The sequence below is a fragment of the Candidatus Moraniibacteriota bacterium genome (assembly GCA_016699425.1).
Lineage (GTDB): Bacteria > Patescibacteriota > Minisyncoccia > Moranbacterales > UBA1568 > SSEF01.
Window position 1 is genome coordinate 749,258 of sequence record CP064975.1, and the last position, 56,458, is coordinate 805,715.

61 protein-coding genes, 1 tRNA gene and 2 pseudogenes (1 of these 64 only partly in view) are annotated in these 56,458 nt (G+C 52.5%); 21 read left to right on the forward strand and 43 right to left on the reverse strand.

Annotated features, from left to right (window positions below; translation table 11 throughout):
- The 5 genes from IPJ68_03800 to secE all read right to left on the reverse strand — a co-directional run.
- Positions 1–267: the 5' portion of a CYTH domain-containing protein gene (locus IPJ68_03800; GenBank protein QQR78182.1), read on the reverse strand. It extends 417 nt beyond the left edge of the window; the window shows 267 of its 684 coding nt (coding positions 1–267); the start codon lies at positions 265–267; its stop codon lies off the left edge, out of view.
- A gap of 128 nt (positions 268–395) precedes the next feature.
- Positions 396–1,085, reverse strand: coding sequence for a 50S ribosomal protein L1 (gene rplA, locus IPJ68_03805; GenBank protein QQR78183.1), 690 nt, complete (start codon positions 1,083–1,085; stop codon positions 396–398).
- Positions 1,086–1,243: 158 nt separating this feature from the next.
- Entirely contained in the window at positions 1,244–1,669 is a 426-nt protein-coding gene (gene rplK, locus IPJ68_03810; GenBank protein ID QQR78184.1) for a 50S ribosomal protein L11, read from the reverse strand.
- Between the two features lie 163 nt (positions 1,670–1,832).
- Entirely contained in the window at positions 1,833–2,378 is a 546-nt protein-coding gene (gene nusG, locus IPJ68_03815; protein ID QQR78185.1) for a transcription termination/antitermination protein NusG, read from the reverse strand.
- A 24-nt stretch (positions 2,379–2,402) separates the two neighbouring features.
- Complete coding sequence (secE, locus tag IPJ68_03820; protein QQR78186.1) at positions 2,403–2,591, reverse strand: preprotein translocase subunit SecE; 189 nt, start codon at positions 2,589–2,591, stop codon at positions 2,403–2,405.
- A gap of 183 nt (positions 2,592–2,774) precedes the next feature.
- On the opposite strand from secE, the gene IPJ68_03825 reads away from it, so the two are divergent.
- The gene (locus tag IPJ68_03825) at positions 2,775–2,975 is read left to right on the forward strand and encodes a hypothetical protein (GenBank protein ID QQR78187.1); all 201 of its coding nucleotides are present in this window, start codon (positions 2,775–2,777) and stop codon (positions 2,973–2,975) included.
- A gap of 5 nt (positions 2,976–2,980) precedes the next feature.
- Positions 2,981–4,249 (forward strand): glycosyltransferase family 2 protein, encoded by a 1,269-nt coding sequence (locus tag IPJ68_03830; protein ID QQR78188.1) that lies wholly within the window; start codon positions 2,981–2,983, stop codon positions 4,247–4,249.
- A gap of 77 nt (positions 4,250–4,326) precedes the next feature.
- On the opposite strand, the gene IPJ68_03835 is transcribed toward IPJ68_03830, so the two are convergent.
- From IPJ68_03835 to pilM, 23 genes and pseudogenes are all read right to left on the reverse strand, one after another.
- Positions 4,327–4,863, reverse strand: coding sequence for a hypothetical protein (locus IPJ68_03835; protein ID QQR78189.1), 537 nt, complete (start codon positions 4,861–4,863; stop codon positions 4,327–4,329).
- Between the two features lie 98 nt (positions 4,864–4,961).
- Positions 4,962–5,480, reverse strand: coding sequence for a hypothetical protein (locus tag IPJ68_03840; GenBank protein ID QQR78190.1), 519 nt, complete (start codon positions 5,478–5,480; stop codon positions 4,962–4,964).
- Positions 5,481–5,615: 135 nt separating this feature from the next.
- On the reverse strand, positions 5,616–6,062 hold the full coding sequence (gene tnpA, locus IPJ68_03845) for an IS200/IS605 family transposase (GenBank protein ID QQR78191.1): 447 nt from the start codon (positions 6,060–6,062) through the stop codon (positions 5,616–5,618).
- A 331-nt stretch (positions 6,063–6,393) separates the two neighbouring features.
- Entirely contained in the window at positions 6,394–7,314 is a 921-nt protein-coding gene (locus IPJ68_03850) for a DHH family phosphoesterase (GenBank protein ID QQR78192.1), read from the reverse strand.
- Positions 7,311–8,207, reverse strand: coding sequence for a DMT family transporter (locus IPJ68_03855; GenBank protein QQR78193.1), 897 nt, complete (start codon positions 8,205–8,207; stop codon positions 7,311–7,313). Before IPJ68_03855 ends, IPJ68_03850 begins: the two co-directional genes overlap by 4 nt.
- 26 nt (positions 8,208–8,233) lie before the next feature.
- A complete protein-coding gene (locus tag IPJ68_03860; protein QQR78194.1) occupies positions 8,234–8,770 on the reverse strand; it encodes a hypothetical protein in 537 nt (178 codons plus the stop codon).
- Positions 8,771–8,912: 142 nt separating this feature from the next.
- Complete coding sequence (gatA, locus tag IPJ68_03865; GenBank protein QQR78195.1) at positions 8,913–10,373, reverse strand: Asp-tRNA(Asn)/Glu-tRNA(Gln) amidotransferase subunit GatA; 1,461 nt, start codon at positions 10,371–10,373, stop codon at positions 8,913–8,915.
- A gap of 112 nt (positions 10,374–10,485) precedes the next feature.
- Entirely contained in the window at positions 10,486–10,767 is a 282-nt protein-coding gene (gene gatC, locus IPJ68_03870) for an Asp-tRNA(Asn)/Glu-tRNA(Gln) amidotransferase subunit GatC (GenBank protein ID QQR78196.1), read from the reverse strand.
- Positions 10,768–10,799: 32 nt separating this feature from the next.
- A complete protein-coding gene (ligA, locus tag IPJ68_03875; GenBank protein QQR78197.1) occupies positions 10,800–12,899 on the reverse strand; it encodes an NAD-dependent DNA ligase LigA in 2,100 nt (699 codons plus the stop codon).
- Between the two features lie 7 nt (positions 12,900–12,906).
- Entirely contained in the window at positions 12,907–13,485 is a 579-nt protein-coding gene (locus IPJ68_03880) for a prepilin-type N-terminal cleavage/methylation domain-containing protein (protein ID QQR78198.1), read from the reverse strand.
- Between the two features lie 2 nt (positions 13,486–13,487).
- Positions 13,488–14,087, reverse strand: coding sequence for a hypothetical protein (locus tag IPJ68_03885; protein ID QQR78199.1), 600 nt, complete (start codon positions 14,085–14,087; stop codon positions 13,488–13,490).
- A 9-nt stretch (positions 14,088–14,096) separates the two neighbouring features.
- A complete protein-coding gene (locus IPJ68_03890; GenBank protein ID QQR78200.1) occupies positions 14,097–14,594 on the reverse strand; it encodes a type II secretion system protein in 498 nt (165 codons plus the stop codon).
- 15 nt (positions 14,595–14,609) lie between these two features.
- Positions 14,610–15,413, reverse strand: coding sequence for a prepilin peptidase (locus IPJ68_03895; protein ID QQR78201.1), 804 nt, complete (start codon positions 15,411–15,413; stop codon positions 14,610–14,612).
- 116 nt (positions 15,414–15,529) lie between these two features.
- Complete coding sequence (locus tag IPJ68_03900; GenBank protein ID QQR78202.1) at positions 15,530–15,802, reverse strand: hypothetical protein; 273 nt, start codon at positions 15,800–15,802, stop codon at positions 15,530–15,532.
- A 156-nt stretch (positions 15,803–15,958) separates the two neighbouring features.
- On the reverse strand, positions 15,959–16,387 hold the full coding sequence (locus IPJ68_03905; GenBank protein QQR79252.1) for a prepilin-type N-terminal cleavage/methylation domain-containing protein: 429 nt from the start codon (positions 16,385–16,387) through the stop codon (positions 15,959–15,961).
- Between the two features lie 409 nt (positions 16,388–16,796).
- Positions 16,797–16,895, reverse strand: a pseudogene (locus IPJ68_03910) (prepilin-type N-terminal cleavage/methylation domain-containing protein).
- 419 nt (positions 16,896–17,314) lie between these two features.
- A pseudogene (locus IPJ68_03915) lies at positions 17,315–17,398 on the reverse strand (prepilin-type N-terminal cleavage/methylation domain-containing protein).
- A gap of 200 nt (positions 17,399–17,598) precedes the next feature.
- Positions 17,599–18,816, reverse strand: a complete 1,218-nt coding sequence (locus IPJ68_03920) for a type II secretion system F family protein (GenBank protein QQR78203.1) — start codon at positions 18,814–18,816, stop codon at positions 17,599–17,601.
- A 57-nt stretch (positions 18,817–18,873) separates the two neighbouring features.
- Positions 18,874–19,965, reverse strand: a complete 1,092-nt coding sequence (locus IPJ68_03925; GenBank protein ID QQR78204.1) for a PilT/PilU family type 4a pilus ATPase — start codon at positions 19,963–19,965, stop codon at positions 18,874–18,876.
- A gap of 120 nt (positions 19,966–20,085) precedes the next feature.
- Positions 20,086–21,765, reverse strand: coding sequence for a type II/IV secretion system protein (locus tag IPJ68_03930; GenBank protein ID QQR78205.1), 1,680 nt, complete (start codon positions 21,763–21,765; stop codon positions 20,086–20,088).
- A gap of 9 nt (positions 21,766–21,774) precedes the next feature.
- On the reverse strand, positions 21,775–22,566 hold the full coding sequence (locus tag IPJ68_03935) for a hypothetical protein (GenBank protein QQR78206.1): 792 nt from the start codon (positions 22,564–22,566) through the stop codon (positions 21,775–21,777).
- An 11-nt stretch (positions 22,567–22,577) separates the two neighbouring features.
- Positions 22,578–23,129 carry a hypothetical protein gene (locus IPJ68_03940; GenBank protein QQR78207.1) on the reverse strand — a complete coding sequence of 184 codons (552 nt, stop codon included), beginning with the start codon at positions 23,127–23,129 and terminating at the stop codon, positions 22,578–22,580.
- 23 nt (positions 23,130–23,152) lie between these two features.
- Positions 23,153–24,229 carry a type IV pilus assembly protein PilM gene (pilM, locus tag IPJ68_03945; protein ID QQR78208.1) on the reverse strand — a complete coding sequence of 359 codons (1,077 nt, stop codon included), beginning with the start codon at positions 24,227–24,229 and terminating at the stop codon, positions 23,153–23,155.
- Between the two features lie 355 nt (positions 24,230–24,584).
- Here pilM and IPJ68_03950 point away from each other — a divergent pair, with 355 nt between their 5' ends.
- From IPJ68_03950 to IPJ68_03970, 5 genes are all read left to right on the forward strand, one after another.
- Positions 24,585–25,397 (forward strand): hypothetical protein, encoded by an 813-nt coding sequence (locus tag IPJ68_03950; protein QQR78209.1) that lies wholly within the window; start codon positions 24,585–24,587, stop codon positions 25,395–25,397.
- Positions 25,390–26,139: a hypothetical protein gene (locus tag IPJ68_03955; protein QQR78210.1), complete on the forward strand. Its 750-nt coding sequence runs from the start codon at positions 25,390–25,392 to the stop codon at positions 26,137–26,139. The genes IPJ68_03950 and IPJ68_03955 overlap by 8 nt, the downstream gene beginning before the upstream one ends.
- Positions 26,140–26,343: 204 nt before the next feature.
- On the forward strand, positions 26,344–28,842 hold the full coding sequence (locus tag IPJ68_03960) for an ATP-dependent Clp protease ATP-binding subunit (GenBank protein ID QQR78211.1): 2,499 nt from the start codon (positions 26,344–26,346) through the stop codon (positions 28,840–28,842).
- A 25-nt stretch (positions 28,843–28,867) separates the two neighbouring features.
- Positions 28,868–29,557, forward strand: a complete 690-nt coding sequence (locus IPJ68_03965; protein QQR78212.1) for a ComF family protein — start codon at positions 28,868–28,870, stop codon at positions 29,555–29,557.
- Between the two features lie 47 nt (positions 29,558–29,604).
- Positions 29,605–30,339: a hypothetical protein gene (locus tag IPJ68_03970; protein ID QQR78213.1), complete on the forward strand. Its 735-nt coding sequence runs from the start codon at positions 29,605–29,607 to the stop codon at positions 30,337–30,339.
- Positions 30,340–30,355: 16 nt separating this feature from the next.
- Here IPJ68_03970 and IPJ68_03975 read toward each other — a convergent pair whose 3' ends face one another.
- The 9 genes from IPJ68_03975 to IPJ68_04015 all read right to left on the reverse strand — a co-directional run bounded on the left by IPJ68_03975 (position 30,356) and on the right by IPJ68_04015 (position 39,592).
- Complete coding sequence (locus tag IPJ68_03975) at positions 30,356–31,915, reverse strand: fused MFS/spermidine synthase (GenBank protein ID QQR78214.1); 1,560 nt, start codon at positions 31,913–31,915, stop codon at positions 30,356–30,358.
- Positions 31,916–32,030: 115 nt separating this feature from the next.
- Complete coding sequence (locus IPJ68_03980) at positions 32,031–32,279, reverse strand: hypothetical protein (protein QQR78215.1); 249 nt, start codon at positions 32,277–32,279, stop codon at positions 32,031–32,033.
- 47 nt (positions 32,280–32,326) lie between these two features.
- The gene (locus IPJ68_03985; protein ID QQR78216.1) at positions 32,327–32,977 is read right to left on the reverse strand and encodes a hypothetical protein; all 651 of its coding nucleotides are present in this window, start codon (positions 32,975–32,977) and stop codon (positions 32,327–32,329) included.
- Between the two features lie 307 nt (positions 32,978–33,284).
- Positions 33,285–34,832: an AAA family ATPase gene (locus IPJ68_03990; GenBank protein ID QQR78217.1), complete on the reverse strand. Its 1,548-nt coding sequence runs from the start codon at positions 34,830–34,832 to the stop codon at positions 33,285–33,287.
- Positions 34,833–34,918: 86 nt separating this feature from the next.
- Positions 34,919–36,178 (reverse strand): MFS transporter, encoded by a 1,260-nt coding sequence (locus IPJ68_03995; protein QQR78218.1) that lies wholly within the window; start codon positions 36,176–36,178, stop codon positions 34,919–34,921.
- Between the two features lie 155 nt (positions 36,179–36,333).
- On the reverse strand, positions 36,334–36,771 hold the full coding sequence (locus tag IPJ68_04000) for a VOC family protein (GenBank protein ID QQR78219.1): 438 nt from the start codon (positions 36,769–36,771) through the stop codon (positions 36,334–36,336).
- A 44-nt stretch (positions 36,772–36,815) separates the two neighbouring features.
- On the reverse strand, positions 36,816–37,472 hold the full coding sequence (locus tag IPJ68_04005) for a DUF1211 domain-containing protein (protein ID QQR78220.1): 657 nt from the start codon (positions 37,470–37,472) through the stop codon (positions 36,816–36,818).
- 42 nt (positions 37,473–37,514) lie between these two features.
- Positions 37,515–38,054 (reverse strand): hypothetical protein, encoded by a 540-nt coding sequence (locus IPJ68_04010; protein QQR78221.1) that lies wholly within the window; start codon positions 38,052–38,054, stop codon positions 37,515–37,517.
- Positions 38,055–38,206: 152 nt separating this feature from the next.
- On the reverse strand, positions 38,207–39,592 hold the full coding sequence (locus IPJ68_04015) for an MATE family efflux transporter (protein QQR78222.1): 1,386 nt from the start codon (positions 39,590–39,592) through the stop codon (positions 38,207–38,209).
- Between the two features lie 308 nt (positions 39,593–39,900).
- Here IPJ68_04015 and IPJ68_04020 point away from each other — a divergent pair.
- From IPJ68_04020 to IPJ68_04050, 7 genes are all read left to right on the forward strand, one after another.
- Positions 39,901–39,991, forward strand: a tRNA-Ser gene (locus tag IPJ68_04020).
- Positions 39,992–40,150: 159 nt separating this feature from the next.
- Positions 40,151–41,911, forward strand: a complete 1,761-nt coding sequence (locus IPJ68_04025) for an ABC transporter ATP-binding protein (protein QQR78223.1) — start codon at positions 40,151–40,153, stop codon at positions 41,909–41,911.
- Positions 41,912–42,391: 480 nt separating this feature from the next.
- Positions 42,392–43,084 carry a methyltransferase domain-containing protein gene (locus IPJ68_04030; GenBank protein ID QQR78224.1) on the forward strand — a complete coding sequence of 231 codons (693 nt, stop codon included), beginning with the start codon at positions 42,392–42,394 and terminating at the stop codon, positions 43,082–43,084.
- Positions 43,085–43,110: 26 nt separating this feature from the next.
- Positions 43,111–43,548, forward strand: a complete 438-nt coding sequence (locus IPJ68_04035; GenBank protein ID QQR78225.1) for a VOC family protein — start codon at positions 43,111–43,113, stop codon at positions 43,546–43,548.
- Between the two features lie 105 nt (positions 43,549–43,653).
- A complete protein-coding gene (locus IPJ68_04040) occupies positions 43,654–44,307 on the forward strand; it encodes a hypothetical protein (protein ID QQR78226.1) in 654 nt (217 codons plus the stop codon).
- Between the two features lie 120 nt (positions 44,308–44,427).
- Positions 44,428–44,976 carry a hypothetical protein gene (locus IPJ68_04045; GenBank protein QQR78227.1) on the forward strand — a complete coding sequence of 183 codons (549 nt, stop codon included), beginning with the start codon at positions 44,428–44,430 and terminating at the stop codon, positions 44,974–44,976.
- Between the two features lie 4 nt (positions 44,977–44,980).
- On the forward strand, positions 44,981–47,989 hold the full coding sequence (locus IPJ68_04050) for a hypothetical protein (protein QQR78228.1): 3,009 nt from the start codon (positions 44,981–44,983) through the stop codon (positions 47,987–47,989).
- A gap of 48 nt (positions 47,990–48,037) precedes the next feature.
- On the opposite strand, the gene IPJ68_04055 is transcribed toward IPJ68_04050, so the two are convergent.
- Positions 48,038–48,373 (reverse strand): hypothetical protein, encoded by a 336-nt coding sequence (locus IPJ68_04055; protein ID QQR78229.1) that lies wholly within the window; start codon positions 48,371–48,373, stop codon positions 48,038–48,040.
- Positions 48,374–48,700: 327 nt separating this feature from the next.
- Between IPJ68_04055 and IPJ68_04060 the strand changes: the two genes are divergently transcribed.
- Positions 48,701–49,288 (forward strand): NUDIX domain-containing protein, encoded by a 588-nt coding sequence (locus tag IPJ68_04060; GenBank protein ID QQR78230.1) that lies wholly within the window; start codon positions 48,701–48,703, stop codon positions 49,286–49,288.
- An 18-nt stretch (positions 49,289–49,306) separates the two neighbouring features.
- Here the strand turns inward: IPJ68_04060 and IPJ68_04065 are convergent, their stop codons facing one another.
- The gene (locus IPJ68_04065; GenBank protein QQR78231.1) at positions 49,307–49,933 is read right to left on the reverse strand and encodes a class I SAM-dependent methyltransferase; all 627 of its coding nucleotides are present in this window, start codon (positions 49,931–49,933) and stop codon (positions 49,307–49,309) included.
- Complete coding sequence (locus IPJ68_04070) at positions 49,930–50,571, reverse strand: hypothetical protein (GenBank protein ID QQR78232.1); 642 nt, start codon at positions 50,569–50,571, stop codon at positions 49,930–49,932. The genes IPJ68_04065 and IPJ68_04070 overlap by 4 nt, the downstream gene beginning before the upstream one ends.
- Positions 50,572–50,733: 162 nt before the next feature.
- Between IPJ68_04070 and IPJ68_04075 the strand changes: the two genes are divergently transcribed.
- The 5 genes from IPJ68_04075 (at position 50,734) to IPJ68_04095 (ending at position 53,789) form a co-directional block, all read left to right on the forward strand.
- Entirely contained in the window at positions 50,734–51,447 is a 714-nt protein-coding gene (locus tag IPJ68_04075) for a SurA N-terminal domain-containing protein (GenBank protein QQR78233.1), read from the forward strand.
- 207 nt (positions 51,448–51,654) lie between these two features.
- Positions 51,655–51,993: a helix-turn-helix transcriptional regulator gene (locus IPJ68_04080; protein ID QQR78234.1), complete on the forward strand. Its 339-nt coding sequence runs from the start codon at positions 51,655–51,657 to the stop codon at positions 51,991–51,993.
- A complete protein-coding gene (locus IPJ68_04085; protein ID QQR78235.1) occupies positions 51,990–52,568 on the forward strand; it encodes a DNA-3-methyladenine glycosylase I in 579 nt (192 codons plus the stop codon). The genes IPJ68_04080 and IPJ68_04085 overlap by 4 nt, the downstream gene beginning before the upstream one ends.
- A gap of 22 nt (positions 52,569–52,590) precedes the next feature.
- The gene (locus tag IPJ68_04090) at positions 52,591–53,085 is read left to right on the forward strand and encodes a DUF456 domain-containing protein (protein ID QQR78236.1); all 495 of its coding nucleotides are present in this window, start codon (positions 52,591–52,593) and stop codon (positions 53,083–53,085) included.
- Complete coding sequence (locus IPJ68_04095) at positions 53,082–53,789, forward strand: pirin family protein (protein ID QQR78237.1); 708 nt, start codon at positions 53,082–53,084, stop codon at positions 53,787–53,789. Before IPJ68_04090 ends, IPJ68_04095 begins: the two co-directional genes overlap by 4 nt.
- 66 nt (positions 53,790–53,855) lie before the next feature.
- On the opposite strand, the gene IPJ68_04100 is transcribed toward IPJ68_04095, so the two are convergent.
- Positions 53,856–54,122: an RNA-binding protein gene (locus IPJ68_04100; protein ID QQR78238.1), complete on the reverse strand. Its 267-nt coding sequence runs from the start codon at positions 54,120–54,122 to the stop codon at positions 53,856–53,858.
- Positions 54,123–54,342: 220 nt separating this feature from the next.
- On the opposite strand from IPJ68_04100, the gene IPJ68_04105 reads away from it, so the two are divergent.
- Entirely contained in the window at positions 54,343–54,564 is a 222-nt protein-coding gene (locus IPJ68_04105) for a YegP family protein (GenBank protein ID QQR78239.1), read from the forward strand.
- 58 nt (positions 54,565–54,622) lie between these two features.
- Here IPJ68_04105 and IPJ68_04110 read toward each other — a convergent pair whose 3' ends face one another.
- Both IPJ68_04110 and IPJ68_04115 read right to left on the reverse strand, forming a co-directional pair.
- Positions 54,623–55,612 (reverse strand): bile acid:sodium symporter, encoded by a 990-nt coding sequence (locus IPJ68_04110; GenBank protein ID QQR78240.1) that lies wholly within the window; start codon positions 55,610–55,612, stop codon positions 54,623–54,625.
- On the reverse strand, positions 55,609–56,235 hold the full coding sequence (locus IPJ68_04115; protein ID QQR78241.1) for an arylesterase: 627 nt from the start codon (positions 56,233–56,235) through the stop codon (positions 55,609–55,611). The genes IPJ68_04110 and IPJ68_04115 overlap by 4 nt, the downstream gene beginning before the upstream one ends.
- Positions 56,236–56,458 lie beyond the last annotated feature (223 nt).

Below are 56,458 nucleotides of genomic sequence, written 5' to 3' on the forward strand. Positions count from 1 at the left end.
ACCGTCATTGTACGTCCGCGTCCGAACGGAGTGCTGCTTCCCCTCGGTCAGGATGTGGCGCAATTTTTCCTGTTTCACCTGATCGAAATACCCCTTGAGGCTTTCAAACAACTTCTCCACATCACCTGGCAAGAAGTAGTGATTGAGCTGTGAACTCTGCCCTTTTAGCGTGGCCGCATACGGTGCCACACTGATTTTCTCTCGCAAGCGGTCAGCCACCGTCTGCTCACCGAGGAGCGATTTCACTTCGACTTCGATTTGGTTCATAGCATCCAGAAATGGCTGATTACTCCCCTAGTTTACGGCACAAAAAAGGCTCGGTCAAACTGCCCCACGCCCAAGAAAAAACCCCGCCCAGACGAGTCAGAGCGAGGCTTTTCGCGGTCTGATGATGGCTATTTCGTGATGCGCAGTCCGGGGCCCATGGTCGAGGAGAGCGTCATCGAGAGGATGAAACGACCCTTCAGTCCTTCCGGCTTCCCCTTCTGGATAGCATCGGTGAACATGGCGATGTTCTCCTCGAGGGCGGCCGCCGTGAAAGAGAGCTTGCCCACTACCTGGTGGATGTTGCCCGAGTCATCGTTCTTGTAGCTCGCCTTCTTCCCCTTCTGGAGCATTTCCACTGTCTCAGCGATTTTCTGTGTGACGGTCTCGTTCTTGGGGCTCGGCATCATGCCTTTCGGTCCGAGGATCTTGGCGACCGTCGCAAGTTTCGGCATCATCTCCGGTGTCGCCAGGACGAGGTCAAAATGCGTCCCAGGATTCACCTTTCCCTCCTTGATTTGCGCGACGAGCTCTTCGCCTCCGGCGAGCGCCGCACCTGCGTCCTGGGCCTCTTTCAGTTTGGTACTGGTCACCACCGCGACTTTCTGCGTGCGGCCGGTGCCATGCGGCAAGACGACCGTCCCGCGCACGTTTTCATCGTTCTTCTTGGCCGAGATGCCCAGCTTGAAATGCATCTCAACGCTCTCGTCGAACTTGGCTGTCTTGTGGGCCTGGAGGAACGCCACCGCCTCAGCGATGGTGAACACCTTTCCCTCTTCAATTTTCTCTGCCGCCGCTCGATATTTCTTCCCGTGTTGCATATGTTTGGTAGTGGTCTACGAATTACCTCAATCTGAGACTATTCTCCCACCTGATTATGTAATTACAATTGAATAATGAATTATGAATCTAGAATAAAGAAAGGTCCGATCTTTTAAACCCATGATTCATACTTCCTGATTCTTCATTCCATTCAGAATTACCCCTCAATCTTTATCCCCATCGAGCGAGCGGTGCCCTTGATGATCTGGATCGCCGCATCGACGTCGTTGGCGTTCAGGTCGGGAAGCTTCTTTTCGGCGATTTCACGGACCTGGGCCTCGGTGACGGATCCGGCCTTATCCTTCAGCGGGTTTGCGGCCGCCTTCTCGATTTTCGCTGCCTTCTTCAAGAGGTCCGAAGCCGGCGGCGTCTTCATCACGAATGTAAAGCTGCGGTCCTCGAAGATGGTGATCTCCACCGGGATGATGTCGCCCATCATCGGACGAGTCGCCTCATTGTACTTACTGCAGAAATCCTGGATGTTGAGCCCGTGCGGCCCCAAGGCCGTGCCGACTGGCGGCGCCGGAGTGGCTTTGCCGGCTGGGATCTGGAGCTTCACGATCGCTTTGATTGCCTTTGCCATAGTTGTCGTCGAGTCTGCGAGACGCTACAACTATGAGCATCCCGCATCCTTTTCTTAATAATAACCCCGTCATTCATCAGCCTGAGCCGCAGGCGTTTCCGAGAAGCTCACTTCCTGGAGAGACCATTCGGTGACGGAAAAGGTGCGGGGAGCCATTCGGTGACTAATCTTTTTTTATCTGCAGGAAGTCGAGTTCCACCGGCGTTTCGCGACCAAAGATGGACACGAGTACCTTCACCTTGCCCTTCTCATCGTCCACTTCCTGGATCTTGCCTTCGAAGTTCTTGAACGGGCCGTCGATGATGCGGACGGATTCACCGATCTTCACATCGATCTTGTACTTCGGTTCGGCCACGCCCATGCGCTTCTTCAGCCCTTCGATTTCGGCCGGGTCGATCGGGGTCGGGGTGGTACCGAGACCGATGAAACCGGTCACATTCGGGGTGTTGCGCACCACGTACCAGCTGGCGTCGGTCACCACCATATCCACCAGGACATAGCCCGGATAGATGCGCTCCTCGACGACGACGCGCTTGCCAGCCTTGATCTTGATCTTCTTCTCCTTGGGCACTAGGACGTCGAAGATAAGGCTCTGCATGTCCATCGACTCGATACGCTGTTTCAGGTTACGCGACACATTGTCCTCGTACCCCGAGTAGGTGTGGAGCACGTACCAGGCGCGCCCATGATGCTGACTTTGCTTTGCCATATGGTTCGAGTGATTTTCGAGTGATTATTGGGTCAAGAGAAACCGTTCGACGAGATAGCTGAAGAGCGTGTCGAGCGCCCCGAGGAAAACAGCGACGGCGAAACTGATGACGACTACCAGGATGGTGTAGCGGACCAGCTCCTTCTGGGTCGGCCAGTTCACCTTCATGAGTTCGCCCTTGGCTTCCGAGAAGAACCGTATGATCGTATTCATGGCTTTTAAATGCCTTTTTCTGGTCTAAAAAAAGCCCCAAGGGCTTGTGCCTGAACTATAGAGGAAAACTGGGGGGCTGTCAATTCTAGAACGTACGGGAAAATCCCCTACCCAAATACCACTCTCTATCCTTGACAAAAACAATAAAAAAGGCTATTATGCTCCGTTAACTAAGCCCCACTCATGGCCCCTGCTGTCCAAATCATCGCTTCAGCTTTTCTCTTCTCCATCGGTCTCATCGGGCCCGAGAGTGTGTTCGCGACAACCGAGCCGAGTTTCACGTTCTCTATTCTCTCGCTGACCGCCCTCGTCCTCGGCACCCTCATCTTCGTCAGCTTCATCGTGAGCCGCATCGCGACCTGGATCATCAACCGACAAGCCTAACGCTCATGGCTACTGCCTACGGAGAACTCACCGCCGGACTCATCGTCATCCTCGGACTGCTGAATGTCTTCCGCATGGCGTTTTTCATGATCGGGTCGGATGTCTACACCGTGAAGCGCGCGCTCCGGAACCGCCGGAAGAAACGCATCACGTTCGGCCTCCCGACGATCTCGGTCGTCATCCCCGCCCACAACGAGGAGAACACCATCATCCGCACGATTGAGTCTGTCCTGAACGCCAAATACCCGAGCGAACTCCTCGAGATCGTCGTCATGGACGATGGCTCCACCGATCTCACCTACCAGATGGTCGAGCGCTACCGTCTCCTCGTCGATGGTCACTTCAAACTGGTCCGCCAGGAAAACGCCGGCAAGGCCCACGCACTGAACAACGGCATGCGCCATCACGCTACCGGCGAACTCATGATGTGTCTCGACGCCGACTCATCGCTCGACCCGGGCGCGCTCATCAATGCGGCGCGCTATTTCGTCGACCCGCGAGTCGTCGCGCTCTCGGCCAATGTCAAAATCCGCCCGAGCGGCACGCTCTTCAATCTGATCCAGGTCTTCGAGTACCTCGTCTGCTATCAGATGAAACGTGCGCAGACCGTCTTCAATATCGAGTACATCATCGGCGGCATCGGCTCGACCTTCCGCCGCTCAGCCTTGATCGAAGTCGGCTTCTACGACACCGACACCATCACCGAGGACATCGACCTCACCATGAAGCTCCTCCGTCTCGGCGGCAAGGACCACCGCGTCATCTATGGTTCGGATGTCATCGCCTATACCGAGTCCGTCCTCGACCTGGCCGGCCTCATCCGCCAGCGCTTCCGCTGGAAGTACGGCCGTGCCCAGACCTTCATCAAAAACCACCGCCTCTTTTTCGCGACCGAGCGCAAGCACTCGCGCGTCCTCACCTGGTTCTACCTCCCCTACGCGCTTTTCTCCGACCTCGCGTTCTTCTTCGAGCCGTTCATGGTGTCGTATATCCTCTACATCGTCGTGGCCTACGGCGACTGGGTCACGCTCGCGTCGGCATTCGTCGTCGTCGGCGGCTACCTATCGCTCAACATCCTCGCCGAAGACACGATTCCCGTCCGACAGAAATTCGCCCTCGCGCTCGTCGCGCCGTTCATGTATTTCTTCTTCTACCTCCTCAGCTATGTGGAGTACCTCGCGCTCATCAAGACCTATATGAAGTTCTGGGAGATCCCCGCGAGCATCCGCGCCAAGCAATGCGGCTGGACCCATGTCGAACGCGCCAAGGCCTAAGACAATTTGAATAAAGAAAAAGCCCGGTCGACAAGGATGTGTCGAACCGGGTTTTTGCACCCCGCAAGGCGGAGTGCTCAGGCGGCCAGGCCGAGTTCGGCCATGGTCACGATGCGCGCGGGCGTCTCGGCGAGTTTCGCCCATTCCTGTCGGGAGAGCACCCGCTCGCGCTGCGGGGCCTGGTCTCGGCCGACGAAGTCGCAGAAGAGCGGCAGAAAGAACGTGCCGATGACTTCCTGGCTGACATACCCCATGTAGGGCACATCGCCGCGGCGGAACTTGCCCCAGTGCTCGGCGATCTCGCGCTCCCCCGACAGCATGTTGCGCGGGATAAGGAAGTCCTTGGTGAACTTGCCACGGATGCGCCGCTGCGTCCGGGCGAGGCGGTTGATCTCGTCACGGATGACGGCGAGCTCGCGCTCGGCATGCGGGATGTCCTCGGGCTGGAGCGTCACGAGGAGCTCGGCGCGGCAGAGACCGACCATGCGGAGCATGCCCTCACGCGACCAGACCGGCCAGGACACGTCCTCGGGACCGGTGATGAAGTGGTAGTGGTCATCAGCCACGCAGTGATGGAGCCGGAAATATTTCTGGGATTCGTAAGGAACACGCATGAATTGCCTCCTTGGCAAACGGAATTTGGTGTCAAAAAAATAGCGCGATAGGTGCTATTTGTCAACTCAAAATAAGCTTGGCAGTCCGTTATTTTTAGTTACCTTACCTCTTCATCAAGAAATCTTTTCAAAAAATATATTCCCTTCTTGGTAAAGCTGTATTTATTATTTTCAGATTTTTCTATAAGGTTGTTTGCTACAAAAAATGAGACTGCGTCCGCTGGAATGTGTCTACTATCAAATGCCCAGCCGCCATTAATATAGCTACTAATGCCCTTGACATTACTCCTAAATATGCCCTTTTTTGAAATAGCATCATACTCATCGGAAAAGTCCGGCTCCAAAGCAGCGAGTATGGGTTCAGGAACACCAAGCTTAGAATCTCTAGTTTCTATTTCTTTGATAATACTTTTCAGAGATTCAATTTCCCGATCTTTCATTTCTACAGCGTTAAGAACTTTTTCTTCGTTAAGTAAGAGTTCCTTTCTTAGCTGGTTTGACTCCTCAATCGAAAGCAACCTCTTCCCCGTGATAACCTGCTTTTTATTATGCCTCCAAGTATCAAATTTTAAAGTAACCCAATAAACACCATTAGTAACAAAGGGCATCAGCAGCACAATTACAGCGGTTGAAGTAACTGGATAGAGAATTAAGAAATTCCATGTATTCGTATCGAGTGAAGATATATAGTCTATTTTTTCATTTCAACCACTGTGCACTGGAAGTGCACAGATTGGGATTAGATTGGAAATCTAGGAACTCGTCTCCTCGACCCGGAAACTATCTTCGGTCTCTTTCGATTCAAAATGGTGTTCGATATATTCCTTAATCATATCTTTGGTGACATTGCCGGCACTGACGACAAAGTAGCCTCTCGCCCACAGGTGCTGCCCCCAGTACTGTTTCTTGAGTGAAGGGTATTCCATCTGGAGTTGTCGGGATGTCTTGCCTTTCAGGTATTTGACCAGGGTGCTCGGAGCGGTCGAGGGGTCGACTGAGACGAGAATGTGGACATGATCAGGAGCAACCGCACCAGAGATGATCTCGACATTCTCTTCGATACAGATGCGCCGGATGAGGTCTCTGGCTCTTTGTCCAATCTCACCCTTCAGGACCTTGTAGCGGTACTTGGTAATCCAGGCGATGTGGAGTTGGATACTGAAGACGGAGTGGGAAGACTTTCGATATTCAGTGGTCATACTTTCAGTATATCGTACTGGAAGTTATCGCCTGAAGGCGAGGGAACTCACCCCCCCCCAAAGTGGGACCTTAGACCCAAACCATCGGAATCAACTAAAAATGTCACATATGGTATCTTCCAATTCCACACTAACCAGCTAACAATAAAGGCTCCATAAAAAGGACTATCCACTCTTTCATAGAGGATACCAGCTACAGATTTTCTTAACTCGGAAAGCATAGGCCACGCTTCAGAAAATATTTCAATATGTCCTAAGTGTAGTCAAATTCCGACTTGGTTTCAAAAAAAATGTCAATGGTAAGCTCCACCTAGATAGAAGAGCATCCTCTCTAAAGCTTCTGGAATTCTTTCAGTATCTCCTTGCGGAGCCAAGGGCGGTCAGATGAAGCATAGTCCCCTTCGAATTTCACACCCAGTCCCCGCTCGAACACACTCTTTAGCTCGGCGTTTTCACAGTAGAAATGATTCCGTCGTTCGGACAGGCTCGGGACACTCATGATCCAGTGCGGGTGACCAAAACTCTCGAGTGCTCGCTTCACCTGTTCGCTCTCCTTTTTCAGGAATGCTTCCCACGCCCAGAGTTCGAGCTGCCCGATCGTAAAGGGAAACGGCACCGCTGGTATCCGGAAGACTTTCGTATCGTCGATGATTGCTTGGACGACATCGCCCGTGACAGCCGCCTCCTGCTCGGCGAAATAGTCAGCGATCCAGTTGTCTGGCAGTCCCCCACGCTTCCACAGGGTGGCAAACGCGCGCCGGTCCCGCTCGTCCGTGATGATCGCACCAAAGTTCAGCGTGTTCGAGAGAATCGCCACCGCGAGGAGCCGCGCCGAGAGCTCGCTAATATCATCGGCCTTGCCGCGTTTCTCATACTCCTCCCAAACGAGCGTGGCGCAGGCGCCGATCGGTTCGATATGCGAGTGCTCGCCGAGTTTCTCCTGCCAGTGCGTTTCGAATCCCGGGTGATGATCGTACACCTCTGCGATAGTGCCCGCCGTTGCCGCATGGGCGATGTACTGCGGCTCGGACACATCCATGACTACGAACTCGGCCTCGGTCGTACTCGGCAAAGTCCGATACTCGAGTCCCCACGCGCGGATGGTACGAGTAACGCTATTGTTCAGCGCACCAGGGAAATACGCCTCGGCTGTCCGACCCTCGAGCCGGAGGAGTTCGGTGTACGCGATCACACATGCGACCGCATCGATATCCGCAAACGCCTGCCCCGTCGTGACGATCGTGTGTTTCATGCCGCTATCGGTTGTTTCTTGAAATCCCAGGCGCTCACGACCGACGCGAGGAAGATGATCACACCACCGACGAGCTCGGTCACGCTGAGCGCTTCGCCGTAGAGGAGGATGCCGAGGATCGCCGCAAGGAAAAGCTCGAGTGAGAGGATGACCGTGCCGATATTCACGTCGAAATTCTGGAAGCCGTAGAGGAGGAGGTAGTTCAGGAGGAGCTGCAACACCGAAAACGAAACGAGCGCGATGATTGCCTTCAGGCTCAATGCATGAACAGCGGTCTCATGTGACCAGAGGATGAGCACGGACGAACAGAGGGTGATGACGAGGAACTGAATGATGGTGACCGTCGTCTTGTCCGCCCCGGTCAGGCCCTTCCGTATCCCATTGCCGATCCCCTCACTCGCACCAGACAATATCGCTGCCAATGTGCCGAAACCAAGTCCGAGTGCGATGTCGGCGGACATGAATAGATATAGTCCGAAGAACGCGAGAATGAGTGCGATGATCTTCTGGAGACCAAGCTTTTCCTTGAAGACTGCTGTGCCGATGACGAGTGAGACAAAGATGCTCGCCGCGTAGAGCAGGAAAATTGTCGAAGCGATCTTTATCTCGATAATGGCTATGGTGAAGAAGACGATGATGGATGTCGATATGATGCCGAGGAGCACCGCCCGCAGGATCTGACTCTTCGAGAGCAGCTTGATCTTCCCAAAAACGAGACCGAGGGTGAGGAGGAAAACAAACGCGAGCCCCATCCGAGCAGCGACCTGCGCATAGGTACCGAACATCTCCGACAGAATGCGGACGAGCGGACCGAACGAAGCGTAAACCGCCGAACACGTAAAAAGGGCAGCCACGCCCTTGTATCGTTTGAAATTGAGACTACTTTCAATCATAAACAGGGAGTCGAGTTATGTCGGCCTCAGGAAAACAGCTCGAGCTCGATGAGGAGGCCTTTGTATTTTTCGAGGTAGTCCTTGGCTTGTTCGCGGTCGAGAGTGAAGGCGGGTTCGTTCACGATGCGGTTGCGGATGGCATGGGCCTCGGACAGGCCCTGATAGCTCTGGAGCTGGCCAGGGTGCATATTTGCCAAGCGCTCGGACATGTTTTCGCCATCAAAGCCGGACTCTTTCAGGAGACTATCAGCAAAGTGATCGGCTTCCAGGATGGCGACTTTGTAGTGTGACGGATTGTCGCTCTCCAGGCGACGCTCGACTGAGGCCCACTTGCCTGCGGCTTCATTCTTCCGGATGAGCGGACGAGTCGTGCCATAAATCTGCATCTTCAGGTTACCGGTCACGCCCCGCATGAGGACGAGCAAGACAACATCCGCGATCATGACCAGCGAATAGACGATGAGGAAAACCTTCAGTACCGTGAACAGGGCCGACTGAGTGATGATATTCCAAATAGCCGGCGCCATGCCGAGGACACCGAGAGCGTCGAATTCAGTATTCATATGGCTTGCCCCGTTACAAGCTTACGGAAATAAAGCGAAAAGGCGCGATCGAAAACTCACTTCTTGTAGTATAACCCAAAAACATCGAAACAAAGCTTATAACGGGGTGAATATTATAGCCGGATTTCGGATCTTTCCTCTGCTACAGACTCACCTGCTTGCCCGCCTGTTCGTATGCGTGGGCGAGATCGAGGACAGTCTGTTCTTCGAACCACTCTCCCATGAGCTGTCCGCCGAGTGGGAGCGCTACACCGTCTTCGACTGCCGTCCCGATGGGAAATGAGATGGCCGGGACGCCGACCAAGTTGGCCGTGACCGTATAGATGTCAGAGAAATACATCGTGAGCGGATCATCCGTCTTGGCCCCGAGTTTGAAGGCTGGCTCTGGCGCGGTTGGACAAAACACGGCATCGACGGTCGCAAAGGCATCTCGGAAATCCTTGCGGAGAAGCGAGCGGACGGCCTGGGCTTTCTTGTAGTAGGCGTCATAGTAGCCGGCTGAGAGCGCATAGGTACCGAGCATGATGCGGCGCTTCACCTCGGGGCCAAGGCCGATCTTGCGGGTGTCGAGATAGGTCTCGAGCAAGGTTGAGGTCTTTTCGAGCGAGTCCTCGGCATCATTCACCGACAGGCCATAGCGAATGCCGTCGAAGCGGGCCAGGTTGGAGCTAGTCTCGGACGGTTGGATGATATAGTACACCGGCAGCGCAAAACGGCTGTGCGGGAGAGACAACGGCACGATCTCGCAACCGAGCGAGCGAAAGGTCTCGATCGCCTGTTCACTCGCGGCCTTCACCCGAGGGTCAGGGATATCAGTGAAATACTCATGCGGAATACCGATCCGTTTCCCTCGCACATCCGGGTTGAGCTTGGTTTCGAAAGCCTCCTCTGGTCGATCCGCCGCGGTCGCATCGAGCGGGTCAGGACCGACGAGACGTGAGAGGACGATGGCGATATCCTCGACGGTCTTACCGAACGGACCGATCTGATCGAGACTCGATGCCATCGCGATGAGGCCCGAGCGTGAGACGCGGCCATAGGTCGGCTTCAATCCATACACGCCACAGAACGCGGCTGGCTGGCGGATAGAGCCACCCGTGTCCGAACCAAGCGCATAGACCGCCATATCGGCAGCGACGGCGACGGCTGACCCACCCGAGCTGCCACCCGGGACCCGCGTCGGATCGAGCGGATGTCGCGTCGGACCATAGCCACTGTTTTCGGTCGAGGCCCCCATGGCGAATTCATCCAGATTCGTCTTGCCGAGGATGACTGCGTGAGCGGCGCGCAGCTTCTTCACAGCAGTCGCATCATAGGTCGCAATGTAGTTGTCGAGGATTTTCGATCCCGCCGTCGTCCGCTCCCCCACCATCACCATGTTGTCCTTCACGGCACCAGGGATGCCCGCCAGGAGGCCGATCGTCTCGCCGCGTTTCACTGCCTGATCCACCGCCTCGGCTTCGCGCAGCGCCTCGGCTTCGCGCAGCGTGAGGAAGGCATGAAGAGTCGCATCGCGTTCCTGGATACGCGCAAAATACTCGGCGGTCAATTCTGTCGCCTTCTTTTCACCGCTTTGAATTCGATCGTGCAGTTCGCGAATCATATGTGACTAATTTACCACTCACCACTAACAACCAACAACAGAAATACTAAGTGCTCCTTCATAATCTTTACCATGCTGTATCTTTCGTAGTCTGTCGTTGGTTGTCGGTTATTCAGAACACCGATTTCACTTTGAAATAACTGTCCTTCTTGTCGGGGGCATTCTCCAAGATACGCGGCGCTTCTCCAGATAGCGAAGCGATATCTTCCGCTGAGCGGTCGGATTCAGGCGCCATGGACGTTTCGGTCGGCGCACCGGAAATATCTGCCTCCTTCAGCTCTCCGAACCAGTCGAGGACGGCGGAGAGGTCCCTCTGGAAATGCGACACTTCCTCGTCGGTCAGCCCGACACGGGCGAGGGTCGCAATTTTTTTCACTTCGTCAGTTGAGAGCATAGCTGAAATGCAGTGACTAGTTACTAGTTTACTTAGTTTTTAGTAACGATGAGACTTAAGAACTCTTCTTCGTTAAGAATTTTTACGCCGAGTTTTTTGGCATTGTCGTACTTGCTGCCGGGGTCGGTGCCCGCAACGACGAAGTCCGTTTTTCCGCTTACTGAAGAGCTTACTGAGCCGCCCAACTGCTTTATCTTACGCTTGGCCTCATCCCTTGTAAAGTTGGTTAATTCACCGGTAAGCACGAAAGTTTTCCCAACCAGCGCAGCATTTTCCAGCTTCACGTGTTCGGGAAGTATAGCTATGACTCCAGCTCGCTCCAACGCCTGAAACAATTTCGCGTTCCGCTCATCGGCAAACCATTCCGTGAGGCTCACCGCGGATTTCTCACCGATGCCATCGAGTGCGACCCACTCATCGATCGATAGCCCCTGAACGAACTCAAACAAACGCTCGGGCGTGATGGTCTTCGTTTTCACCTTGGTCGTGACAAATTTCGCGATAAGTTCGGCGGTCTCTTCCCCCACATGCCGGATACCAAGTGCGAAAATAAGACGCTCGAGCGGCACGCGCTTGGCCCGTTGGATCGACGCAGCGAGTTTCTCGGCGGATTTCTCAGCAAAGCGTTCCAGTGGTGCGATATCCCCCGGTGTCAGTTCGAAGATGTCGGCCAGATTGGCGATGAGGCCGTCCTCCATAAACTGTTCGACGATCTTCTCCCCCATCCCGACGATGTCGAGGCCTTTCCGCGACACGGCATGGATGATCACCTCTCGTTCCACTGCAAAACAGCTCGCATTCGTGCAATACAGGGCTGCTGAGAATTGCTTCTCGCCCGCCTTTTCCCCGATCACCCGGCGCTCGACTGGACTGCCACATTTAGGGCAACGAGTCGGCATCGTAAAGCATCTTTCTTTGCCGCTCCGAAGCTTTTCCATGACAGAAACGACTTCGGGGATGATGTCGCCCGCTTTCCTCACCACGACGGTGTCCCCGAGCCGGATACCGAGCCGGGCGATCTCGTCCGCATTGTGGAGGGTCGCCCGCGAGACGACTGTCCCCGCGAGTCGAACTGGAGTCAGATGCGCGACGGGGGTGAGGACACCGGTGCGGCCCACCTGGATACTGATATCCTCGACGATGCTCGTAGCTTCCTCAGCGGGGAATTTGAACGCGATCGCAAAGCGCGGCGCCTTCCCAGTATAGCCAAGCGTCTCCTGAAGCGCCCGACTGTTTGCCTTCACCACGATACCGTCGAGCATATACGGCAGGCTCTCACGTTTGTCATTCCATTCGGTATAAAAAGCCTCGACATCGTGGATGGACGCACATTTCCGAATATGCGGGTTGACCTTGAAGCCGATGGTCTGGAGCAAGGCAAGCTCATCGGCCTGGGTCGCCGGCAATGGCTCGCCAGAAATAATTTCGATATCGTAGATGAAGCAATCGAGTTTGCGCTCGGCGGTCACATGCGAATCGAGCTGACGGATCGCTCCCGCGGCGGCATTGCGCGGATTGGCAAAAAGCGCCTCACCAGCTTTCTTCCGTCCGGCATTGATGCGGTCCAGTTCGGATTTCGACAGCCACGCCTCGCCGACGACGACCATATCAACTGGCTTCGCGAGTCGGAGCGGCATACTCCGGATCGTACGGAGATTTTCGGTCACATCTTCGCCAATCAGGCCATTGCCCCGGGTTGCGCCGCGGACAAACTCGCCTTTTTCATAGGTCAAAACGATCTTGAGCCCGTCGATCTTGAGCTCGGCCATATACTCGATTGCCTCTCGCTCGTCCCCAGTCTCTTTGGCCAGAGTGCGGCGGAGCTTGGCATCCCACTCCACGAGTTCAGCGAGATCAAAGACATCATCAAAGGACCACTGGGCGACCGCGTGCCGGACCTTGCGAAATTCGGTGCGGGGTTCAGCACCGACGCGCGAAGTCGGACTGTTTGGGCTCCGGAGCGCAGGAAAATCATGCTCGAGCGACTCCAATTCACGGAACAGCGAATCATACGCCTCATCAGAAATCTCGGGCGTATCCAATACATGATACCGGTGGCGATGGTAGTCGATCTCCTGGACGAGCTTGACTATCCTCGCTTGAGCTGTCCGCTCATTCATCACTCCATCCATAGCCACGTCAGATACCGATGTAGTTGTAATCCCGGAGCGATACCGTCGTCTGGGCTGTCGCAGCGGTACCACCCGTTCCGATAGTCAGTGATGCGCTCACTCGGCCAGCATGTGGATTGGGCATCGGCGCCGACGGATCGACCTGAAATCGATGCCCCGAGAGACCGGAAAGGAGGGTCGCATAACTTATGGAAGGGAAGAGATATGAATCGCAACCTGTTCGGTTAGTATCAGGATTAGAATTATTGAAGTGACCATTCGGACTCTGTCGTCGTTCGACTATCCCCGTCGTATTGTTCGCACGGTACTGGATACACAGATTTTGCGAATAATCGAAGAACGTGATCGTCGAGGACGGCGTCCCACTTGTGCTCGAGATAATGCTCGATGTCCGGAGCTCCTTAGCCATGAGGTTCAGGACAAACTGGGCCGTCTCGAGATTTGCCTGGATGAGCTTCTGGGAACGATAGGACTTGGTGCTTTGGGCCATGATCTGCATCACCCCCAATATGATGATCGTGAATGCCGCCATTGCTACCACGACTTCAATTAGAGTGAACCCTTTTTGTCTCCGTGTGGTGTGCATACTCATTTCCAATTATCGAGAAAGAGTTCTGTGTAGACGCACTGATTTCCGAGTGTACACCACGCCACTGCTCCCGAACCATTCAGATTCGAGCCTGGATCCTGCCACGAGACAAAGCTCTGCACCCGCGCCGAATCAGCACTACCTGATTGGTCGATCTTCAGCACTCGGAAGAAGCGGCTCGCTGTGATCCCCGCCCCATGCTGGTACAGACCATTGCCATTCATCCTCAGCGCGAACGATGGGCTAGAACAATTGAATGTAGTATCGCCAAAACTGGCTGTGCAACGCTCATTCGCCGCAGTTGGGAAATAGCGGAAAGGATCGCAGTTGCCCGATGTTGAAGTCGAACAGTTATCACCTGTGGTCCAATTTTTGGTCCGATAGGCGATATTGTTGTCACGGATATTGCGCACGATTTCCGCTCCTTCCTGGGCCAGCCCGGATGCGATGATGACGTTCCGCGTATCAAATGACTGCCGATGCGAGGCCGAGAAGAGACTCATGACTGTCACCATACCCACCGTAAGGACGAAACCAGACAACAACACCTCGGCGATAGTGAAGCCCTTGATCGGGGATGTCAGCGGCGTTCTGTGCATATGTGTTTGCTAGGGGCAAGTGCTATTCGAGCCATTTTCCGAGATCTGTCCGGCCGCAGAGAGACAGACATACACCGTCGAACCATCCTTTGTAAGGGCGATGCTCGCCGGAGCGGGCGTCAATACGCCGCGTGGCACTGAGAAACTGGCGGTCAGGTTTGATCCGAAGACAACACCCCGCGTCAAGCTGTAGTTCGACAGGGAATCATTCGATCCGCAGCCGCTGCCATACGTATGACGCAGTGAATAATTGCTGCTACCGCTCGTCACCTGGACACTGTAGGAGCAGTTGTTTTCGCCGATGCTCGCACTCCGCCCAGACAGAGCATAGTTCTGCGCCTCACGGAGTACCGCCGCGACCTCGCGTGAGGACCGGTCCAAGTCCCGCGCTGTACGAGCACCCGCGAGCGAAACAAGCACCATCGCGCTCAAAATACCAATGATTGCAATGACGATGAGTACTTCGATCAACGTGAAGCCCCGTCTCCTATTTTTTGTTTCTTGCATGCCCTCATTGTACCGCTAAATGGGCGAAAAGAGGAACAGACTCAGCCACCACGGATCCACAGCCTGAACGAAGAGTGTCAACAGTGTCCCGGCCACGAGAAACGGAGCAAACGGGATTTGGCTCTTCATCCCCCGCTTCCCGAGCCAGAGGAGTGTGATACCGATGACGCTGCCGATGGAGAATGAGAGCGTGAACAGGATGAGCAGGGCCGGCAATCCGATCGCCGCCCCAGCGATGCCAGCGAGCCAAACATCGCCCATCCCCATCCATGTCTCATGAGAGAAATAGACGAGCGCATAAAAAATGAGGGCCGCAATGCCTCCGCCCCAGAGCATGTCCCGCCAGGGCGCCGCCGCGTCAAACCAATTTCCCGGTGCCAGAGCAGTCGCCGTCAGAGCATAAGTCGCTGCCGCGATGACTCCGACAAGGAGGAGCACGAGGGGGATCTCCATATTGCGCGCATCATAGAGCGCGATCACGATAAAGAGCGAAACGAGGATCAGCCACCAAGCCGTGAACACCAGATCAGCCATGGTCCCTGTCCCAATGGCCAGCGTCCCAAAAAGAGCGAAGAGAACACCGGTCGCGAATTCAACTGTTGGATACTGCCAGGAAATCGGGAAGTGGCACTCTCGACAACGGCGACCGAGGAGGAAGAAAGAGAGGACCGGGATATTGTCATACCAACGGATGAGCTTGCCGCATGACGGACACTGCGACCGGCCACTGAGTGTCTTTTCGGACTCCAGCCGCAGGACGACGACATTCAGGAAACTCCCGATGATGAGACCGAGGAGGAAGAAAAAGAGGATGAGCATACTCCAAACCAGGGGGTGTCCACACACTTCCCGGAGACAATTAAACTTAACTCAGGCTGAAACGCACGAGCTCTTTCAAAAGCGACAACAACGCCTGTTGCTCCGGCGAGAGGATTTCAGCGTGCAGCATAGCGGGAGAAGTACAATCGGAAGTAATTCGCTATCTCTGGACGGTAATTGCTCCTGGGTTTCTCCTGCTGATCGGAAAAAACTTTCGCTGTTGCATCGAGACCGATGAGAGCAAAGAGATCCTGGACATCCTGCCAGGTCCCATAGTTGAGCGTATGCTCGACAATGGAAGATGCTGAGAGCTGTTCCAAATTCCTCACGTGCCAGACGAGGTGGGGACGAGCCTGAATAAACTGATTGAGGGCTATGTTGTCGCTCATATTTTCCGGTAAAAACACCCGATTATTACCCTTATCTTAGCACAAAAAGGCCTTTATTTCAATGGAAATATGCAACAAGTATACCAAAATCCCACACATATCCACAAAAAAGAGGCCGCTCGGGCCTCTAGCTGTCGTCACACTCGCTGCTACGGGCTAGACGCAGCCCGGGGCCGTCCCGACAAAACCCGTGATACCTGTTTCTTGCATCGTCGCCGTACAGGTGCCAGTCAAGTTGGCCGCTGGGACATCGATTTGAAATGTACCCGCACCAGCCTGGCCACATGACGGAGTAGTTACTTCGGCGATACCCGCCACATCGATGACATCTTCAGAGATATCACCAAACGTCGCTCCCCCATCCGCGTAATCACCCATAGAATCGCTATCACAGGCCGAGATCGCCTGCGTCTGCATGCTATGCGCGACGGCCTTGAATTTTGCCATCTTCGCCTTCTCCCGAGCGCTCGACAACGAGACGAGCACGATCGAGGCGAGAATGCCGATGATCGCGATGACGATGAGGAGTTCAATCAAGGTGAAACCGGTTCGGCGGATACCTCGTAAGGAAAGTTTCTTCACGATGCTTTTAGTGACAATTTAGCAATATTCTCAGCTCAATTGATTCATCAAGGATGCCCTTGATGAATCATTCAACCGAGAAGGCCTAGCAACCTAATGGGAAGGTCACGCCTGTATCCGTGAGGATAGTGGTATCTGCAGTCTCACATGCTGTTGCTGCCGCAGAACTCCCAAGTTCTATCGAGGACGTTGTCAACGAGAAGGTCCCAGCTCCATTTACCCCGCAGCTATCAGCTGCACCGAAAGCCAACGGGTCCATCTTGAGCTGGCTCGTCGGTAGTGTTACTTCGCCAGCCGCTAAGTCACCGTCTGCATCTGAATCACACACCAGAATCGCAGATGCTTGGACCGAATGCACCTGAGCCTTGTAGGCGGCGATGTTCGCCTTTTCACGGGCGCCCGAGAGCGAGACGAGGACGATCGAGGCGAGAATGCCGATGATCGCGATGACGATGAGGAGTTCGATCAAGGTGAAACCTCTTTTCTGTGCCTGCTTCAATATTGCGTGCATATCTGTTTATTATTTTTAGCTCACTTTACTTAATTTTTAGAGCTTCGGCATCTGCCGAAACCATTCGGCAGATAGAAAACCCTAAACACTTAGCAACCTAATGGGAAGGTCACGCCTGTATCCGTGAGGATCGTGGTATCTGCAACCTCACATGCTGTTGCTGCCGCAGAACTCCCAAGTTCTATCGAGGATGTTCTCAATGAGAAGGTCCCGGCTCCGTTTACCCCACAGTTATCAGCTGTGGCGTAATTTAATGGGTCCATCTTGAGATTAGCTGCCGGCGGTAGTGTTACTTCGCCAGCCGCTAAGTTACCGTCTGCATCTGAATCACACACCAGAATCGCGGATGACTGGACCGAGTGAACCTGAGCCTTGTAAGCGGCGATATTCGCCTTCTCCCGTGCTCCCGAGAGCGAGACGAGGACGATCGAGGCGAGAATGCCGATGATCGCGATGACGATGAGGAGTTCGATCAAGGTGAAACCTTTGTATGTTTTATTCATAATTCTCACCTCCTTTCCTATTTGTTTTTATTTTCGTACATCTGTAGTATATCGTATCCTTCACACCCTGGCTAGAAATGTGTCAACCCCACGGAAAGTGACCAGTGCCAAGAAACCAGTGACCTGAGACTCTACATCCCATCGTAACAAAATTTCTAAAGATTTCTTTTGTCACATGTCATCTGTTTCTGGTTGCTCGCCTACATCTGCCCAGCGATATTGTAAATCGGCATGAGCACACCAACAGTCAGAATACCGACACCGATACCGAGAAAGACGATGAGGATCGGTTCGATGAGGGACGTGAGGTTGCGTGTCATCACCTCGACCTCTTGATCATAGAACTTGCCGATGCCCTCGAGTACATGGGACATGGTACCGGTCTCCTCACCGATTTTCACCATCTGAGCGACAATCGGCGGGATCTCGGCTGGGAAATGCCGGAACACCCCGCTCATCGCTCCACCTGTCTTCACTTCCTCGGCGGCTTTCAACATGATCTGAGCGTAGACTGTGTTGCCGATAACATCACTCGTAATCATGAGCGCCCGGACAACTGGGATACCGCCCGCCATGAGCGCGGCGAGGTTGTCCGCCAGGCGGGTAATATAGACATTTTTGGCCAAAGTCTTGAAAACGGGGAGATGGAGCACGATGATGTCCCATTCTCGCTTGCCACTTTCCGAACGGAAATAATAGTAGACCGTCACTGCGACTGCAATGAGTGCGATGAGCACCGCCCACCAGTACGCATTCATGAAGTCACCGAGATTGATGAGGACCGTCGTATACCATGGCACGGGGACATTCAAATCCTTGATAAGCAAAGTGATTTTTGGCAGGATAAACGTCACGACAATGAAGGCGATCACTCCAGCCACCGCCAACACAAACGCCGGGTAGAAAAGCGCCCCCCGGACCTTCGACGTCAGATGGTAATTCTTCTCGATGTTATCAGCGACAAATTCGATCGAGCGCTGGAGATTGCCCGAGACCTCTCCCGACCGGATGAGATTGATCGTCATCGCATCAAAGACCGTCGGGTGCTTCTCAAGAGATTCGGAAAATGACATACCGTCTTCGATATCATCCTCCATTTCATGCAACACAGCGCGGAGAAAGTGGTTTTCCGACTGTTCACTGATCGTCTTGAGCGATGTCACTACCGGCACATGTGCCTCGATCAAGGTCGCCAGCTGCCGGAAAATAACCATCAATTCCTTCTGGGAAGCGCCTTCCCAGAGCTTTTGGACCCCTCGCACAATACCGCCAAACCCGCCCCGCTCATCCGAGACGACCTGCAACGGGATGAGGCTATTCTTCTGGAGGATCTCGATCGCCGCCTCGCGCGAAATCGCCTCGACGAGCCCCTCCTTCAGGTCGCCGGTCTCTGTTTTGGCTTTGAAATTGAATTTCATAGGCGTGTGCTCGGCTTCTCTGTCTCGCCAGCGGAGTCACCCCCGCTTCGTACATACTTAATTATCTTCCTTCCGGACGAGCATCGTGAAATAATCCTTGTTCTTGGCATAAGCGGTGGCGTCATCGATCGCGACGATACCTCGACGCACGAGATCAGCGAGCGACCGATCGAGTGACACCATCCCCTCCTTCATACTGGTTTCGATGACGGAGTCGAGCTGGTGGACCTTATTCTCTCGGATGAGGTTTTCCACGGCATGGTTCTTGAACATGATCTCAATCGCTGGCACCCGACCACCCGAGAGCTGCGGCAAGAGGCGCTGCGAGACAACCCCGAGGAGCACATTGGCCAGCTGGAGCCGGATCTGGTTCTGCTGATGCGCTGGGAAGACATCGATAACGCGGTCGATCGTCTGAGGAGCGTCATTGGTATGGAGCGTCGCAAAGATGAGGTGACCGGTTTCAGCCGCGGTCATAGCTGTCGAGATCGTGTCGAGATCGCGCAGTTCGCCGAGGAGCACGACATTTACGTCCTCGCGCAAGACCGCCCGAAGTGCCGAGGAAAAACTCTTGGCATCCCGGCCCACTTCGCGCTGATTGATGATGCAGCGGTCCTGTTCATACACAAATTCGATCGGGTCTTCGATCGTGACGATATGCTTCTCCTGAGTGTGATTGATATGGTCGATGAGCGCGGCCAAGGTCGTCGACTTGCCATGGCCGACGGGACCAGTCATAAGGACGAGCCCCTGACTGACATTGGTGAAGTTATACAGTGACGTCGGCACATTGAGTTCCTCGAGTGCGCGGATCTTGTTCATCACGAAGCGCATCGCGATCGAGACGTAGCCTTTCTGATAGAAAATGTTAACGCGAAAGCGCGCCCGGTCCTCGAAATTGTAGGAGAGGTCGGTCTGACCGTCTTCTGTAAGTTCCGCCTTCTTATCCTCAGTCAGGATGATCTCGGCGAGCGCCTTGGTATCCGCCGGCGTGAGGATTTTCTCTTTGGTCAGCTGATGAAGCTTGCCGTTGATGCGGAGCGTCGGAAAACGGCCGATGACAAAATGGACATCCGAGGCGCCCTGCTGTCCCACAATCGCAAGGATATTTTTCAGCCGCGCTTCGATATCCAGCTGTTCCATAGACATGCTTCCTGTTTGTTTTTTCCTTACCCTTAGTAGTCTAACATCTTTTTTCGCTTTCCCCACTCCCTCTCCTCATGAGTACGGGACGCCCAATCGCACATCGCCCTGCTGCGATCCCTCTGACTATTCTTCATCGACGAGTGTTCCTTCTGTTACGCGTTCCACTTCAGCAATCGTCGTGATACCTTTCAAAACTTTCAAGAGACCATCGATCTTCATCATAAGCATGTGCTGATGCACCGCCTCTTTTTTCAATTCATTCTCGTTCGCCGTCTTGTCCGTGATGATGATCTTTGCCTCATCCGTCACCTCAAAGACTTCATAAATAGCGATCCGGCCCTTGTACCCGGTCTGACCACAGACATCACAACCCTTGCCTTGGTACACCTTCAGCGGGGCCTGAGGATCCAGATCATAGGCTTGAAGTTCCGTCAGCGGAATTGCCGTCCGTGCGGCCTCCATCCGTTTCTGCATACCGGGCGTCAGTTTGACTTCCCCCTTGCAGCTCTCACAAATCCGCCGGACGAGCCGCTGTGCCGCCAGCGCCTGAATCGACGAAGCGAGGAGGAACGGCTCTGCTCCCATATCGATGAGGCGCGGCAAGGCCTTGATCGCGTCATTTGTGTGGAGCGTGGACAATACGAGGTGGCCAGTCAAGGCCGCATGGATCGCAAGCTCACCGGTTTCCTCATCGCGAATCTCGCCGACCATGATGACATTTGGATCCTGCCGAAGGATGGAGCGTAGACCATCCGCGAAGGAGTAGCCGATTTCCGGTCGGATCTGGCTCTGATTGATACCTTCCATGAAATACTCGACTGGGTCCTCGAGCGTGATGATATTGCGCTCTTCCTGATTCAGGATCTGGAGAAATGCATACAAAGTCGTCGACTTACCAGAACCCGTCGGTCCAGTGATGAGGATGATACCATACGGCTCCTTGATTTTCCGTGTGAGTACCTCCCGATTCCGTCCCCACAAGCCCAGCTTGTCGAGATCAGCCATGTTATTACTCTTGTCGAGGATTCGCATGACGACCTTTTCTCCGTCGATAACCGGCAACGTCGAGACGCGGAGATCGATGGTTTTGTCTTCGGCCACCACCCGGAATCGGCCGTCTTGTGGCTTACGCTTCTCGTCGATTTTCAGATTGGCGAGGATTTTGATCCGCGAGAGCACGGCCCGACCGACATCATTCGGAAAAACAAGTGTCGCCTTGAGCAGTCCGTCGACCCGAAACCGGACACGATAGTTCCCATCAACTGGTTCGATGTGGATATCGCTCGCGCGCCCTTCCATCGCATGTTTCACGATCACATCGACGAGCTTGGCGATCGGTGCGTCTTGGAACATCTCCGGCAAAGCATTGGCACCCGTTGCATCCTCCTGGATCTGAATCGCCGAATCTTTCTCCTTTTTCAGTGATACGATGGCTTCTTCGAGTGCCCGGTCTGTCCCCGCATAGGCCTGCATGAGATCCTCGAACGTCGCTTGCGTCACGAGCGAGACCTCGATCTCGAGCCGTTCTTTCTCTGCGATGAAACGCAGCGCATTGAGTGCATCGAAATCCTGCGGGTTGACCATCGCGACCGAAATCACCCCGTTCTGACGATTAAAGACCGCCATCTGGTATTTCCGCGCGGTGTCCTCAGGGAGGATCGAGAGAATTGTCCGATCAATAGTCGCCGGAGCCGCTTCCAAGAGTGGCACACCGAGACGCACGGCAACCGCGTGAATATCGGTCCCGGAAGTCAATCCTGTACCCGACGCGACGCCAGACGCTTTGGTAGTCTCCGGAGGCATGAGGGTTCGCTACTCAAACGGATTCGGTCGGCCGCTCGTCCCACTGTCAAGCAGTGGCAGCGGACTCGTGACGAAAGTAAGCGCGTGTTCGGCGGTCTCAAAGTCCACAGCCGATGATTGAAAAATCGGATCTACCAGCGGGTCGCTCGCCTGTTGTGCACCGACGTACGGGAAATTCGCTTCAAATGTCCCAATCAGAAAGTTCTCTTGAATCCCCCGAGTAATCTCTTCTTCCGTCTGACCTGCATCACGTTCACGCTGGGTGATCGCGAACTCAGCCGTTTCATGCAGCCGATCAGCGTGATGGATCCGATTGAAGAAATCCTTAATGTTTGGATAGGCACCAAGCACCGCCACCGCTGCTGTGTAACCCTGAGGCAGTGCGAGTGCGGCAGTCTCGGCATATACTGTCGCCTGCTCGGGAGTCATGCCGCTGTTGATCGCCTCATTATAGGCCTCATCAGTCGGGTGGGTAACCTGGTTCTTCGTGATCTTGACACCGGTCACGATGAGACCGGACTGCTGCGCGAGAAAATTGAACATATCAACGACTCGTTCCTCATCGAGCGCTCTCGGATAGTACCGATCGACGAACGACACCGCTTCGTCCCGACTCGCAAGTGCTTGACCAAGTGCCTGGATATTTCCAGAAACAGCGTCTACTTTTGCGAGCTCGGCCTCAGTCGCCACGATCTCATCTCGCTTGGCGAAGATATCACTCGCATCCGGCTTGATGTAACCGATTACGAGTATCACGTCCAAGATAACAAACACTGGAAGGAGGAGAATTTTCAGGCTCATAGAGTGGTGAATTAAAAGGCGGCTGAGGAAGGGGCTGAGGTGAGTGGCAACAGGAGCTCGAATTCAATCTCTCCGGTATCGTTATACTTCACGCTCTCGACATGGACAGCTGTGACTCCCTTCGCCTTCTTGTAGGCGAGCATCTGTTGTGCCAGATATTTCAGATTGGTTGTCACTCCCTGAACGCCGAGCTCAGCCTCAGCTTGATGTCGGGCATATTCTGTCAGACGGATCGTCGGGAGCGTCATCTGCTCTAGCTCTCCCAGCACGTCGAGTGGATCGGGGTTCTGTGGAAGATTCGTCCCGATCGCTGTCATGCGGACATGGAAATCCGTCACGACATCGGCATTCGCCCCCTTCAACTTTGCGGTCTTTTGCTTTGACTCTGCTTGAAGTACAGACAACTCCCCACCGAGCGTGCCGAGATACCAATGGAGCCCGCCGTACAGACCCAGGACAGCGAGAAAAATCACAACATTAATGAGAAAGCCTCGATCGAAAAAACTGCCCCGAGCGAGAGCCTGCTTTTCCTTGATAGACTGAGAGAGATTGATGCCAGCCATGGATATTGTGTATGTATGTGTTTTTATTTTTTCTTGAGTATTCGATTCGCTCCCTGAAGCGCGAGCCCAAGCGCCACCGAAAACGATGTCCCCATTCGGTTGATGGCTCCCTCAAGCTCCGGCGCATAAGTGACCCGCTTCCACGGGTTACCAATCGTGACTGGTAGATTGAGCAGCCCGCTATAATACGCCGTGAGACCAGTGAGGCCAGCTGTCCCACCTGAAAGAATTATACCATCAATCGGGCGATCCGGATGTTTCAGCCGGTGCATAGAGATAATCCGTTCCATCTCCGAACCGATAGCCTCGAGCGCCGGGAAGATAAGTTTCGTCCCCGGAGTGTTCAAATAATCTTTACTACTCTTCTTGAGTGCTTCGGCTCGATCCTCGGCGATATTGAGTCCCTCGGTCAGGGTACGTGTCACATCTCGTCCACCGACATCGAGGTTGCGACTGACCTTCACCAGACCATTCTCAACGAGCACGAGGTTGGTCGCTCGTGATCCGATATCCGCGACGAGATACACGCCCTGGTCACCATCGACGACGGAACGTACCATGGAAAAAGTCTCGAGCTCAAGAAGCTGCATATCGAAACCAACCGACTTGATATAACTCTCGTACCGTTCGACTTCTTTATTTCGAGCTGCGACGAGGAGTACTTCCACCCGATTCCTACTCTGGTCACCTTGGTTCGCGCCGGGGACAGGAATTTCTCCGACGATTTCCCACGACAGTGCCACGTCCTCCAGGGGCGACGGGATGTATTTGTGTGCCTCGAATTGAATCGCTTCCTGCAACTCCTTCTCACTCATTTTTGGAAACTCGACAAGCGCCACGAGACCAATGAAGGCTGGCATGGCGATATAGACCTGCTTCGTCCCAGGCTGAAGCCGGTCGAGCAGGGTGCGAAGATAGGTCGTCACCCGGGCATCATAGTTCCCCTGAGTATTCCCCGTTTCTTTCTCAATCGTCGAGAGATTTATTTCAGCGTAATTCTTCAGATGCACTTCCCCTCCCTCGACACTCAGCTCTACTGCTTTGATCGAAGACGTACCGAAATCGATACCGAGAAATGTGGGCTTGTTGAATCCGAACATGTGTTTTTATTTCATTGCTACTATAGCACAACCTTGTTTTTTTTCAGAAGGATACATCGTTCCTGTAATGGAGAAACTTCAAGTCCAAGACTTACTTGTGCTACACTACCCAAAAACCCACCTCTCAAAAAAATGCCCCGCTCCCTTCTCATCTTCCTCGCTCTCTTCATTCTGGCTACCACGACCCTTCCCTCGTCCCCACCACGTCTCTCCACGCAGGCCTCATTCCTTGTGGCCTCTCCACCCCAGATCCCGATATCCTCGCTAGTACGGATCCTACTCAAGGCACATCCGTTGCACCCTCTGCCACCTGTTAGTTGGCTTAAGTCGCATCGTCGTCTTCCTCCGAAACATCATGGCCGCAGTCGCGGTCGCCGTCTTGGTCGCGATGGCCATCATCTACCTCACCTCAGGGGGGAATGAAGGTCGCATGACCTTTGCCAAAGGAGGCATGTTCGCGGCTTTGATTGGACTCGGTGTCGTCCTCTTAGCCTGGGTCACGGTCAACTTCATCTTGACGCTTCCCATCATCAATACTACAACCGGTCTCATCCGTACCGGTTGGGATACGGTGAGCTGTAGTACCACATCCCTCTCGACGGGAGCGGTGGCTACAACCACCCCCACCCCTAGTACGGGCGGAGGTGGAGCGAGTGGCACGGGTGGAGGCCTGGGAGGTGGAGGTGATCTCGTCACCTTGCCCAGAGATACATCCGGCGCGGTCATTGTTGCTCCCATCGCTTCGCCAGCGAGCCTTGGTGTGACGGCTCCGTCTGCTTCGAGTGCAATCCTCTCATGGGGAGCAGTGCCTGGAGCGACCGGGTATGAGGTGGAACGCTGTACGGGACTGACCTGTACCGTCTTTACCTCCCCTGGGTACGTCCAATACCACGAGTTTTACCGACACCACCCTCACTCCCGGTACCAGCTATTCCTACCATGTCCGTGCGATCACCTCAGCTGGAGTCTCAACCTGGTCGAATGTGGTGGGAGTGACGACGGTTGCAATCCCGAGTACAAATCCTGGGACACCGAGCACGCCAGGTATTCCGGGAACGCCGGGCAATCCTGGAAATCCGGGCAATCCAGGGACACCGGGCACCCCAGGAATTGCCTGTGCCGCCCCCGGTTCGCCTCAATATTTACTGGACAAGAACTGGGTGAGTAATCGGATCAATCCGGATGGGACACCGATTCGGACAGAAGTATGGTTTGCCGGTAGCGCGGCCAATGACAACCTCTCGATGAATTTGCGGATTACCTGTCAAATGAGCGCTCTCGGACATGGCAACGACCTCGCTCCCGAAGTCGGTGTTCTGATTCGCAATGCGACGGCTTCAAGCTTTGATATCATTCCCAACTATTCCCAAACACTGACCAATAATCGTGGGTATACCTGCAATGTCCGGACCGTCACCGAAACCGCCACCTATACCCCATTGTCTGATACCACGATACGACTGTTCGGGCTGGATTTCACCGGGACATGCATGGGAAGTAGTACTCCGACACCGAGCCCGACACCGACTGGGACGACCATTCGGTTGACTCTCCCACAAACAAACAGCTCCTACAGCATCCTGTCACCCATCTATAGCAGCTGGAGCATCACGGGTGCTCCGGAAAATTCACAGGTGATCTTGGTCAATACCCTGATCACTCCTTATGCAACTGTCACTGATGGCACCTATGGGAGTAATCGATTGATACAGTTGTCGCCAGGGGACAGTACTGGTTCGCATCAATGGCTTGTCGGTCCGACATATTGGAATATCCCCGGGGTGTTTGAGATGACAGCGTATGTGAGGCAATGCAACTCAGGTGGATGTGACCGAGCTAATGTTTTTGGAGCTCCCGGACAAGGCATTGATTACGCACAATCAGCCACCGTACGCTACATAGTCCATTGACCCATTTCCCCTTGTTATTTCGAAGTCCGTACCGACGCTTCACTCTCTATATAATCGAGATATTACATGCCGGCATTACCGAGTTCGCTCGGCTATTCGTATTCGATAAGGGTACCAGACGTGATTTACACTGGACCAACGCTAGAGCTTGGCTCAAGTTCACATTGACAGTCCCCTCCCAACACCGTAGAATATGCCTACTCTATGCTCACTCCAGCCTTTGGCGAAAAGCTCTCGTTTCATGCGCGGCACGCTCTGAAAGAGGCGCGTGACATGGCTCGGTATACCCGGACCACCGAGATCGAACCGCGCCACCTCCTCCTCGCCCTTTCCCTCGAAGCGGGCAGCCTCGGCAGCATCCTCCTCGAAAATATCGGTTTCAAGAAAGACGCTGTCGGAAAGCTGTGTCTGAAGAAAGCACCCGCGAAGAAACACCTTGGTGGGTCAGAGTATTCGCCCGTCCTCTCCCCTGTCGCCCAGTCGATCGTGAAGCGTGCTTATGTCCTCGCCAAAGAGCATGGCTATCCATACGTCGGGACTGAGCATTTGGTCGCGGCCCTCCTCGAATCCGAAGACCCATCACTCCTCGCCATCATTGAGACACTTGAGGTCAGTGAAGAAAAAGTTCGCACGGCGCTCGACACCCATCTGCGGTTTGAGCACTTTCCCGAACTGGCTCGGATGTTTGATTTCCCCGATCTCCCACTGATCCGGGGCGAGATGCGAGAACGCGAAGGTGCCAATGGTGCCTCCTTCCTCGAACAGCACGCGGTCGAACTGACAGAGACCGCCGGGAGCGAGACCCGCTTCGTCGGCCGAGAGCGCGAATTGGACCGACTCACTCATATCCTTGGCCGCAAAGAAAAGAACAATGCGATCCTCGTCGGTGACCCGGGTGTCGGCAAGACCGCACTCGTCACTGCCTTGGCGCTCCGCATGAAAGAGGGTCAGGCCGGCCCGGTACTGTCGGGGAAACGCATCTACTCTCTCGACCTCGCCTCCCTCGTCGCTGGGACAAGTTTCCGGGGTGAATTTGAGAATCGGGTGAAAGAGCTCATCCACGAAGTACGCCAACGCCCCGACGTCATCCTCTTCATCGATGAGATTCATACACTCATCGGCACCGGCAATACTCAGGGCGGTTTGGATGCGGCCAATATCCTGAAGCCGGCCCTCGCGCGCGGTGAAATCCAAGTCATCGGCGCGACGACTTATTCTGAATTCAAGCGGCACTTTGAGAAAGACGCCGCGCTCGAACGCCGCTTCCAGCCGCTCCAACTCCCCGAACCGACGCCCGAGGAGACGCTCCAGATTCTCGAGCAAGCCCAAAGCGCCTATGAAGCTTTCCACGCCCTCGTGATCGATGCGGCCGCCCTGCGTTCGGCTGTTGATCTCTCGGTCCGCTATATCCCTGATCGCTTCCTCCCAGACAAAGCACTCGACCTCATCGATGAAGCCGCCTCGCTCGTCCGACACCGGAAAGCGGGTCCCAGCAAAAGTAACTTCTCCACTCTCCTCGCCCTCGAACGTGAACTCGGTGAAGCCGAACATGAGAAAGAACACCTCATCGCTGAAGGCGCCTACGACGAGGCGGAGGCTTTGAAGCGATCCATCACCCTCATCCAGAAACGACTCCAGGACGTGACTGAGCATGCCTCGGCCGCCGAACCAAAATCAAAGCGTGCTATCGTCAAACACGCCGATATCCTGGAAATCGTCTCTCGAGCCACTGGCATCCCCTTCGCCCGGCTGTCTGAAGACACGCCCGCCGCTCGACTCGAGCGGGTAAAGTCAGCCCTGGGGACGAAAGTTATCGGTCAGGAGACTGCCAAAGAGAAAGTCCTCACGACTCTCGCACGTTCCATCTCGGGCGTGAATGACCCGAACCGCCCGCTTGGCTCTTTCCTCCTGCTCGGTCCGACCGGCGTCGGTAAGACGCATCTGGCCAAAGTCCTGGCTCTGGAATTCTTCGGCGATGAGAAGGCACTTATCCGCCTCGATATGAGTGAATTCATGGAGCGCCACTCGGTCGCCCAAATTATCGGCGCGCCGGCGGGGTATGTCGGCTATGGTGACGGGGGGAAACTCACCGAAGCGATCCGTCGTCGCCCCTACGCCGTCGTCCTCTTTGATGAGATCGAGAAGGCACACCCAGATGTCTTCAATATCCTCCTTCAAATCCTCGATGAAGGGGTGCTCACAGATGCCGAGGGCCGCCGCGTTTCCTTCAAGAATACTCTCATCATCCTCACCTCAAATATCGGCACTGCGAGCTTCACCCAATCCGCCAAGGTTGGCTTCGCTGAGGCCGTCCCGGGGCGGGTCTTGCGCGCCGAATTCGAAGCGATCAAACGCGAAGTCCTCGAGGAGCTGAAGAAAGAGATGCGCCCTGAACTCCTTGGCCGTCTCGATCAGGTGATCGTCTTCAATGCCCTCGACCAACAGGCGATCGAACGCATCGCCACACTCGAGCTCGACCAACTGAAGGCCCGACTCGCAAAGCAAGGCATCATCCTCACCATCCCGACCGCGATCACTCGCTGGATTGCTGAAAAAAGCTTCGCCCCCGAGCAAGGTGCTCGGCTCATAAGGAAGAATGTCCAAGAATATGTCGAATCTGTCCTCGCCGAGCGGATGCTCGGGAAGCGACTCCCCAAACGACTCGCCCTCTCAATCCAACGCGGCACGGTCCTCGCTCGCTAAGTGGTTCACCCTCAGCCGGCAATGGGTGGTTGATTTACTTTTTCCACTCCACTGCTTCGGCTGCGAAAGCGAAGGCACACTTGCCTGCCCGGTCTGCCTCAGTTCCATCCCAGAACGCGAGTTTCAAGAGTGTCCGGTCTGCCGCAAACCGTATCAGAAAAATGGCGCCACTTGCCGCGGCTGCCGACCACGGACCGCCCTAGATGGCCTCTTCATCGCCCGATCGTATCGCCATCGTCTCCTCCAAAAGCTCGTCTTCGCTCTGAAGTACCGCTTCATCGATTCGGCGGCCGATCCGCTCGCCATACTTCTCGCTGAAAGTATCGTTCATCACCCGTTTCCTCTCCCCGATCTCGTCATCCCCGTCCCGCTCCATGCCAGACGACTGCGTTTTCGCGGTTTCAATCAAGCTGAGGTGCTCGCGGACAGACTCATGGCCCAGCTCCTCCCCGGAACGCCCGTCCCCATGCGGTCCGATCTCCTCCAACGCATCCGCTTCACCAAGCCACAGATGAAAACCGACTCGAAACCGGAACGCTTGGCCAACTTAACGAACGCCTTCGCCATCCAACTCGAAACCGCCGGACCTGTCGTCGGGAAATACATCTGGCTCATCGATGATGTCGCGACCACTGCGACCACACTCGACGAATGCGCCCGCGCCCTAAAGGCTGCCGGAGCGAAAACCGTCTGGGGTGTCGTCATCGCCCGATAAGCCTCTCCAGGGCCGTGCTCGGCTGAGAGCTGTTACAATAGAGTGGTATGACGTTCCTTTCACCAATCGGTACCGTGCTTCTCATCGTGACGATCGGCTACGGCGTTTTCGTGTATCTTCGCGTCCATCGTCTCGTTGCGCGAAGTGCGATACTTGTCGAAGGAGCTGTTCCCTTTGAACGACAATTGAGTCCGGCGGCCCCGAAAGTGCTTTTTGCAGGAGACTCAACCGGCGTCGGAGTCGGTGCGCTCGATCCTGCTCTCTCCGTCGCCGGCCGCTATGCCGCCGACTTCCCCAATTGGACAGTAACCAATGTTTCCGTTTCCGGGAGCCTGACTGCTGACCTCATTCCTATCCTTCGAAGCCTTCCCGATCATCACTTTCAGCGCATCATCATCCAAATCGGTGGCAATGACATCGTCCGTTTCTCTCTGCTTGCGCAGCTAGGCCAGGACATCGAAACCGTGCTCCGAGAAGCCCATCGCATCTCAGACCGTGTCGCAGGAGAAGTCTTCCTCCTCACTGCGGGCAATGTGGGTAATGCGCCGATTTTCCCCCGGCCATTCACCTCGATCTGGACGCGCCGGACGCTCGCTGTCCGTGCCATCTTCATGGCCGCCGCCGAGAAAACCGGCACTACGTATATCGACCTCTTCATCGAACGTCCCGAGAGCGATCCCTTTGCACTCTTACCCTATCGCTATCATGCGACCGACCTCTTCCATCCGAGTGCGGCTGGGTATGGCCTCTGGTACACCCAACTGAGGCAGGCCGTCGAATAATAAATCGGTCTATTCTCTACTGCTGTGCTTGCGGAAGCTGAATCGGTCGAGCACCGGGCGCACTTGCCACGAGACGACCGATGAGATATTCGACGGGCGCATAATCATCCGTCATCTTCGGAAAACGCGCCAAATGGAGCGGGGTTGTATCAATCCGCTTCGCCCCGAGTGAACGAAGGAGGGGATCGGCATGCTCTGTGAAAACCACGGATTGGAAATCAATCGACTGCGGACTATTGTAGCCCAGGAAAACGATGTTCTGTGCCTCGGTCGGGTGCGCTGGTTCCGTCAGGAAGAAGTAACTATTAGGGAAGACTTCTTGGAATGTGCGCATCTCAGAAAGAAGGAGCGATGTGGTTCCGTCAGACGAGAGCTCGCCGATGAAATTTCCAAGGAACAAACCGTCTGTGCTCAGCTTCTCTTTGGCGGCTAAAAAAAATTCCGCCGTCGCGAGATGGGGCAGGAGAAAAAGCGAGTAGTAGACATCGCTATAGATGAGGTCATACGTCCGGGACGTATCGTGGAGAAACCGTCGGCCATCGGCGATGTGATTTGTGAGACGGCTATCGGCTGTCAGCCCAAAATATCGCTGTGCAATCGGCAAAAGTGCCGGGTCGATCTCGGCCACATCCACCTGGATATTGGGAATATCATTTAATAGCTTCTTGGGGATATTGTATGCGCCGCCACCGATGATGAGGGCCTGGCGGACATCGGGATGTAGAACTCGATACAAGGCGGTATATTTCGCAATCTCCAAAACGAACTCATCGCTGTCGAGAAACATCGCTCCCGAAGGGGCGTGGTCCTGGAGGAAGAATCTCGTTGGCTGATCGTCGTATAAACCATCAACCACATCGACCCGCTGATACTGCGTATCCTGGCTATAGACAGCCAACCCAACAGGTTCCACTGGTGCCGACACCACTCCGCCGATGCAGGCCATCACTGTCCCGACGATGATCGCCTTGCGTACTCCGGCGGCAAGAAACAAGCTGAGCCCCAGTATGAGCAGTAGTCCCGCGATACCCATCAATATCGCGCTCACCCCGAAATGGGGGATGAGAAAAAATCCGGTTCCGAGACTGCCGACAATGCTCCCGGCCGTAGACCAGAAGAAAATCGATCCCGACACTGCCCCGATCCCCTGCTGAGGAAAACTTCGGCTTTGAAGCGTGATAGCGAACGGCGAAAGCAGACCAAGGAGGCAAGCCGGCAAGAAAAAGAGCGCAAGCGAAGCAATGAGCGGACCGCTGACGACATCGAGTGTATAGGCCGCCGATGGGAGAACGAGCACCACGAGCCAATAGACGACATAGATACAGAGGCCGCTCGCTGCGATGATCGCCGCAAACAGCCGCTCGCTCGGATACCGGTCCGAGAGTCGGCCGCCGGCCGCATAGCCGACACTCAGAGCAGCGAGGATAACACTGATAACACTCGAGAAAGTAAAGATGGTGTTCCCAAAATAGGGCGATAGGATGCGCGTCGCGACAACTTCCACTACGAGCACCGCACCGCCCGTGAAAAAAACGGCGAGCGGCAACTGGTACTGTTTCAGAACGGACAAGAACATACACTTTCAGGATTTATTATCAGCCAACGAGAAGGAATGATACTACACTGAAACAACTCCAGAAAGGGAGGGTCGGGCAGTTTCCAGCGATGCGTTCTGGATCAGATTTGCGAAGCTATCGTTTCCAGCGCGGGGCGAAACGAATCATCCAAGCAAAAAACTTCGCTTTGAACTTGTTCATCCCATGGCCGACCATGTTCTCATACGCGACTCGCTGAAACTCCTTCAGGTCTTCCCCTTCATAACAAAGCTTGCCATTCTTGAAACAATAGCTGCAGTACCGGCTATCTTCGCGCTGCCCCGGGTCCTTATCGAATGGCATCAGACAACTTTCACACTGTGTACCGGGCTTTGTGATTGACATATGTTTATGAGATATTATGCGAATGATTGAGAAATCCCCTTGATATTCTAACGCCCAAACTTCGTCGCCCGCAACTCTTCACCAGTCCGCTCGACCTCAACCCAGGCCTGCTGATCAGCTGGCCCGTACGGGATGATATACTGTACCCGATATGCAACAACTGTCCCCGTCCCTGTAGTCGTCAGACCGACGGCATAATACTTCTCAGAATCGGAGAGATGCTGCTTGAGTACTTCCGATGCAGTCGCAACGAGCCGCTTCTTGAAATCCAGGTTTTCAAGAGTATCCGCGAGAAAGAGTCCCTGATAGTCGCCTTTCGCAATCTTTTCATTCAGCGAGGGGTATGGTCTGAGGGCTGCCAGAAACATCTTGTATGGCCCAATCTCGAGGACATTTCCTGAACCCGCCTTATTGCTCCAGGCTTCCGGCGGCATGAGTATACCCGAATTACCCCCATGAATCCGCATCTCATGCTGCTCGACCGTTCCGGCAAACTCCGTTTCTACCAGCACGGTCGCCCATCCCGCATTACCACAATTGACATTCTTGGGACAACGTCCGTCGTTCAAGACATCAATCACTTTCACCTTCAAGTCATCCGCCTGAGCGAACGCGCCTGCTTCGCCAAGCCGCACGATATTCGGAGTCAAATTGATATAGTCCGGAGTGAAATTCTGCCAGTCGTGTTCGATATTCATAGATTCTTCTTGAGTATCAGAAACCCCAACCTCCCCCGATTCTCGCGACCCAACCCGCAGAGCCGTTTCACCTCCTACTGACGTATCTTCCATCGCCGGGCCACGGGATGTCAAATATCCCCGGGCGAACACCAAGCCGAATAAGAGGCAGACGATGACGACACTCACTCCCACTACTAATCGGGTCATATGATCAATGTTTCATGCGCCTACTCTCAATCTACTGTAGCATGTCGACGGATCCGCTCAGACGATCACACACACGGTACTCCGGTTGGAGGGCACCGCGCGCCAGCCTTGGCAGGGCCTATTCTTTCAGGCCAAGCTTTCTCAGCCGGGCGGCGATCGCGCCAGGAGTGCGAGCGAACAGTTTTGCGAGCGCCGCAGTCTTCTTCCCTGATCGATACTCGAGGATCAACCTCTCATCGTCAGCCTCCTTCCAACTTTTGTACGCCAGCGGACTTTTCTTCCGGACTTTTTGAAGGGATGTCGACCGTGCCTCGCTCCCGGCTTCCGGATCCGCAGCCGCTTCCGCTGGTCGTCCAGCAAAGGCGATTTGGAGTCTCAGTCGATCCTCCGGTTTGAGGGCATGGAACTCTTCGACAGCCCGCAAGGAGCGCTGCAAGAGGGCACTGTCACATTGGCTCACCGTCGGATGCACTTCCAGCGCCCGCGCATTGATCCCTCGGATGAACAAGCCCGAGAGCCTCCGGACCCGCGACAATGCCACATAGCCCATGCCGTATTCGAATGATTTCCGCAGATCGACCTCGGCCGCATCCAGACTCATGCCCTGACTCTTGTGCACTGTCACCGCCCAGGCGAGTCGGAGCGGTAATTGTTCGATCGAAGCCGTTACGTCTACTCCATCAGAGAGTTGCCACTCGGCTGATGTGACTGCCACCTCACGTCCGGACAAGGTTTCAATAATGGGCATTCTCGTCTGTCCGTCAAACCTGACGACTCGACCCAGCGTCCCATTCACATACCCGTTATCAAAATTATTCTTCACAAACATCACCCGCGCACCCACCTTCAACACCAGCCGTTCGGGTGCGAGGCAACTTTTCTGCAAGGTCTCAGCGAACGCGCGTTTCCCCCGAAGCTTCATCGTGTACGCATAGGCCGGCGCATCGATACGGAGGAGCTCAAGATTGTTCAGCCTATCGACATCGACATTGTGTGTGAAGAGTTTGGCAGCCGACGCGGCGAGCACACTGCCGGAGGTCGATGCCTGGACCCGCTCCTGGAGCAAGCTGTGGATGTCTTCGTCCACCGCACACGAACGGATAGCCTGCAAAAGACTCTTCAGACGATCATCTTCGTGCCGGTGCTGCTCCTCGAGATAGCAAACCCTGAGATCCATCGCCTGCCACGCTGCTGACTCGAAGGCGAATCGCACGGTTTTTGGCCCACGGCTGACCGGCGGCAGTTGGAAGAAGTCACCGCACAGGACGACCTGAAGACCACCAAACGGGAGGAACGGATCCTTCATCGCGCGGCACAGCCTTTCAACCGCGTCTAGACGATCGGCGTCGAGCATCGACACTTCATCGATGATGAGAACCTTCGTCTTGCGGTAGCGAGCGACGAGATCCCCGCTCTCAGCCGTTTCTTCTGCTTCGCGCTCCGTGAGCGTATCCCGGATGCCAAGACCCGACCACGCATGGATTGTCACGCCATTCATATGGGTCGCCGCGATCCCAGTCGAAGCCGTCACCGCGACCTCGACTTTTTGCGCTCGGAGATACTGGATATAGCGATTCAGGACAAATGTCTTCCCGCTCCCAGCTGGTCCGGTGAGGAAGACATTCTTCCCTAATTTCAAGATTTCGAGTGCTGTCTCTTGTGTCATGAAGGAAAATCCAACGAATCATCTATCCCCCGCCACCGCCAAAATTTGAAACTCTTTCGAGCAGCATCCAAACGAATAGCGTTGAATTAGTGAGATTCCACTCGAGTCAGAGCAAGAGCTTGCCTTATGAAATAGATTCCGATCATTGCCGTAAAGGAAAGAATTATTACGTTGACCCTATATCTATACTCCATTGGGTACTCACTAAGGAGCCAAAATACCGCCACCCAAACAAGAGGGCCAATAATCGTAGCCGCTCTTTCAAAGATAACAAAGGAGCTGAAATATTCAGCTTGTGATTCTTTGGGAATAATATCTGAATAGAGAGAGCGAGCAAGAGGAAAGAACAACCCGTAGGCGAATCCTGCAAATATGAGACTGAGATAAGCATACAGAGGAGCTTTTGGCGCAAAGCCGAAGAGCAGAAACGCAACAACGTATACCAGTCCTCCTATCACCAACATCTTATTTCTATTGGTAATTTTATAGGCAAAGAAACCAAGTGTCATGCAGGTGATAAAAAGCATACCCAGGCTTACTGCTCCGCCCATACTAGACATCTTTTCTGTAAAACCAAAAACATTTTTGAGATACAGCGTAAGATATATCTGTAGAGTTGATATCGAATCTGCTACGAACATATACCCGAGTAGGTAATAAAATACTTTTTTATCCAAAAGAACTTTTCTCAAAAAATCCTTCAAAGAAAACTTGGCTTCAGAAAATCCGGTTTGATTGAGTCCATCTTCTGATTTCTGTATGAGAAAGGGAATGGCTAAAACCATGAAGGTGATTCCCCCTAAGACCAAAGCAAGGCTTTTCCCGCTCAAACCAAATAGTATCAACGAGCCTCCAGCAACGAATGCTCCCATGATTCCGATACTTACAGCGTTACCTAGCTGCCCCAGTCCCATACCAAGCCCTGAAATCTTATCTTTGTTGTAACCCATTTCCTTGAAACGCTGCATGAAGGACGTATAGAAGACATAAGATCCCTGAAACGAAGCCTGGAAAAGAATATAAAGGAGGCAGAGCGTAAAGAGCATTGTATATGTATAATCTTCAAAAAGCGTATTTGTCATAAACCCTATCGCAAATAATGCGAGTACCATGATCAGGGATGACGCTCGCATATATTTCATGAGTGTTCTCTGACTTCTATCCGCTTTATAGCCGAGACCCGGATAAAATATAAGAAGGATGACCGTTGAAACAGCAGCAGAAATACCTATCCAAGTATCACTTGCCCCACGTTCTGCCAAAAGTAGTGGGAAATAAAAAATAATAACCGATGAAGCAAAGGAGTTTGCAAAATCATAGAGATACCAACGATTTATATTCGACACGTATTTATAGTTAATTAATAATACCTTGAGTATACGCCTGAACGGCGAGAATTATGAATCTCCCACAGGCTTACGTCCGGAGTTTCATACCTTTCGAGCTTCGCTCACCACACTTGAGCATGGAGCCCTCCATCCCCTAAGCTTACGCTCGGAGATTATTTTTTCTCTGCGCAATTGAACATCCACTGGATGCCGTATTGGTCCGTGCAGGAGCCGAAGTAATCCCCCCAAAACATATCCGTGAGCGGCATCCCGACCTGCCCGCCCGCTGACAGAGCCGCAAAGAGTTTTTCTGTTTCCACTCGGGTGTCCGGCTCCAGATTGATGTATACATTGTTCCCGGGCTTCACCGTGAAGCCCATCGACTCCGGTGCGTCCGTCCCCATGAGCCGGTGCCCGCCGAGGATCGGGAGGACGATATGCATGACTAGCTGCTTGTCCGCTTCGGCTATCGGCGGCTGCCCCTCCTGTGATGGCACTTCGCCCATACGGTGTATTCCGCCCTCGAACTCGCCACCAAAGACGGACCGATAGAAATTGAATGCCGCTTCGGTCGAGCGAGGGAAATTCAGGTAGGTGCTGACACGTGACATAGAAGTAGAGGTTATTACTTATGAGACGTACTATACCACTGTGTTCAATGAACCCGCTGTTCTGCCTCGGCGAAATGGATCAGCCGATCGACTGGGCCCGGCAAGATATAGGCCAGTGGGACGAGGATATAGAGACCGAGACTCCAGCGCGGGTCGATGAAGGCGAGCAATACCGCCAGCCCATACCCCGCCGATGCAAAGCGAATGACCTTGCGACCAAGTGCGATGATTGCCGGGTCCAAGTCCTGTCTGATCAGCCGCCGATGACGGGTCGCATGCCACCAAATCAGGCTGAAGAACACACCCGCGAGGAACAGCGTCGTCCCGTACAAGACCACGGCCGTCAGGTCTTCGCTATAGGTGCCGATGAGCGCCGCCGGAAAAGGAAAGAATGAGACCATCATGAGGAGGAGGGTATTGAATCCGATAAGGAGTCGATCAGCCCGGACAATATAGTGAAACATGATCGTATGCCCCATCCAGAAGATGCCGATCACAGAAAAGCCGATGGCGAAGCTAAGAATTTTCGGCCAAAGGAGAACGACCGTGTCAAAGAGCGTACCCGAATGGAGTTCCGTCGATTCGAGTGCGGGTTCAGCGATACCGAGGACCAGGAGCGTGATGGCGATCGCAAAGACGCCATCACTGAAAGCCTCTACCCTCGCGGTCGTCAGTCCTGGTCGGGATTGTGTATTTTGCATGGGTATGAGTACGGATAACGAATGTTTCTCGATCACTCCTCCTTACCTCGCCTTCTCGAGTTTCGGATAGTGACAACGCGGATTGGGGATCTCATCGGGATCGAGACAGCATTGGCGGTCAATATGTACCTTTTTGCCCTGATAACTCTTGTGCGGGTCATCATCCTTATGGGCGCAGACATTTTTGCCATTTACTTTTCTCACCTGACTCGCTATCGGCGGGGCCTGCGAAAACGGGATCACAATCTGGTTCGGCTTCTTGGTCTGTTTGGGAATCTTCACCGGAGCCGATGGGGCCGCTTTCACTTTCGGTCGAACGGGCACTGGTTTCTGCTCCGGCGCTTCTTCTGGCTCGTCTACACCCGCCTGATACGCCGTGAATTCATGCCAGGCTGGTGCATACTCGACTGGTATGGTGGCCGCTGGTGTGGGGAAAACTGGCGGATCATCTTCCGGCTCCGGAGGAGGGAGCGCGGGAGTCGGTGGCTCTACCGTCACTCCGGCGACACCAAAAACAAACACCGACAGGGAAGATATCAAAACCCGCTTGGAGGCCGCGTATGCAACTGCTGTGCTCGTCATATCAACCGTTCTATCATTCCATCCCCCACGAGGGATCCAATCAGAGTATCAGTCCACACCATCACACTGCACCGACACGCGTACTCACTTCTTCCCCACCGCACGCCCCTCTATTCTAGAGCACATCCTCAAATCCCTGAAGACCCAGAGAACTACCCCTCTCGTCCGGACACTATCGCGTGAGGAGGCGCGATTGTCAAGCAGCGATCCAGTACCCGCCACGCATACAAAAGAGTGATGATGGCCGCCGACCAAGTGATACCAAAGATACCCCACCACACACCATCGATCCCCAGGCCCAAGGCCGTAGTGAGGAGCGGGAAAACGAGCACCGGGGCGAGGATCTGCCGATAGAGTCCGATCGCGACAGGATAGACCGGGCGCTTCATCCCCTGCAAAAGCGAGACCGCGACAAAGAGTATCGCGTAGGCTAGAAAGATAAAGGCTGCGATCTTCAGGTAGTGACTCCCGATATTCGCCACGTCAGCATCGGCCGTGAAGAATTCCATCAGAGTCCCCGAGAGGAAGAATACCAACACACTCCCGACCGCCATGATGGTGAGGCCATACCAGAGGCAGAGACGAAAGGTTTCCCGGACCCGGTCGAACTGCTTGGCACCATTGTTCTGTCCGACGATGGTCAGGCAGGCGATGGTGAGACCGATCGTCGGGAGGAGGGCAATCTGCTCGATCCGGGTGGCGATCCCATAGGCCGCGACGGCGTTCTCGCCAAAGCCAGCAATGAAGTGCGTGATGATGAAAATTCCCACCCCAATCGTCGCGAGGTTCAGACTGGCTGGGACGGCCTGCCGGGCGATTTCACGAAAGATCTGCATGTCCGGTACGAAATCTCTGAGCGACACCTGAGCGATGAAGTCAACCCTGACGACCTGTCGGTAGAGGTAGAGGACGCCGGCGATCTGGATCAGTATGGTCGCGAGTGCGATCCCTCGGAAACCGAGGGCTGGCAGTCCGAATCCCCCATACAGAAACCAGGGATCGAGGAGCACGTTCAGAAAGAAACCAACTATGAGAAAATTCCGATACGTGCGCGTATCACCGGCCGCCTGCAGAAACGCGTTGAACACACTGAGCAACATGAAACAGACCGACCCATAGAAGATCACGTCCATGTATTCGAGGGCGAGCGCCAGTGTCGTCCCCTCGGCTCCGAGCAACCGAAAGAGCGCCGGAGAGAACGCCAGTCCCGCGAGTGTCAGGAAAAGCGACAACACAAGCGCGAAAGAAACCGACTGTGCGGCATACCGATGCACGAGGTCCGTTTGCTTGGCACCGATCAGGTTGGCGATGAGCGCCGTGATACCCGTCGATGTCCCCGCATCAAAGATGATGATGAGAAAGAAGACCGGAAAGGAAAACGTCAGTGCGGCCAGCGCCTCGGTCGAGACCTGTCCGCCGAAATACGTATCGACCACATTGAACATCGTGTTGAAGAAGAACCCCACCATAACCGGCAAGGAAACCAGCTTGATCAGTTTCGGTATCGGTGCGGCGGTGAGACTGAGTTCAGAGGCCATTAGGGTAGAAATATTATTACGCTCACTCTTTCGTTTCGGTCCACTCGGCTTTTACTCCTCCACTATAAGGCAAATCCGAGAATCCCTGAAGGGCCGGCGGATTCCGTGCACCGACTCGAAAGATTATGGCTTGATAGAGGGGCGGCACCGTGCTACTGTGGCAAAAGCATACCGCATTGGAGAGGTGGTCCCGCTTGACGGGACTGAAGGCACTTCACTCCGCCAGGGTGGGGCCGCGTCCCGCTTGATGCGGGACTAACATGGCAGGGATTGCTCTCCCTCGAAAATGTTCTCAGACAATAGAAATTGGAGAGGTGGCCGAGCTGGCTGAAGGCACCACACTGCTAACGTGGCAGGGATTAATCTCCCTCGAGGGTTCGAATCCCTCCCTCTCCGCCATGACCAATCCCCGGGCCTCTTCAGAGGCTTGGGGATTTGGTTTATAGTGGGAGAGTGAAGGAGATGAGAAGTTTATACCCCGGAGGGGTAAATCCCTCCCTCTCCGCCATCTTAGAGATAGCACGAGCCATTTTTTAATTGTTTCCCAATTTTAGTGTAATGAAAGCTAATTTTTCAAGAATTTTTTTCTATATCTGGCCTCATGCTCGGAAACATTGGGTATCTTGCACCCTAGTGTTTTCAGGCTACGCGGTTGGGGTAGCGTTCGACAGTATCCTTAGGCCGTATATCTACAAAGAGCTCATTGACGCGCTCTCTTCGGGTGGGGAAAGAGAAGTAATTATTGAGCGAACCATGTTTTTGTGGTTCTTGCTCTGTGGTTCGATTATTTTACATAACATTGGTTTTCGTATGGGAGATTACGCGAACTCGTATTTCCAAAGCAACATCATGAAGGAACTCCATGATACGGCATTTCGAAGACTGCTTCGTCACTCGTACCACTTCTTTTCCAATAATTTCTCAGGGAGCATAGTCGCTAAAGCAAAGCGTTTTACCCGATCGTTCGAAACCTTTTTCGATGTCGTCAGTTTCCAACTCTGGTTCTCTTTGTTGGTATTGACCGGTATTATTGTTGTGCTGTTCATCAAAGCACCGGTTTTGGCGTGGATATTTCTTGCCTGGACCGCCGTGTACATTTTCATCACCGGCTTGTTTATCCGGAAGAAAATAGGATATGACCTGAGTGAAGCGGAAGCAGACTCTTCTGTTACCGCTCGCCTAGCCGATTCCATACTCAACGTCCTCAACATCAAAGTGTTCGGTGCCGATAAGCAGGAAAGGAAAAGCTTCCAGGCCGTTACGGCAGATGAGGAAGAGAAGCGTCGCCGGGCGTGGAACTATGGTAACTTTCAGTATACTGTCCAAGGGTGCCTCATGGGAATCTTGCAGGTCTCTGTTATTTTTCTTTCTATACGGCTCTGGTCTGCAGGAGAGCTTTCCATTGGCATGATCGTGCTGTTGCAGCTTTACATGCTTAATTTGTTTGATATTCTCTGGAACCTTGGGAAATCTCTTACTAAAGCAGTGAAGGCGATGACCGAGATGAAAGAAGTGGTGGATATTTTTGACTTGCCTATTGAAATTGCTGACCCAGCCTCTCCGCAAAAGCTAGCGATTAAAGATGGCCATATTGTTTTTAATGACGTTACCTTTCGGTATCAGGACGGCGTATCTGTTTTTGAAAGTTTCTCGCTTGAAATACAGCCGGGAGAGCGCATCGGCCTGGTTGGGCACTCTGGCGCCGGCAAATCAACCATTACCAAGCTTCTTCTTCGGTTCGCTGATGTTAACCAAGGAAGTATTCTTATTGATGGCCAAGACATCCGGACACTGACTCAAAACGACCTACGCTCCGTTATCTCTTATGTACCCCAAGATTCCATTTTGTTTCACAGGAGCATTCGGGAAAATATCGCCTACGGAAAGCCAGAAGCCACTGACCAAGAAATCCAAGAAGTGGCTAAAAAAGCCCATGCCCATGGATTCATTGCCAAACTCTCTAATGGCTACGAAACATTGGTAGGAGAGCGCGGCGTAAAACTCTCGGGCGGTGAACGCCAGCGCGTCGCCATTGCGAGGGCAATGCTAAAGAATTCTCCCATCCTTGTCCTGGACGAAGCGACCAGTTCTCTTGATAGTGTGAGTGAGGCTTATATTCAAGAAGCTTTCATCGAACTTATGAAGGAAAAAACCACGCTCGTGATTGCTCACCGCTTAAGTACCATTCAAAAAATGGATAGAATTGTCGTCCTGGAGGACGGCGCTATTGTTGAAGTTGGTACCCACAAAGAATTGCTTGCCAAACAAGGCGTATACGCGAATCTTTGGAGTCATCAGAGTGGAGGCTTCATCGAATAGAGCCATATTCATTTCTTTGATAGAGGTTATCCCGCACGGGATGCGTCGAAGAAAATCTTGAAATCGTGCTAAAATCTCCTTAACTGGCTTGATTTCTGGAGGTTCTAACTCGAGATGGCCCGCAGCGTAACAAAGTGAAGCAAGGATGAGGAGAAAGTGCCCTGCGGCACTTTCGTGAGGGTGAGAAAGACGGAGCGATGTTTTGCCGAGCACGCAAAACCGCGAGTCGGGGTCGCGGAAGTTCATGAGCGACGGCGAGTGAACTATCTGTGACCGAATCCCTCCCTCTCCGCCATGACCAATCCCCGGGCCTCTTCAGAGGTTTGGGGATTTGTTCTATAGTGGAGAGGAAGGAGATGAGAAGTTTATACCCCGGAGGGGTAAATCCCTCCCTCTCCGCAGAAGGAAAATTTTTATTCTGTTTTTGAGAAGAAGCAGTAAAGCGTAATAGGAAGATACTAGGGACTTCCATTTTAAGCTATGCCTGAACCAACCTGGCCAAAATCTGAAAAACCAGAGGAAGAACCGAGGGAGAAGCTCTCTGAAACCTTGCTTGGATATGACAATCCAAAAATGGCAGAAATCTTAGCCGAGACCGAGGAGGTCTTCAGTCACAATATAAGTGCTTCTAATGGAATGACGCATCTTTACGGCGATCTTGCCTACCCCCTTATGCCGCCAGAATTTGTGAGATTGCTCGATACCATAAAAGGAGAGGTACAGGGTGGAATATTCGTAGATGCCGGATGCGGGAGTTCACCTGATGTACGAGCCGCCGGAAGACTCGGGATCAATAGAGTGGTAGGCATAGATCTTTTGTCACGGCCGGCCGATAGTCCTGACCCAAAAATTCAGCCCTATACTGAAGATGAGTTCTGGCAAGGGAAGACGATCCTTAAGATTGGAGATGAGATTACCAGAGGATTGGCTCGTATGAAATCGAGCATGGTTAATATAGTGCATATGCGAGCCCTGGATATTTTTTCAGGGGATGAAGAGCTTTGCCTCGATGAAATACACAGGGTATTAAAGGATGGTGGATATTTTATCCTCGACAGTAGCGGGAACTCTATATTCCGTAAGTTCGACCTGAATAAATTCGAGGAAGTTATCAATTATGGCGATGAAATGAGAATACTCAAGAAAAAGACAATGGAAGATTTGGTTAAATAATATTAATAAATCGAGAAAAATACACTATGGCAACAATCAATCCTTATATTAACTTCAACGGAAATGCCGAAGAAGCGTTTACGTTTTACAAATCCATTTTCGGTGGAGAATTCGCTGGTATTACTCGTTTCAAAGACATAGCAAGCGCCGAGTTCCCAGTACCCGAAAATGAGGCAAATAAAATAATGCGCATTGCTCTGCCTATCGGCAAAAACATGTTAATTGCCAATGACGTTCCAGAAAGCATGGGACGGGTGAGCGAAAACGAGAACAGATCCAAAATAGCAGTCAGCGCAGAAAGCAAAGAAGAGGCCGATAGAATATGGAGCGGCCTTTCGGCAGGTGGGGCAGTCGAGATGCCGATGGCAGAAAGCCCTTGGGGCACCTATTTTGCAATGTTTAGAGACAAATATGGCATTGAATGGACCGTGGAATTTGATCCAAAAAATAACGGAAAAAAATAATCATAACTTAGACTCGCGTGCCTCAGTAGAGTCTTAAAAAGACTCCCAGATTACCCTTCAACGGCCTTATCACTGGGTACTGAACCCGAGTGGCCCGCCAAGAATATGAAAAACATCTTGGACATAGATGATCTGTATCGGGCAACTATTATGGTTCTCAGCGACCGTCCTCATGAAACGGTTGACGCTGCTTTCTATCATGCCCGCTCTCGGGGGGATGAATTACACGAGTTTGTCGCAACTCTTTTCCTGAAAGAACACGTGATGGAGAAAGTTGTCATTAACGGCTCGGATGGGCGGCACAAGGAAATGAATGATCCGGGAGCGGTTTGGCTTGGCGCGAATGCATGGGCATCGTCACTCAGAATGCGGGGCGTTTCCTCGCGGATTATTCTGCATACTCCTCCTGCCTATGATACGCGAGAAGAAAGTCTCGCTTTCATTACTCTTGCTCAGAAGAAGGGCTGGAAAAGTGCAGTGATAGTCTCGCAGCCGCACCAGGTCCTGCGAGCCATGCTCAATGCGGTGGCGGCCATGCAGGAGCTCGGATACACCATGCGGATCTATGCTGTAGCGCCAAGTTCTGTTGCGTGGGAGAAGCTCGTCTACGGATCCCAAGGAGAGGAATGCTTGCCGCTCTCTGAACATATCCTGCCAGAGCGAAACCGCATCATCTCTTCTCATCGTGAGTATAAGCTCCTCCCGATTCTTCCACGCCTCTTTCAGTATTGGAAAGATCGCGAGAAGATTCAAAGTTAATCGCATACTGATAGTTCGAATCCCGCCCTCTCCGCACTGAGTATTTATTATCGGATGACCCGAGTGCCCGAAGATATAGGGCATGTAGATTATAGTCCCCGGAGGGTGTAAAGTTTCAACATGGATGAATCCAAAGATCCACTATTAAGTGAGCAAGAGGGTGTCTCAACAGGAGGATATGAATACTCCTTTGTTGCTATTCCCAAGCGCCACATAGTGATCGTCGCTGCCTATATCCAACTGATATGGAAAGTGAAGAATTTTGAGAAAACAGTTTCCCCTGAGCAGGTGCTCGAAAATACAAAATCCCTTTTCCGGGAGAACCAAGATAGGATTTCCGATAGTCTGTGGAAGGAACACTGCGCCGGATCTTTGAGAGAACTATTAGATTGCCACATGTCAGATCTGCCCTATGCACTTGCATCTCTACCTCCTCAAACGAACAGTACCGGGCAGCGCGAGCAGATATATGCGGACCTACAGTTATATAAGGAGTTTCTCAATGACCTCGCTCATTTGCAGGGAAACTCTGCTCTCAAGAATGCACGGTTGATACTGGGAGATACTACCCTGGCAGACATCGACGACAGAGTATTTGATAAAATATGCACACAGTTCATCGACCTGCTCTATAGTCTCTTCAGACAACATTGTATGAAAGGCGACTAATACTATGAACCAAATCGATTTACATAAAAAAATTGACGAATTAGTAAAAAAATCACCCCTTCTGGAAATGAAGGAGGAAGTTTCTGTATTCATGGAAAATGAGGATGCGAAAAGCTATTTTTATTCTACTGCAGATGAAAAATGGCTTCCTTGGCTTTGGAAAAATTCATTTTTGGAATCAATAAAGGAAAAAGCTCAAGACTTAGATCGCTACAGTTACCGTACCCCAGAGCTGAACTACTTGGCCCGTATGGCTGAAAAGGATCCAAAAACGGTAACTGATATTTTATTGGATACCCCGATTTCTTCTAGTAATTTCAATCCGGAAGTAGTTGATAGATTCTTTTGGATAGCTAGTGAGTTACCAGCGGAAGAGCTGACAAGAGTAATTCCAAAAATGCGCGATGAGAAATGGATCTTCCTCATGAACAATTTTAATAGTCACGTTGGCTTCAAATTTGAAAGCATGTTTAAGACACTAAGCAAGGCAGGCGACGATAAGCATGCCCTTATTCTTAGTGATATACTCTTTGAAGTTCGGAAAAAAGATGCCCCAGAAGAAGACAAGGACTTGTGGACCGAGAACCCATTTTACTTTAAAGACCTGGAATATTCTGGGGTATTCGATTTCCTTGAAGAAGTAAATGAAAAATATCTTAGTGAGTCGCTATCCTTAGTATCGAGTACGATGGGAAAGGTGATTCTGTTTAATGCAGATAAGCGTGAGCCTCGAAGCGCATTTTCTGTTGGTGATGGCCTGGCTTTTTACGAAATAGACTTTTTCTCGCTGGAAACAGGTCAGAAAAAACATACATCTTATCGTGATGATGTACGAGACCTCGTAGCGACCATGAAAACATTGGCAATACGCGCCTTTAAAGAGAGCTGTCCTGATAAGGAAAAAACGCAAGCTATTTTTGATGCTTACATAGCTACACTACCAGATAGTCAGGCTATGTGGCGCTTTCGCCTATTCGTTTATAGCCTCTGTCCAGATATTTTTAGTAAAGATATCAAGAAGGCCCTACTCCGTCTTTCAGAGGTCGAAAATCCGCACGATATTACTATGGGAGCAGAATATCAACAACTCCTAAGACGGAGTTTAGATTTGTTTTCTGATCCAGAAAAGCAGAAGTTTAAAGAGGTTATTCTAGGAACTTTTTCAGACTTAGGTAATGAAAAACTTTCCAAGGGGGATGTATTTGGTATATTTTCTATCATTCAAAATTGGCTGACTGAAGAGGAGAAGGAGAAGGCTGAAAAATATATTGGCCAAACACTGAAATCAGATTTCCAGCCAGAGCCCATGATTGGAAAAATGCGAGGTGGTTACGTTCAAGAGAAATCAGTGGTGTCTTCTGAAGAGTTGGCAGCTATGAGTGTGGTTGATATTTCTAAGAAACTGCAGAAAGATTGGATACCAAAAAATTTAACACGCGAAGAATATACTGAGAGCTCTATTATTGAATATAGTGCAGAAGGCTTAGGAAAGGCGATCCAGGATGACATGACTAAGAGATTCCAAGATTACATCCAGAACGCCCCTCTGTTCTTTGAACGGGAATTATTGGATGCGCACTATACTTACATCTTTGTACGAGGTGTCTATGAGGTTATTAAAAATACGAAAGGAAGTTTGGATATTGAGTGGGAAGGGCTATTCGGTCTAATTTCGTCAGTCATTACTTCATTTGAAAAGATTCCTGTAGAAGATGGAAAGAGAAAAAGAGATGGGGGGCACGTTTGGCTGGCTGGCTGGGATGCGGTGCATAACGCCATGGCAGAGGTAATGGAAGTGCTCCTTAAACAACGTGAGGATAAGACGGATGTAATCGAATTCAAAAAGTACAGAGATAAAATCCTAGTAATAATTAGATACCTTTTGGCGCATCCAAATCCTGATTTGGAAAGCGAGGTGTGCACGCCTCGATCAAATCAATCTTCAACTGGGAAGGGCCAATACGATTGTTCCGATCCTTTCACTCACGCAATTAACTCTGTTCGTGGAAAAGCTTTTGAAGCATTAATAAGCTTTGTCTATAAGGACGGAGAACAATTTCCGAAAGAAGCTCCTGTAAAAGTTTCTTCTGATGTCGTAGCTATATACGAAGAACTTCTTGGTCGGGAAAATACCCGGGCAATTATGTTTTTGTTTGGGCATTACTTGCCCTCTATCTACTTCCGTGACAAAAAATGGACTAGGACTTTATTCGATAAGTTATTCGGATTCGATACGCCTAAGCGAGACCTTGCTCTTGCGGCATGGGAAGGCTACTTAACGAATAATCTTTACAACGAGATCTTCCAAGAATTGGAACCTTATTACTCTCGTGCTATTGAATTAAAACGAGAAGATTATACTCCACGAGAGTATTTCAAGGATCTTGATGAAGTATTAGCAACGCATGTCGCGCTAGCTTTTATGCATTTTCCCCAGTTCACTTATGAATCAGCGCTTTTTAAAAAGTTCTGGCAAGAAAAGAATCTTAAAAGACAGACTGAATTTATCTCATTTATCGGTCGTTATTCTATATCTCGAGACCAGGCTAAGGAATGGTTAAAGAAAAGTAAAATAGATTCTAAGAAGTTGGAAAGTTTTTGGGATTGGATTTTAGAGGCACCAGTAGATCCAAAGGTGTTTGAATCATTTGGATTTTGGATGGATGCCGAATGGAATGTTTTTGATCCTGCTTGGCAAGCTGAGCGCACACGAAAGACGCTAGAAAAAACAGGTGGTGCAATAGAGTGGAATCATAATCTTCAAGAATCGCTCCCTATCTTCGCAAAGGTATCCCCTCAAGACACTCTAACAATACTGAAATTGCATCTAGAATATGTTGCTAAGAAAGCTCCGCAACAGGGTTGGTTTCATCTTGATGACAAAGTTCAAGAAGTATTTCAGTTCCTCTACGAAAATCCTGAGACTAAAAAAGGAACTTACAACCTCATAGATATTTTATTGCCGCTTAGTAATGGAATGTTCTGGAAACTTAAAGATATCGTGAAGGAGTAATTTTGGAATAGTAAAAACCGCCTGTGAGGGCGGTTTTTACTAAGTTACTTATTGGATATTCACGAGTGTCTTACAGCCCGTATCCATAGTGCCCGTTACTTTCGCTTCTTGTTCTAGGAACTCACAGGAAGCTTTCTTGTCGAAGTTCTGCCAGTTAATCTTTCCATGGGTTGGCTTATCGATGAAGTAGGTAAGCACAACATCGTTTTTCTTGTTTCCATAACGATCAGTTGTTTCGGCATAGTACCAGACAATGACATCGTAGGCCTGGATACTCGGAACATCGTACACCGTTTGGAAGATGGAGGTGGAAAGTTCTCCTGTATCCCTGAGAAGCGAGTTTTTACTGTAGAAGCTTTTGAGGTCAACTTTAACCGTCACCATTTTGGTATCTTTGGGACGAGAAAGCCAGCTATACCAAGCTTGGGTTTGAGAAGCCGGTTCTAGAGAAGGATGTTATCCTCGGATTCGGCCTCCAAGATGCCAAATCAGGCCGAGGAGAGTATGAGAGCCATCATGAACTCCAGAAACTTCTCAAAGATGCTCTAAGCCCTACAAATTGGCGTCTCATGAGCGATGGAGTCACTTATCGCCTTGGATTCCTCCAAGGGCGCTTAAGGGGCGTAGAAGGTGAGGAAAAGCTCAAAGACCTCCTAGAATCCGAGCAAAAGAAAAGAGACAAGAAAGTAATTAAATAGCATTAATACCTCTATGCACCGAAAACCATTTCTCCAGCTTCTCAAAGAATACGAGTTAACAGCTTCTCCTGACGAGAAAGAAGCTGTCGCAGAGCTTATTCAATATGTTTCAGAAAATCCAAACTGCTTCGGACGAGAAGCGAAAGATGGTGCCAAACATATTGCTGCTTCGGTCTTGCTCATCACGAGAGATTTCAAGAAAGCACTCTTTCTCTGGCATACAAAGATAGGGAGGTGGACACAGCCAGGTGGCCATGCCGATGGCAATCCCGACTTGCAAGGCGTTGCGCTCAAAGAGCTTGAGGAAGAAACAGGAATTACAGGCGCTCAGCTGGTGAGGCCCGCTCCCTTGGACATCTACCGCTTTGATTATCCGTCTGAAGTCTTCGGTTATCGGAAAAGTATTTACAATCTTTGTTTTGCTGCTTTCCTGCCAGAAGGACAGGAGCCAAAGATAATGGAGCCTGAGAAATGTAAGGAAATGCACTTGGCTACTCCCGAAGAAGCCTTGGTCATGATTCAATCCGTGCATCATGAAGGGACAGAGCGACTCATCCGAAAATGGCAGGCTTTGGCAAAGAAAAAAGAAGCAAGGGCGTAGCAATGCTTCTTTCGAAGTTCAATCTTTCCGAGCGAGGACCCAGAGGTGGCTTTCGGCGCTGCCGAAGTCTTTCTCATTGGCCATCTTCAGTATCGTGAAGCCGCTTTCCGTGATCATTCGCATGTTCGTTTCGGCATCAAAGAAACTCCAGGCCATCTCCGCACCGCAGAACGATTCTCGTTCTTTGTAGGGAACGTCCTCGGTACCAACCGTGATGAGAAGGTGCCCTTTCGGCTTGAGAAGTGCGCCGACCTTTGAGAGCAATTCTTGGTGCCGCTCTCTTGGTACGTGGAAGAGCGAATACAGGGCGATCGCTCCATCGTAGTGCAGAGGAGTGAAAGGATGGTTCAGGAAGTCGCCCAGGATGTACTCTGCTTCCGGAACGCTCTTCTTGGCTTTCTTGAGATGCTTCGAAGAAAGCTCGATACCTGTCACCGAGAAACCCTGTTGTACCAGGTAGAGGTCGTAGGGCACTCCAGGACCGGAACCAAGATCCAGCACGCTTGATTGCGCTGGAAGATTTGATCGCAGCTCTTCGAAGAACCCGGCCTCAAAGTCATTGAGTGACTGACGATTGCGGTAGACCACTTCGTAGTCACCCTTTTCGTAGCCTCGTTTCACTATATCCTGCATTTTCTTCTTCACGCTAACCTCCGTAAACAGGTTTGGTTGAGGGGGCAGGTATCAGACTGGGGAGAGGATTCATGACAGAAATGCCTGCCTACAGACCAGAGTGCAGTACCGAGTAAAGCTGGAAACTGAGGGTAGTTTGCTTGCAAACAGTCATGCAGTTCCTTCAGTCCATCCTTGGTATCGGTGTCGAATAGACCGCTCCTGGAGAGAACCCGCTTGAGATGCACATCGAGAGCTAATGGGAGGCTACCGATATCCGTAAAATGAATGCCGAAGTCTCTTGCAAGCATGAGGATCGCAAGATTCGCTTTCTTTTCGCCGATCCCGCTTAACTTGAGGAAGTTCTTTCGAGCGGTAGCGACTGTTCCGTCGCCCTTCCACAAGTTTTCTGATTGGGCATCAAACTCAGATACCAACACCGCACAGCTTGCGATGAGATACCTCGCCATGTTGCCGGGATACCTGTGGAGTGCTTTTTTCTCTGCGACAACCCGCTTCAGCTCCTCTATGTTCATTGAGGCAATCTTTTGGGCATCAAGATGTCCTAGACGTTCCTGCAAGACGAGAGGTGCCTCCCAAGCTAAGCGTGATTGGATGCTCTGATCAAAGATGAGTCCGATCACAAAAGCGAGTGGGTTGCTGAATATCAAGGCGTTCGCTTTCTCTGAGTGCGAGTACCCCTTCTCTTCCGAGGACTCCTCCCTCCATATCGACTCCCCCTGAAGTAGTCCCTCTTTCACTGGGCTCAACCATCTTCGACAGATTAGGATTTTCTTGCTAAACTTTAGGGCATTAATCCGCTTTTTTTGCGTATGGAAAATCCCGCGACAGCTGCAGCGACCACCCTGCCAACAGAATCCACCCCGGCCCCGAAAGTGAAACAGTCAAAGCGCCAGGTCAGCAACCGGACCCTCATCCTCGGATTCATCGCCGCCTTTATCCTCGGGAGTGCCTACGGCTATCGCAGTCTCTTCATCGCGGCGACCATCGACGGCCAACCCGTGAGCCGCCTCGCCGTCATCCGGCAACTGGAAAAGCAAGGGGGTGAAAACGCGCTCAACGCGCTCATCACCGAGCGACTTATCGCGGCCGAAGCCGTCCGTGCTGGAGTAGTTGTCGATCCAGCCGACATCGACAAAGAGATTGAGAATATCAAGTCACAAGTGAGCGCCCAAGGCATGACGCTCGATGATGCGCTCGCCCAGCAAGGTATGACGCTCGATGATGTCCGCGAACAAATCACAACTCAGCAGCAATTGAAACTCATCCTTGGCGATTCCTTGAACGTCACTGACGCCGACATTGATGACTACATCGCCAAGACCAAACTCACGGTTCCGAAAAACATGAGCGAAGAAGATTTCCGATCCAAGATTAAAGCACAGCTCAACAGCCAGAAGTTCGGGACGGAAGCCGACCGCTGGATCACTGCCGCCCGCGAAAAAGCCGATATCAAGTACTTTGTCGGCTATGGCAAGGCCCCGGTCACAGAACCAGCAACGGCCACTGGCAGCGCCACTCCCTAAGTTACCAGTCATCTCCCTTTTCCGATAACAACATCAGCTCACCTATTCCTGGTAGGCTGATGTTTTATTTTTTAACTTCTGTAGTAAGCTAGAGACTTAATATAGCGAGGACGACGCGAGTTTCTAGGAGGTGGCTGAAGGCTATTGTTAGCTGTACACTTATATATTTCATATCTAGTACTATACTGACAGTAGTGATAATACCCTATGTATCAAGTGCCAGGTAAGAAATCCGTCCTCTCTACTAACTGCCCCAAACAGGCGCTTGAGATATTTGGTGATGCCCAGACACTTGCCATCATCGATACACTAGCCAGCGGTGAGCTCCGCTACTGCGCTCTCCAACGCGCCCTCGGCAACATGAACCCGGTCACGCTCGCCCGCCGGCTGAAGAAACTTGAAGCTGAGAGTATTATTGAGCGACGTGAGGAAACTATCGATAAATTGTCAGTTACCTACCGCTTGCAAGAGAAGGGTCGAGACATGCTCCCGGTCCTCCGAAGCATCAAGACTTTCGCCGAAACACACTTGAGAAATGGGATATGAGTCGAGTACGAACCGCTGAAAAAATTCGTTGTCATTGGGTACCCGCTGAGCATACTCTCTACGAACGCTACCACGATACCGAGTGGAGCGTACCGGTGAAGCGTGATCGGATATTCTTTGAGTTCCTCCTCCTCGAAAGTGCTCAGGCTGGTTTGTCTTGGGCGACCATTTTGAAGCGACGCGCTGGCTATGCCCAGGCTTTTGCTGGTTTCGATGCCGAACAAGTCGCCCGTTTTAGCAGCCGCGATATCGCCCGACTTATGAGTGACACCCGTATCATCCGGAATCGCCTGAAGATTGTGAGTGCCATCAGCAATGCCCAAGTATTCCTTGCCATCCGCCAAGAGTTCGGCACCTTCTCGAAATATGTCTGGCGCTTTGTCGGAGGGAAACCGCAGCATTCACCCCGATGGAAGCCCCGCACCACGAGTCCCGAAGCCACGTCCCTGGCAGCTGATCTAAAACGTCGTGGTTTCAAATTCTTTGGCCCTGTGATCGCCTACGCCTTTATGCAAGCGACCGGGCTTGTCGATGACCACGAACCGACCTGCTTTCTCTCTCGTTCTAAAACCTAATCTTTCACAACTCTTTTCAACCATGAATACACTCATCATTATCGGTGCGATTCTCGCCATCATCGGTGTCATCGGTAGTCTCATCCCAGCCCTCCCCGGACCGGTTCTCGGCTATGCCGCCCTCGTGCTCCTCTACGTCGCCCGAGGTCCGACGGGTATCTCACTCGTTTCCCTCGGCGTCTTCGGCGTCTTGCTTATGCTCGTGACCATACTCGGGTATGTCGCCCCCGTCTGGGGTGCGCGGTTATCAGGTGCCTCCCGACGAGGACTCTGGGGCGCAGTCATCGGAGCGATCTTCGGAATTGTATTTTTCCTCCCACTCGGTCTCTTTCTCGGCGCCTTCATTGGAGCCATCCTCGGTGAACTTTCCACTGGCAAAAATGGTGGTGCAGCTCTCAAAGCAGGTGTCGGTACCCTCCTGGGGTCTGTCATGATTATCATCCTGCAGACCCTCTTCGCCCTCGTGATGGCCGGATATTTCTTCTTCCGCCTTATCCATACATCATCCCTACTATGAACACCCGATTCTTTTCAGCGGCCAAGCGCGGCCACATCACCTGGGACTGGCTCGATACGTATCATTCATTCAGTTTCGGCCACTTCTACGATCCTGAACTGATGGGTTTCGGGGCGCTGCGGGTCGTGAACGATGACACCATCGCACCAGATCAAGGCTTCGGTCAACATCCGCACAACGACATGGAAATCATCACCATCCCCCTCTCGGGCGCCGTCGAGCACCAGGACAATTCCGGTGCGCACGGCATCACACCGACCGGCTCTGTCCAGGTCATGTCAGCTGGCCGACACGTCGCCCACTCAGAGCGGAACGCTTCAGCCACCGAACCACTCACTCTCTTCCAAATCTGGATCGAGCCCAAAAGCTATGGCATCGACCCACGCTATGCAGAGGAGGCTTTTGATCCGAAGGAACGCGAAAACGCCTGGCAGCTCGTGGTTTCCAATGACGCTCGCGAAGGATCGCTTTCCATCCACCAAGATGCCTTTATCTCACTCGGCCGATACAGAGTGAATCGTCCCTTCCAGTATACCCTGCGAGAAGCCGGCCACGTCGCTTTCCTCATGGTGATCGCTGGTCAAGCACAGATCGCCGGGTACGAGCTCGGCCGCCGCGACGCACTCGGGATAAGTGACGCTGACAGCTTCAAAGGCATCATGACCGAGGCTGGCGAACTGATGGTCATCGAAGTTCCCGCCTGAGGGAGAAATGAAACGTTGACCGAAAAGAAAACCGCCCGATCTCTCGGGCGATTATCTTTTCGGAGCTTAGGCCTGGTCCCGGTTCTCGAGAGGGCGCGCCTCGTTGACTGTCAACGTGCGACCATCGAGTTCCTTGCCATGCCAGAGTTCGATGGCTTTGGCTGCCTCTTCCGGAGTGGACATCTCGACGAACCCGAAACCGCGTGAGCGGCCTGTGGCTCGGTCGATGATGATCTTCGTAGAGACAACCGTACCAGCCTGCGAGAAGGCGACCTTCAGGTCTTCCTCTGTGGAGCGATACGGGATGCCACCGATGTACAGACGTGTCGACATAGTGTGTAGAACTCTCTAGTTATGCAAACTACGTAAGACGACCTTCTGGCTTCATTCACGTAACTAGCGGGCACTGGAAAGTAGCCGACACCGTACACGCCGAAATTCCGACCGAGAAACCTTACTGTTGCACCTAGAACATAGCATGAACCGGCCATAAAGGCAAGGGGCGAGACCTGTGCTACAATAGCCTTGAAACATAATCCTCGAACATTACCGTATGCAGAAAACGACGCATTTCGCAGTTTCCCGGGACAAGCAGGGTGGGTATCGATGGAAGCTCGTTGGTGCCAATGGCGAGACTGTCGCTACCGGTGAGAGTTACAAGACGCGCACATCTATGATGAACGCTGTGAAGAAGCTCCGTGTCTGGGCCGCTACCGATCGAGTCGAGGAGCCGAAGAGCAAGCCAGCTCCGAAGAAAACGATTAAGAAAGCCTAGAGCCTATCCCTATAGGTTCTTCGTTACGCTGTCGGTATTTTCCGATTGGGGTAGGTCCTTAACCCGCGAAAGCGGGTTTTTCCTTTCTCTCCGTATCACTTGAAATCATCCAGCCCTTCCGGCGAACGAGCCACTGGAAAACAATGAGTCCGATATTCCACGGCAGCATGGACAGTATCACGACGAGCATCGCCGCCGGATCACGGAAGAGCGTCTCAGCCAAAAATATCGCGAGGGTGAAATTCATATACGAGAGAGAAAGTGTCACGGTAATCCGGTCCCGGCGAGAACGCCAGAAACCGATGGCATAGCAAGCGAGATGGAACAAAACGAGCAACCCCGACATGATGAGGAAAGCGGTCAGAGCGTCGCTCCCGACGAAACCGCTCCGGATGGCTGCGCTGTTTTTCGAAGCAATCGTCCCAATCAGAAGCCATAGGGCGAGAATGGAACTGAAGCGTGAGAGTGACTGCCCCTTGACGATGAGGTCCCGACCGAATGGAAATGCCCGGACTGCCTGTGCGAGCGCAATCGGTACCGCCATGATAAACAGTAGGGTCCGAAATATCATCCACGGATCAAAGACTGTCGACTCCCCGCCCAGGAGGCCGAGAATGATCGGCAGCGTGATAACTGAGAGGAGCGATGTCCCTGCCGTCAGAAACAGTGCGAGCGGAACATTCCCTCGCACCATATCGACGAACAGGGGCGAAGTCATCCCCGCTGGCATCGCCGCCAAGAGCACCAGCGGCATCATGAGGTGCGGGAAGAAAACCACTGCCAAAAGATAGACGAAGAGCGGAAAAACTACCAGCCGAAAAAGTGACACAGCCGCAAACAGTTTCATATCTCGCAGTTCGGAAAAAATTGCACGGGCATCGATCCGGAGTCCGCTCGTGAAAAAAATAAACTGCAGAAGGATACCAGTCCATCCAAAGTACGGCGAAAACCACGTAGGGAAAGCCAAGCCGCAACATAAAGCCGCCGCCAGCCCGAGGAAAGGCAGATCATCGAGTCGGCGGTGGACACCGGTTGGCATGGAAGTCATCGTGCGTGAATAATGGATTCGACAGCTGGAGCAATCCGATCAGAGATTTTTCGGTAGCCCGCATCGTTTGGGTGGATCGTATCACTCATGAGGGCTGGATCGCCGAAGACCCCCTGCAACGCGTCCTCGATATACAGCGCACCAGTCGCTCGTGCCAATGTCTGATACCGATCGTCTGCTCCCCCTCCTATGATACCGCTTCTCACACCGATAAGCACCACGGCCGCCCCAGCTGATTGAAACGCGGCAATCAATGACTGAAGATTTGCGAAAGTCTCATCGCGCGGCACCCGCTGGAGAAAATCATTCCCTCCCAGAAGTATGAGCACGAGTCGCGGATGGACCACTTGTGCAGCGGTAACTCGAGTGAGCGCCTGACGCGTCGTATCACCCGCGACACCAAAGTTCAGGACTGGCTCGCCCACGGCCTCTGACAAAACCGTCGGCAAATCATGCCCCGAAGTCGCCCCTACCCCCGCGACGAGACTGTCTCCGAAAAAGAGTATCGGGCCTGTCTCACGAAGTGGCACATTCTTTATAGACGCACCCCTGGACCAAAAAAACCATCCCACTCCGATAACGAGAACAAGAGAAAGAAGCGAAATAATAACTTTTGTCTGCATGTTTTATTTTATTTCTACTCGTATTTTACCCTGATTCAAGCCACTCTACGACCCTTGACTCAGGAATAGTTTTATGCTAGTATATTGGCAACTGTTCTCTTTCCGACCCACAACCCAATCGCTCAAGGGAGCATCTCATGTCACTATTGGAAGAGTTTCACAATCGTTACAAGCATGGCCCGACAGAGCCAGCCAAAAAGATCCTCTTTGCGGTCTTAGGCGA

What these genes read in the sequence shown, in the direction of transcription:
- rplA (QQR78183.1), bottom strand. Translation starts at nt 1,085, where the DNA reads ATGCAACACGGGAAGAAATATCGAGCGGCGGCAGAGAAAATTGAAGAG.
- rplK (QQR78184.1), bottom strand. Translation starts at nt 1,669, where the DNA reads ATGGCAAAGGCAATCAAAGCGATCGTGAAGCTCCAGATCCCAGCCGGC.
- nusG (QQR78185.1), bottom strand. Translation starts at nt 2,378, where the DNA reads ATGGCAAAGCAAAGTCAGCATCATGGGCGCGCCTGGTACGTGCTCCAC.
- secE (QQR78186.1), bottom strand. Translation starts at nt 2,591, where the DNA reads ATGAATACGATCATACGGTTCTTCTCGGAAGCCAAGGGCGAACTCATG.
- IPJ68_03825 (QQR78187.1), top strand. Translation starts at nt 2,775, where the DNA reads ATGGCCCCTGCTGTCCAAATCATCGCTTCAGCTTTTCTCTTCTCCATC.
- IPJ68_03830 (QQR78188.1), top strand. Translation starts at nt 2,981, where the DNA reads ATGGCTACTGCCTACGGAGAACTCACCGCCGGACTCATCGTCATCCTC.
- IPJ68_03835 (QQR78189.1), bottom strand. Translation starts at nt 4,863, where the DNA reads ATGCGTGTTCCTTACGAATCCCAGAAATATTTCCGGCTCCATCACTGC.
- tnpA (QQR78191.1), bottom strand. Translation starts at nt 6,062, where the DNA reads ATGACCACTGAATATCGAAAGTCTTCCCACTCCGTCTTCAGTATCCAA.
- IPJ68_03850 (QQR78192.1), bottom strand. Translation starts at nt 7,314, where the DNA reads ATGAAACACACGATCGTCACGACGGGGCAGGCGTTTGCGGATATCGAT.
- IPJ68_03855 (QQR78193.1), bottom strand. Translation starts at nt 8,207, where the DNA reads ATGATTGAAAGTAGTCTCAATTTCAAACGATACAAGGGCGTGGCTGCC.
- IPJ68_03860 (QQR78194.1), bottom strand. Translation starts at nt 8,770, where the DNA reads ATGAATACTGAATTCGACGCTCTCGGTGTCCTCGGCATGGCGCCGGCT.
- gatA (QQR78195.1), bottom strand. Translation starts at nt 10,373, where the DNA reads ATGATTCGCGAACTGCACGATCGAATTCAAAGCGGTGAAAAGAAGGCG.
- gatC (QQR78196.1), bottom strand. Translation starts at nt 10,767, where the DNA reads ATGCTCTCAACTGACGAAGTGAAAAAAATTGCGACCCTCGCCCGTGTC.
- ligA (QQR78197.1), bottom strand. Translation starts at nt 12,899, where the DNA reads ATGGATGGAGTGATGAATGAGCGGACAGCTCAAGCGAGGATAGTCAAG.
- IPJ68_03880 (QQR78198.1), bottom strand. Translation starts at nt 13,485, where the DNA reads ATGCACACCACACGGAGACAAAAAGGGTTCACTCTAATTGAAGTCGTG.
- IPJ68_03885 (QQR78199.1), bottom strand. Translation starts at nt 14,087, where the DNA reads ATGCACAGAACGCCGCTGACATCCCCGATCAAGGGCTTCACTATCGCC.
- IPJ68_03890 (QQR78200.1), bottom strand. Translation starts at nt 14,594, where the DNA reads ATGCAAGAAACAAAAAATAGGAGACGGGGCTTCACGTTGATCGAAGTA.
- IPJ68_03895 (QQR78201.1), bottom strand. Translation starts at nt 15,413, where the DNA reads ATGCTCATCCTCTTTTTCTTCCTCCTCGGTCTCATCATCGGGAGTTTC.
- IPJ68_03900 (QQR78202.1), bottom strand. Translation starts at nt 15,802, where the DNA reads ATGAGCGACAACATAGCCCTCAATCAGTTTATTCAGGCTCGTCCCCAC.
- IPJ68_03920 (QQR78203.1), bottom strand. Translation starts at nt 18,816, where the DNA reads ATGAAATTCAATTTCAAAGCCAAAACAGAGACCGGCGACCTGAAGGAG.
- IPJ68_03925 (QQR78204.1), bottom strand. Translation starts at nt 19,965, where the DNA reads ATGTCTATGGAACAGCTGGATATCGAAGCGCGGCTGAAAAATATCCTT.
- IPJ68_03930 (QQR78205.1), bottom strand. Translation starts at nt 21,765, where the DNA reads ATGCCTCCGGAGACTACCAAAGCGTCTGGCGTCGCGTCGGGTACAGGA.
- IPJ68_03935 (QQR78206.1), bottom strand. Translation starts at nt 22,566, where the DNA reads ATGAGCCTGAAAATTCTCCTCCTTCCAGTGTTTGTTATCTTGGACGTG.
- IPJ68_03940 (QQR78207.1), bottom strand. Translation starts at nt 23,129, where the DNA reads ATGGCTGGCATCAATCTCTCTCAGTCTATCAAGGAAAAGCAGGCTCTC.
- pilM (QQR78208.1), bottom strand. Translation starts at nt 24,229, where the DNA reads ATGTTCGGATTCAACAAGCCCACATTTCTCGGTATCGATTTCGGTACG.
- IPJ68_03950 (QQR78209.1), top strand. Translation starts at nt 24,585, where the DNA reads ATGGCCGCAGTCGCGGTCGCCGTCTTGGTCGCGATGGCCATCATCTAC.
- IPJ68_03960 (QQR78211.1), top strand. Translation starts at nt 26,344, where the DNA reads ATGCTCACTCCAGCCTTTGGCGAAAAGCTCTCGTTTCATGCGCGGCAC.
- IPJ68_03970 (QQR78213.1), top strand. Translation starts at nt 29,605, where the DNA reads ATGACGTTCCTTTCACCAATCGGTACCGTGCTTCTCATCGTGACGATC.
- IPJ68_03975 (QQR78214.1), bottom strand. Translation starts at nt 31,915, where the DNA reads ATGTTCTTGTCCGTTCTGAAACAGTACCAGTTGCCGCTCGCCGTTTTT.
- IPJ68_03980 (QQR78215.1), bottom strand. Translation starts at nt 32,279, where the DNA reads ATGTCAATCACAAAGCCCGGTACACAGTGTGAAAGTTGTCTGATGCCA.
- IPJ68_03985 (QQR78216.1), bottom strand. Translation starts at nt 32,977, where the DNA reads ATGAATATCGAACACGACTGGCAGAATTTCACTCCGGACTATATCAAT.
- IPJ68_03990 (QQR78217.1), bottom strand. Translation starts at nt 34,832, where the DNA reads ATGACACAAGAGACAGCACTCGAAATCTTGAAATTAGGGAAGAATGTC.
- IPJ68_04000 (QQR78219.1), bottom strand. Translation starts at nt 36,771, where the DNA reads ATGTCACGTGTCAGCACCTACCTGAATTTCCCTCGCTCGACCGAAGCG.
- IPJ68_04005 (QQR78220.1), bottom strand. Translation starts at nt 37,472, where the DNA reads ATGCAAAATACACAATCCCGACCAGGACTGACGACCGCGAGGGTAGAG.
- IPJ68_04010 (QQR78221.1), bottom strand. Translation starts at nt 38,054, where the DNA reads ATGACGAGCACAGCAGTTGCATACGCGGCCTCCAAGCGGGTTTTGATA.
- IPJ68_04015 (QQR78222.1), bottom strand. Translation starts at nt 39,592, where the DNA reads ATGGCCTCTGAACTCAGTCTCACCGCCGCACCGATACCGAAACTGATC.
- IPJ68_04025 (QQR78223.1), top strand. Translation starts at nt 40,151, where the DNA reads ATGAAAGCTAATTTTTCAAGAATTTTTTTCTATATCTGGCCTCATGCT.
- IPJ68_04030 (QQR78224.1), top strand. Translation starts at nt 42,392, where the DNA reads ATGCCTGAACCAACCTGGCCAAAATCTGAAAAACCAGAGGAAGAACCG.
- IPJ68_04035 (QQR78225.1), top strand. Translation starts at nt 43,111, where the DNA reads ATGGCAACAATCAATCCTTATATTAACTTCAACGGAAATGCCGAAGAA.
- IPJ68_04040 (QQR78226.1), top strand. Translation starts at nt 43,654, where the DNA reads ATGAAAAACATCTTGGACATAGATGATCTGTATCGGGCAACTATTATG.
- IPJ68_04045 (QQR78227.1), top strand. Translation starts at nt 44,428, where the DNA reads ATGGATGAATCCAAAGATCCACTATTAAGTGAGCAAGAGGGTGTCTCA.
- IPJ68_04050 (QQR78228.1), top strand. Translation starts at nt 44,981, where the DNA reads ATGAACCAAATCGATTTACATAAAAAAATTGACGAATTAGTAAAAAAA.
- IPJ68_04055 (QQR78229.1), bottom strand. Translation starts at nt 48,373, where the DNA reads ATGGTGACGGTTAAAGTTGACCTCAAAAGCTTCTACAGTAAAAACTCG.
- IPJ68_04060 (QQR78230.1), top strand. Translation starts at nt 48,701, where the DNA reads ATGCACCGAAAACCATTTCTCCAGCTTCTCAAAGAATACGAGTTAACA.
- IPJ68_04075 (QQR78233.1), top strand. Translation starts at nt 50,734, where the DNA reads ATGGAAAATCCCGCGACAGCTGCAGCGACCACCCTGCCAACAGAATCC.
- IPJ68_04080 (QQR78234.1), top strand. Translation starts at nt 51,655, where the DNA reads ATGTATCAAGTGCCAGGTAAGAAATCCGTCCTCTCTACTAACTGCCCC.
- IPJ68_04085 (QQR78235.1), top strand. Translation starts at nt 51,990, where the DNA reads ATGAGTCGAGTACGAACCGCTGAAAAAATTCGTTGTCATTGGGTACCC.
- IPJ68_04090 (QQR78236.1), top strand. Translation starts at nt 52,591, where the DNA reads ATGAATACACTCATCATTATCGGTGCGATTCTCGCCATCATCGGTGTC.
- IPJ68_04095 (QQR78237.1), top strand. Translation starts at nt 53,082, where the DNA reads ATGAACACCCGATTCTTTTCAGCGGCCAAGCGCGGCCACATCACCTGG.
- IPJ68_04100 (QQR78238.1), bottom strand. Translation starts at nt 54,122, where the DNA reads ATGTCGACACGTCTGTACATCGGTGGCATCCCGTATCGCTCCACAGAG.
- IPJ68_04105 (QQR78239.1), top strand. Translation starts at nt 54,343, where the DNA reads ATGCAGAAAACGACGCATTTCGCAGTTTCCCGGGACAAGCAGGGTGGG.
- IPJ68_04110 (QQR78240.1), bottom strand. Translation starts at nt 55,612, where the DNA reads ATGACTTCCATGCCAACCGGTGTCCACCGCCGACTCGATGATCTGCCT.
- IPJ68_04115 (QQR78241.1), bottom strand. Translation starts at nt 56,235, where the DNA reads ATGCAGACAAAAGTTATTATTTCGCTTCTTTCTCTTGTTCTCGTTATC.